This window comes from Fructobacillus papyriferae, from assembly GCF_018437225.1.
Taxonomy (GTDB): Bacteria; Bacillota; Bacilli; order Lactobacillales; family Lactobacillaceae; genus Fructobacillus; species Fructobacillus papyriferae.
On the sequence record NZ_JAAMFI010000003.1, the window covers coordinates 1 to 57,671 of the forward strand.

The 57,671-nt window shown below is 46.3% G+C and carries 50 protein-coding genes, 1 pseudogene and 1 other annotated feature (1 of these 52 running past the window's edge); of the genes and pseudogenes, 40 read left to right on the plus strand and 11 right to left on the minus strand.

Annotated elements, in window-relative coordinates; genetic code table 11:
• Window positions 1-1,333, plus strand: a 1,333-nt coding sequence (locus G6R27_RS05285; protein WP_338017259.1) for a DUF2075 domain-containing protein, incomplete at its 5' end; no start/stop codon positions are given.
• A gap of 31 nt (window positions 1,334-1,364) precedes the next feature.
• Here G6R27_RS05285 and G6R27_RS05290 read toward each other — a convergent pair.
• Window positions 1,365-2,150, minus strand: coding sequence for a TIGR01457 family HAD-type hydrolase (locus tag G6R27_RS05290; protein WP_213820037.1), 786 nt, complete (start codon window positions 2,148-2,150; stop codon window positions 1,365-1,367).
• 124 nt (window positions 2,151-2,274) lie between these two features.
• Here G6R27_RS05290 and G6R27_RS05295 point away from each other — a divergent pair, with 124 nt between their 5' ends.
• On the plus strand, window positions 2,275-4,446 hold the full coding sequence (locus G6R27_RS05295; RefSeq protein WP_213820038.1) for an LTA synthase family protein: 2,172 nt from the start codon (window positions 2,275-2,277) through the stop codon (window positions 4,444-4,446).
• A 42-nt stretch (window positions 4,447-4,488) separates the two neighbouring features.
• Window positions 4,489-5,388, plus strand: a complete 900-nt coding sequence (locus G6R27_RS05300; protein ID WP_213820039.1) for an RluA family pseudouridine synthase — start codon at window positions 4,489-4,491, stop codon at window positions 5,386-5,388.
• A 60-nt stretch (window positions 5,389-5,448) separates the two neighbouring features.
• Here G6R27_RS05300 and G6R27_RS05305 read toward each other — a convergent pair whose 3' ends face one another.
• Both G6R27_RS05305 and G6R27_RS05310 read right to left on the minus strand, forming a co-directional pair.
• Entirely contained in the window at window positions 5,449-6,168 is a 720-nt protein-coding gene (locus G6R27_RS05305) for an MIP/aquaporin family protein (protein WP_213820040.1), read from the minus strand.
• Window positions 6,169-6,265: 97 nt separating this feature from the next.
• Window positions 6,266-8,320 carry a copper-translocating P-type ATPase gene (locus tag G6R27_RS05310; protein WP_213820110.1) on the minus strand — a complete coding sequence of 685 codons (2,055 nt, stop codon included), beginning with the start codon at window positions 8,318-8,320 and terminating at the stop codon, window positions 6,266-6,268.
• A 428-nt stretch (window positions 8,321-8,748) separates the two neighbouring features.
• Between G6R27_RS05310 and G6R27_RS05315 the strand changes: the two genes are divergently transcribed.
• From G6R27_RS05315 to G6R27_RS05360, 10 genes are all read left to right on the plus strand, one after another.
• Window positions 8,749-10,059 carry a chloride channel protein gene (locus G6R27_RS05315; RefSeq protein WP_213820041.1) on the plus strand — a complete coding sequence of 437 codons (1,311 nt, stop codon included), beginning with the start codon at window positions 8,749-8,751 and terminating at the stop codon, window positions 10,057-10,059.
• Window positions 10,060-10,150: 91 nt separating this feature from the next.
• On the plus strand, window positions 10,151-11,812 hold the full coding sequence (locus G6R27_RS05320) for a formate--tetrahydrofolate ligase (protein WP_213820042.1): 1,662 nt from the start codon (window positions 10,151-10,153) through the stop codon (window positions 11,810-11,812).
• A gap of 318 nt (window positions 11,813-12,130) precedes the next feature.
• On the plus strand, window positions 12,131-13,309 hold the full coding sequence (locus G6R27_RS05325) for a PTS sugar transporter subunit IIC (protein ID WP_420798194.1): 1,179 nt from the start codon (window positions 12,131-12,133) through the stop codon (window positions 13,307-13,309).
• An 88-nt stretch (window positions 13,310-13,397) separates the two neighbouring features.
• Window positions 13,398-13,625, plus strand: a binding site (T-box leader).
• Window positions 13,626-13,687: 62 nt separating this feature from the next.
• A complete protein-coding gene (locus G6R27_RS05330; RefSeq protein ID WP_213820043.1) occupies window positions 13,688-15,151 on the plus strand; it encodes an ABC transporter substrate-binding protein/permease in 1,464 nt (487 codons plus the stop codon).
• A complete protein-coding gene (locus G6R27_RS05335) occupies window positions 15,144-15,887 on the plus strand; it encodes an amino acid ABC transporter ATP-binding protein (RefSeq protein ID WP_213820044.1) in 744 nt (247 codons plus the stop codon). The genes G6R27_RS05330 and G6R27_RS05335 overlap by 8 nt, the downstream gene beginning before the upstream one ends.
• A gap of 13 nt (window positions 15,888-15,900) precedes the next feature.
• Complete coding sequence (locus tag G6R27_RS05340; protein WP_213820112.1) at window positions 15,901-17,109, plus strand: argininosuccinate synthase; 1,209 nt, start codon at window positions 15,901-15,903, stop codon at window positions 17,107-17,109.
• Window positions 17,110-17,128: 19 nt separating this feature from the next.
• Window positions 17,129-18,514: an argininosuccinate lyase gene (gene argH, locus G6R27_RS05345; protein ID WP_213820045.1), complete on the plus strand. Its 1,386-nt coding sequence runs from the start codon at window positions 17,129-17,131 to the stop codon at window positions 18,512-18,514.
• 118 nt (window positions 18,515-18,632) lie between these two features.
• Window positions 18,633-19,136, plus strand: a complete 504-nt coding sequence (locus G6R27_RS05350) for a TetR/AcrR family transcriptional regulator (protein ID WP_213820046.1) — start codon at window positions 18,633-18,635, stop codon at window positions 19,134-19,136.
• A gap of 2 nt (window positions 19,137-19,138) precedes the next feature.
• Entirely contained in the window at window positions 19,139-20,194 is a 1,056-nt protein-coding gene (locus G6R27_RS05355) for an ABC transporter permease (protein ID WP_213820047.1), read from the plus strand.
• A 1-nt stretch (window position 20,195) separates the two neighbouring features.
• Window positions 20,196-20,873, plus strand: coding sequence for an ABC transporter ATP-binding protein (locus G6R27_RS05360; RefSeq protein WP_213820048.1), 678 nt, complete (start codon window positions 20,196-20,198; stop codon window positions 20,871-20,873).
• A 41-nt stretch (window positions 20,874-20,914) separates the two neighbouring features.
• Here the strand turns inward: G6R27_RS05360 and G6R27_RS05365 are convergent, their stop codons facing one another.
• Window positions 20,915-21,808: a metal ABC transporter solute-binding protein, Zn/Mn family gene (locus G6R27_RS05365; protein WP_213820049.1), complete on the minus strand. Its 894-nt coding sequence runs from the start codon at window positions 21,806-21,808 to the stop codon at window positions 20,915-20,917.
• Window positions 21,809-21,871: 63 nt separating this feature from the next.
• Window positions 21,872-22,555: a LysR family transcriptional regulator gene (locus tag G6R27_RS05370; protein ID WP_213820050.1), complete on the minus strand. Its 684-nt coding sequence runs from the start codon at window positions 22,553-22,555 to the stop codon at window positions 21,872-21,874.
• A 200-nt stretch (window positions 22,556-22,755) separates the two neighbouring features.
• Between G6R27_RS05370 and G6R27_RS05375 the strand changes: the two are divergent.
• Window positions 22,756-24,399: pseudogene (locus G6R27_RS05375) on the plus strand (malolactic enzyme); the annotation flags it as partial.
• A gap of 116 nt (window positions 24,400-24,515) precedes the next feature.
• On the opposite strand, the gene G6R27_RS05380 reads toward G6R27_RS05375, so the two are convergent.
• Together G6R27_RS05380 and rpiA are read right to left on the minus strand one after the other, a co-directional pair.
• Entirely contained in the window at window positions 24,516-25,877 is a 1,362-nt protein-coding gene (locus G6R27_RS05380) for a threonine/serine exporter family protein (protein ID WP_213820052.1), read from the minus strand.
• A 222-nt stretch (window positions 25,878-26,099) separates the two neighbouring features.
• The gene (gene rpiA, locus G6R27_RS05385; RefSeq protein WP_213820053.1) at window positions 26,100-26,774 is read right to left on the minus strand and encodes a ribose-5-phosphate isomerase RpiA; all 675 of its coding nucleotides are present in this window, start codon (window positions 26,772-26,774) and stop codon (window positions 26,100-26,102) included.
• Window positions 26,775-26,929: 155 nt separating this feature from the next.
• On the opposite strand from rpiA, the gene rbsK reads away from it, so the two are divergent.
• The 6 genes from rbsK to G6R27_RS05415 all read left to right on the plus strand — a co-directional run bounded on the left by rbsK (window position 26,930) and on the right by G6R27_RS05415 (window position 32,740).
• On the plus strand, window positions 26,930-27,865 hold the full coding sequence (rbsK, locus tag G6R27_RS05390; protein ID WP_213820054.1) for a ribokinase: 936 nt from the start codon (window positions 26,930-26,932) through the stop codon (window positions 27,863-27,865).
• Between the two features lie 4 nt (window positions 27,866-27,869).
• The gene (locus tag G6R27_RS05395; RefSeq protein WP_213820055.1) at window positions 27,870-28,199 is read left to right on the plus strand and encodes a hypothetical protein; all 330 of its coding nucleotides are present in this window, start codon (window positions 27,870-27,872) and stop codon (window positions 28,197-28,199) included.
• A gap of 80 nt (window positions 28,200-28,279) precedes the next feature.
• The gene (gene lepB / locus G6R27_RS05400; RefSeq protein WP_213820056.1) at window positions 28,280-28,903 is read left to right on the plus strand and encodes a signal peptidase I; all 624 of its coding nucleotides are present in this window, start codon (window positions 28,280-28,282) and stop codon (window positions 28,901-28,903) included.
• A gap of 195 nt (window positions 28,904-29,098) precedes the next feature.
• Complete coding sequence (locus G6R27_RS05405; RefSeq protein WP_213820057.1) at window positions 29,099-29,701, plus strand: WxL domain-containing protein; 603 nt, start codon at window positions 29,099-29,101, stop codon at window positions 29,699-29,701.
• Between the two features lie 66 nt (window positions 29,702-29,767).
• Window positions 29,768-30,901: a WxL protein peptidoglycan domain-containing protein gene (locus G6R27_RS05410; RefSeq protein ID WP_213820058.1), complete on the plus strand. Its 1,134-nt coding sequence runs from the start codon at window positions 29,768-29,770 to the stop codon at window positions 30,899-30,901.
• A gap of 24 nt (window positions 30,902-30,925) precedes the next feature.
• Window positions 30,926-32,740, plus strand: coding sequence for a pectate lyase-like adhesive domain-containing protein (locus G6R27_RS05415; RefSeq protein ID WP_213820059.1), 1,815 nt, complete (start codon window positions 30,926-30,928; stop codon window positions 32,738-32,740).
• Between the two features lie 40 nt (window positions 32,741-32,780).
• Here the strand turns inward: G6R27_RS05415 and G6R27_RS05420 are convergent, their stop codons facing one another.
• On the minus strand, window positions 32,781-33,272 hold the full coding sequence (locus G6R27_RS05420) for a hypothetical protein (protein WP_213820060.1): 492 nt from the start codon (window positions 33,270-33,272) through the stop codon (window positions 32,781-32,783).
• Between the two features lie 212 nt (window positions 33,273-33,484).
• Here G6R27_RS05420 and G6R27_RS05425 point away from each other — a divergent pair, with 212 nt between their 5' ends.
• Together G6R27_RS05425 and G6R27_RS05430 are read left to right on the plus strand one after the other, a co-directional pair.
• Window positions 33,485-33,919, plus strand: a complete 435-nt coding sequence (locus G6R27_RS05425) for a hypothetical protein (protein ID WP_213820061.1) — start codon at window positions 33,485-33,487, stop codon at window positions 33,917-33,919.
• A gap of 200 nt (window positions 33,920-34,119) precedes the next feature.
• Window positions 34,120-34,437 (plus strand): helix-turn-helix domain-containing protein, encoded by a 318-nt coding sequence (locus tag G6R27_RS05430; RefSeq protein ID WP_213820062.1) that lies wholly within the window; start codon window positions 34,120-34,122, stop codon window positions 34,435-34,437.
• A 63-nt stretch (window positions 34,438-34,500) separates the two neighbouring features.
• Here G6R27_RS05430 and G6R27_RS05435 read toward each other — a convergent pair whose 3' ends face one another.
• Window positions 34,501-36,465 carry an ABC transporter ATP-binding protein/permease gene (locus tag G6R27_RS05435; RefSeq protein WP_213820063.1) on the minus strand — a complete coding sequence of 655 codons (1,965 nt, stop codon included), beginning with the start codon at window positions 36,463-36,465 and terminating at the stop codon, window positions 34,501-34,503.
• A 167-nt stretch (window positions 36,466-36,632) separates the two neighbouring features.
• Between G6R27_RS05435 and G6R27_RS05440 the strand changes: the two genes are divergently transcribed.
• The 3 genes from G6R27_RS05440 (at window position 36,633) to G6R27_RS05450 (ending at window position 38,529) form a co-directional block, all read left to right on the plus strand.
• Window positions 36,633-37,328, plus strand: coding sequence for an HD domain-containing protein (locus G6R27_RS05440; protein ID WP_213820064.1), 696 nt, complete (start codon window positions 36,633-36,635; stop codon window positions 37,326-37,328).
• On the plus strand, window positions 37,309-37,827 hold the full coding sequence (locus G6R27_RS05445; protein ID WP_213820065.1) for a GNAT family N-acetyltransferase: 519 nt from the start codon (window positions 37,309-37,311) through the stop codon (window positions 37,825-37,827). Before G6R27_RS05440 ends, G6R27_RS05445 begins: the two co-directional genes overlap by 20 nt.
• Before the next feature lie 126 nt (window positions 37,828-37,953).
• Entirely contained in the window at window positions 37,954-38,529 is a 576-nt protein-coding gene (locus G6R27_RS05450; protein ID WP_213820066.1) for a cadmium resistance transporter, read from the plus strand.
• Window positions 38,530-38,580: 51 nt separating this feature from the next.
• Here the strand turns inward: G6R27_RS05450 and zwf are convergent, their stop codons facing one another.
• Window positions 38,581-40,041, minus strand: coding sequence for a glucose-6-phosphate dehydrogenase (zwf, locus tag G6R27_RS05455; RefSeq protein WP_213820067.1), 1,461 nt, complete (start codon window positions 40,039-40,041; stop codon window positions 38,581-38,583).
• A 244-nt stretch (window positions 40,042-40,285) separates the two neighbouring features.
• On the opposite strand from zwf, the gene G6R27_RS05460 reads away from it, so the two are divergent.
• The 8 genes from G6R27_RS05460 to dnaB all read left to right on the plus strand — a co-directional run bounded on the left by G6R27_RS05460 (window position 40,286) and on the right by dnaB (window position 48,400).
• Window positions 40,286-41,524 (plus strand): MFS transporter, encoded by a 1,239-nt coding sequence (locus G6R27_RS05460; RefSeq protein ID WP_213820068.1) that lies wholly within the window; start codon window positions 40,286-40,288, stop codon window positions 41,522-41,524.
• 39 nt (window positions 41,525-41,563) lie between these two features.
• Window positions 41,564-42,937 carry a Na+/H+ antiporter NhaC family protein gene (locus G6R27_RS05465; RefSeq protein ID WP_420798196.1) on the plus strand — a complete coding sequence of 458 codons (1,374 nt, stop codon included), beginning with the start codon at window positions 41,564-41,566 and terminating at the stop codon, window positions 42,935-42,937.
• 202 nt (window positions 42,938-43,139) lie between these two features.
• Complete coding sequence (gene rpsF, locus G6R27_RS05470) at window positions 43,140-43,439, plus strand: 30S ribosomal protein S6 (protein ID WP_213820070.1); 300 nt, start codon at window positions 43,140-43,142, stop codon at window positions 43,437-43,439.
• A gap of 30 nt (window positions 43,440-43,469) precedes the next feature.
• Entirely contained in the window at window positions 43,470-43,988 is a 519-nt protein-coding gene (ssb, locus tag G6R27_RS05475) for a single-stranded DNA-binding protein (RefSeq protein ID WP_213820071.1), read from the plus strand.
• A gap of 26 nt (window positions 43,989-44,014) precedes the next feature.
• Window positions 44,015-44,278 carry a 30S ribosomal protein S18 gene (gene rpsR / locus G6R27_RS05480; RefSeq protein WP_213809430.1) on the plus strand — a complete coding sequence of 88 codons (264 nt, stop codon included), beginning with the start codon at window positions 44,015-44,017 and terminating at the stop codon, window positions 44,276-44,278.
• A 102-nt stretch (window positions 44,279-44,380) separates the two neighbouring features.
• A complete protein-coding gene (locus tag G6R27_RS05485) occupies window positions 44,381-46,405 on the plus strand; it encodes a DHH family phosphoesterase (RefSeq protein WP_213820072.1) in 2,025 nt (674 codons plus the stop codon).
• 49 nt (window positions 46,406-46,454) lie between these two features.
• Window positions 46,455-46,907 carry a 50S ribosomal protein L9 gene (gene rplI / locus G6R27_RS05490; RefSeq protein WP_213820073.1) on the plus strand — a complete coding sequence of 151 codons (453 nt, stop codon included), beginning with the start codon at window positions 46,455-46,457 and terminating at the stop codon, window positions 46,905-46,907.
• Window positions 46,908-46,909: 2 nt separating this feature from the next.
• On the plus strand, window positions 46,910-48,400 hold the full coding sequence (gene dnaB / locus G6R27_RS05495; RefSeq protein WP_213820074.1) for a replicative DNA helicase: 1,491 nt from the start codon (window positions 46,910-46,912) through the stop codon (window positions 48,398-48,400).
• Between the two features lie 44 nt (window positions 48,401-48,444).
• On the opposite strand, the gene G6R27_RS05500 is transcribed toward dnaB, so the two are convergent.
• On the minus strand, window positions 48,445-48,951 hold the full coding sequence (locus tag G6R27_RS05500) for an aminoacyl-tRNA deacylase (protein WP_213820075.1): 507 nt from the start codon (window positions 48,949-48,951) through the stop codon (window positions 48,445-48,447).
• A gap of 80 nt (window positions 48,952-49,031) precedes the next feature.
• Here G6R27_RS05500 and G6R27_RS05505 point away from each other — a divergent pair, with 80 nt between their 5' ends.
• The 7 genes from G6R27_RS05505 to G6R27_RS05535 form a co-directional block, all read left to right on the plus strand.
• A complete protein-coding gene (locus tag G6R27_RS05505) occupies window positions 49,032-49,760 on the plus strand; it encodes a GntR family transcriptional regulator (RefSeq protein WP_213820076.1) in 729 nt (242 codons plus the stop codon).
• 221 nt (window positions 49,761-49,981) lie between these two features.
• On the plus strand, window positions 49,982-52,435 hold the full coding sequence (locus G6R27_RS05510; protein WP_213820077.1) for a phosphoketolase family protein: 2,454 nt from the start codon (window positions 49,982-49,984) through the stop codon (window positions 52,433-52,435).
• A gap of 159 nt (window positions 52,436-52,594) precedes the next feature.
• A complete protein-coding gene (locus tag G6R27_RS05515; RefSeq protein ID WP_213820078.1) occupies window positions 52,595-53,416 on the plus strand; it encodes a Cof-type HAD-IIB family hydrolase in 822 nt (273 codons plus the stop codon).
• Window positions 53,417-53,522: 106 nt separating this feature from the next.
• Entirely contained in the window at window positions 53,523-54,503 is a 981-nt protein-coding gene (locus tag G6R27_RS05520; protein WP_213820079.1) for a ribose-phosphate diphosphokinase, read from the plus strand.
• A gap of 201 nt (window positions 54,504-54,704) precedes the next feature.
• Window positions 54,705-55,415 carry a response regulator YycF gene (gene yycF / locus G6R27_RS05525; RefSeq protein WP_213820080.1) on the plus strand — a complete coding sequence of 237 codons (711 nt, stop codon included), beginning with the start codon at window positions 54,705-54,707 and terminating at the stop codon, window positions 55,413-55,415.
• A gap of 50 nt (window positions 55,416-55,465) precedes the next feature.
• The gene (locus G6R27_RS05530; RefSeq protein WP_420798195.1) at window positions 55,466-57,304 is read left to right on the plus strand and encodes an ATP-binding protein; all 1,839 of its coding nucleotides are present in this window, start codon (window positions 55,466-55,468) and stop codon (window positions 57,302-57,304) included.
• Between the two features lie 65 nt (window positions 57,305-57,369).
• Window positions 57,370-57,671 carry the start of a S1C family serine protease gene (locus G6R27_RS05535; RefSeq protein ID WP_420798197.1) on the plus strand. 835 nt of this gene lie beyond the right edge of the window, so only the first 302 of its 1,137 coding nucleotides appear in the window; the start codon lies at window positions 57,370-57,372; the stop codon falls past the right edge of the window.

A 57,671-nucleotide genomic window follows, 5' to 3' on the forward strand; every position in this document is an offset into this window, starting at 1 on the left:
TTGGTTAGAGCGCTGTGTTGATAACGCAGAGGTCCCTGGTTCGAATCCAGGATGGCCCACTATCAAGTCGACTTCGGTCGGCTTTTTTTGTGCTTTCTTTTGGACGTTGTATACTATTGGTATGAGTAAAGATTACGACAAAAACCTAGAAGCTTTTGACCGTTCCGATTTATCTTTTGAACAAGAAACAGTCATTAATCACCTAAAAGAATATATTAATGCTTCCTTAAAAGGGGATCAGCACCATGTCGCCATTATTGAAGGAGCTGCAGGAACCGGTAAATCCGTTATCTTAACAAAACTTTTTAAAGAGATTCGAGACGGTAAGGCTGATCCTAAAAGTCCATACTACGGTTTAAAAACAGCCTTTACGGTCAACCATCCTGAGTTATTAAAGGTCTATCAGGACATGGGAGCCAAATACAGCAATATTTATAAGAAGGACTACCAACGTCCGACCTCAATCATTAATTCCCTTGATAAAAAGATGGAAGAATTGGATGTTCTTTTCATTGACGAAGGCCATTTACTGCTGACAAAGCCAGAACCTTATATTAAGTTCAAGCAAAACAATCAGTTGGCGGAGTTGATTCGTCTTTCCAAAATCGTTGTGGTTGTCTTTGACTTTGCCCAGGTCATTCAGAGTAAGATGTTCTGGGATCAGAAGTTATTGGATTCCGTTGTGAAGAATGTTGCCCATCAAACATTCCACCTGGATTTTCAATACCGAATGCAGGCATCACCACAGGTTAAGAACTGGATTGATCATTTTGCAAAGGGAATCCTTCGTCTGCTACCCCCTCGGTCAGAACGAAATGGTTATGACCTTGAGATTTTCAGTCGGGCTGCTGACCTCTTTGAAAAATTAAAGCAGGTTGATAAAAAGATGGGTATGGCCCGTGTGGTATCGACGACCGGCTTCCACCATGATGAAGACGGCAAGCACCATGTGGTCATGGATGACTTTGATCAGCCATGGGATGAATATGATCCGCAGGAATTGACCTGGGCAAAACGGCCGGAGTCGATTAATGAAGTAGGGTCGATTTACACGGTCCAGGGATTTGACTTGAATTTGGTTGGACTGCTATTAAGCCCGGCCTACGAGTATGATGAAAAACATGACCGCATCTGGGTCAACCCCGATAAAGTCATTCACCGGGAAATTTATAAAAAGTCACCTCATTTAACAGATCCAAAAGCTATTGCAAAAGCGAAGCAGGACTTCATGTTGAATGCCTTGAACATTCTAGCAAAGCGTGGGCACTACGGCCTTTATATTGCAGCAGCGGATCCGGCTTTGAGTAAGCGATTGCAAGAATTAGCCAAATGAAAAAAGCGATTAGTAGAAGCTAATCGCTTTTTTATTCTTCAATGAGCCACTCGTCGAAGTTTTCAATTTCATGAGTCGGCTGGATTGCTTGTTTAGCAACTTGCTCTTGTTTTGAAACGCCCGTGTAGACCAAAAGGGTGGACAGTCCGTTTTTTATACCAGCTAGGATATCGGTTTGATAATTATCGCCAACCATAATAGGGTTTTTAGGGTTTTTCAAACGCTTCAAGGCACCTTCCATGATCGGTGCTTCCGGTTTTGCGATAATGGTTGCCTTTTTTCCAGAGGCCGTTTCAATGGCGACCACTAGCGAACCAGCTCCAGGTAACAGGCCCTTTTCAGAAGGCAGGTTGGTATCAGCGTTTGTGGCAATGAATTTGGCGCCAGCATGAATGGCAAAGGTGGCGTCCATCAACTTTTGGTAGTTAAAGTCCCGGTCGAGGCCCATAACCACATAATTGGCTTCATTTGCTGGTACAAGCGCGAATTCTTGGCGGTTAAACGCTTCTTTTAACCCAGCTTCACCAATTAGATAAACTTTTTTGGGGGTCGATTCAACGGATGGATCGGCCGCCACATAATCAGCAGTCGCCATAGCTGATGTGTAGACTTGTTCTGGTGTTGTCTGGATGTCGTGAATGGTTGTTAAATCATTAGCGAAAGCTTCTGCGGTCTTCGTGGAGTTATTCGTGACAAAGAGGTATGGTGTTTTTGATTGTTTCAATCGGTCAATGAAGCGCTTAGCTTCAGGAATTCGATTTTTACCGTGGTAAATCGTCCCATCTAAATCAATTAAGTAAGCGTCGTATTTTGCCATGTCTGTTCTCCTTTAGCGTCTGCTAAAAAACATTGTCCCCTATTTTTCGAATGCTTTCAAGTCAGGTCAATAATGATCCCTTTTTTATGAAAGTTCCGCGCTTAAAAGGTATAATAAAACTACTATGGAATGGCAATTCTCACAATTAAAACAAGTCAAGAAATGGCTCTTCTGGGCGTTTGAACAGGCGCAAAACCGAATGGGTTTTTATTTTTGGATGGTCTTTTTACTTTGGGCCAAAACGATTTTCGCTTATGGCATTGATTTTCATTGGATGCATGCGGCCAACCCTTTTCAGTTCTTTTTAGTACTGATAAACCCGCTCGGCTTTACTATCCTTGTGATGGCGTTGCCGCTTTTTGTTAAGCGTCGTCGCGTTTTTTACACCATGATGTTAACTTTAAATGGTCTGCTAACGACTTTTTTGTACTTAAACGTGGTGTATTTTCGTGAGTTTACCGATTTCATGTCGGTCAACACGATTTTAACTTATTCCTCCGTTAATCAAGGAACCAAAGCGGCAGATGCCGTTCCAATGCACTATAGCGATTTGTTATTTTGGCTGGACATTGTGGTCATTCTCTTTTTGCTTTTCCGCAAAAAATTGAAGACAAATGGTCAGTTGGTCAAAAAGAGTCGGTCTGCTTTGTTGATGGCACTTGGTTTGACTACGATTATGGGAAATTTGGTTCTGGCTGATATCGATCGTCCGCAACTACTAACTCGCCAATTTGATCGTGAGTATTTGGTTAAATACCTTGGCATCGGCCCTTTTATCGGTTTGGACGCCTACAATACCTTTACCACCTCGCAAGTTCGTAAGTCGGCAAAACCAGAAGAACTAAAAACGGTTCAAAAATATGTGAAAGAACATTATGCTGGTATGAATCCAACCTATGCGGGGAAGGCGAAGGGCAAAAACGTCATCGTGATTCATCTGGAATCCTTCCAGCAGTTTTCGATTGACCGAAAGGTTAACGGTCAGGAAGTGACCCCGTTTTTGAATTCGCTTTACCATAGCCAAGATTCGCTTTCTTTTGATAACTTCTTCCATGAAGTTGGTCAGGGGAAAACCTCAGATGCTGAAAACATGTTGGAAACCTCGACATTCGGTCTGCCACAGGGGTCGCTTTTCGCCAAATTAGGAAATGACCAGACCTTCCAGGCCATGCCAGCGATCTTGAATCAACGGGCGGGTTATTCTTCTGCTGTTTTCCATGGTAATAACGGAACCTTCTGGAACCGCACAAATGTTTATAAGAACATGGGTTATCAGAACTGGATTTCTGGTAACTACTTTGATGTTTCTGGTAAACGAGAGACGGCATGGGGATTGAAGGATAAGTTGCTCTTCAAAGATTCTGTCCCTTATTTGGAGCAGCTACAACAGCCGTTTTATGCCAAGTACTTAACGGTAACCAACCACACCCCATACGAACTGGACAAAGAAGATCAAGATCCAAACTTCCAAACCAGCAATTCGGGTTCCAAATACATCGATAATTATTTTATAACTAATCACTATCTGGACCAGTCGATCCAAGAATTCTTCAATTACTTGAAGCAATCGGGGCTCTACGACAACACAATGGTTGTCTTGTATGGTGATCATTATGGGATTAATAATTCTGAAAACCGGCAGTTGGCGCCATTGCTTGGTAAAGATCCCAACCAGTGGACGGAATTGGATAGCGAAAATATGCAGCGAACCCCTTTGATTATTCATGTGCCTGGATTGAAGAATGGGGGCATCAACCACACTTATGGCGGTGAGATTGATGTGGCACCGACGATTGAACATCTGCTTGGTATTTCAACTAAGCGCTATATTCAGTTAGGACAAGACCTCCTATCTAATAATCGCTCGCAGCTGGTCGTGATGCGTAATAAAGATTGGATAACACCAGAGTATGCTTCCATCTCTGGGACAATTTGGAATTGTCGAACCAATACGCCAATCGAGAATCCGACCGAAGAGCAAGAAAACCTCTTTAAGAAACTACAAGCAGAGGCAACGGAAAAGCTTTCGGTATCTGATTCGCTAAACCAAAAGAATTTGTTGCGTTTCTACGAACCAAAGGGATTCAAAAAAATCGAATCGAGTGATTATGATTATTCGAAAAAGAGTACACTTAGCCGATTAAAGAAGGCTTCTGCTAAAACTAACTCGACTTCTTTGATCAGCCAAAGTGGCGGTCAAAGCACGGCGGCACTTTATCAAAGCGACGCCGTTGAAGAGAGCCAAAATAGTTCGACGACAGCGACCCAATCGCAGACGGGAACCAATAAAAAATAAGGATGAAGAAAAGCAGGAGGCCTCCTGCTTTTTCTTTTAAAAATGACAAAACAATACGAAAAGACAATTTTAATCCAAGAAAATCAAGCAGGGCAACGTGTAAAGGCGTATTTGACGAATTCTTTTGTGCCCAAACAGTTGCGTGGGAAACTTCGTCAACAATGGGGGATTACCGTCAACCAGCAACGAGTTTCTACGGCTTATCAGCTTCGAAAAGGTGATCTGCTGACACTGACCGTCGCTTTAGACGAAAAGGCCTTACAGGGCCCGTATGCCCCAAATCCAAAACAATCGATTCACGTGGTCTTTGAAGATGACGATTTTTTAGTTGTCAGCAAAGAAGCCGGGATGAAAATGCATCCGCACTCTAAAACGGAAGAGGATACGTTGTTAAATTTTGTTCAGGCTTATTTGGATAAAACGGGGGCTGTTTCTGCTGGCCAGGCTGCTAGTGCGCAGATGATTCATCGGTTGGATCGGGCCACATCCGGCCTGGTTTTAATTGGGAAAAATCCCATCATCGTGCCTATCTTAAACCGGGAAATTAAAGAAAAGGTGGCGAAGAAGATTTACCTGGCACGAGTTTCGGGGATAATGAGCAAAAAGTCGGGCGTTTTTGCACAGGCCATGGGGCCATCGAAAAAAGAACCGCGCAAAAGGCAACTGCTATCACTTGCAGAAGGTGGCCAGTCAGCGCTAACCTACTATCGGGTATTGGAAGAAAGTGAATCGGACCAGAGTAGTTTGGTCGAATTGGCGTTAGCAACCGGGCGCATGCATCAGCTGCGGGTGCATTTGGCAGCTAATGGGCATCCGATTATTGGCGATGATCTCTATTTCGGTCGACCGGCAGTGCGGTTGTATTTACAAGCAACAGCGTTAAGTTTGCTGATGCCCTGGACAATGGAAGCACGAACTTTTCGAATACCAAAAGAATGGTAATCAAAAAAGACCGTCCATAGAATGGACGGTCTTTTTGATGAGCCACGAAGAGAACTCGAGTTAAGCAGCTACTTCGTCATTTTTGGAAAAGTACTTAACAGCCAAGCCGGCAAGGGCAGCTGCCAAGATTTCAATGAGCAAGAAGTACCAAACGTGTGCTGAGCTTGTCAAGCCTGTCATGATGGCAGGGGCCAAGGCGCGTGCAGGGTTCAACAAACCGCTTGTCAATGGGTAAGCAACAAAAGTAGAAACCATCATGGCCAAGGCGGCAAGAACAGGGGCTTGCTTTGGCATCTTCTTAAAGGCCAAGATCGTAACAAAGACCAAGAAGAAGGTGAAGACGGCTTCGATTGTCAAAGCGATTGGCAATGATGTCGCACTTGCTGCAGGTTGCAGTGTTTCGTAGATCTTTTGTGCGCTGATTGTCGTCGTGCTACCAGTTGATGATGAAGACATCTGTGTGTTGATCACTGGAATTAATGCTGAAACGGACAAGAACAGCCCAATGATAGCACCGATGATCTGTGACAAAACGTAGAAACCAAAGACCTTCCACGTGATCTGCTTGTTCATCGCTGCAGCCAAAGAAACAGCTGGGTTGAAGTGACCACCATCAGCAAATGGTCCGAAGACGAACATCATCAAAGCTAATGAGAGGGCCAAGACAGCGACTTGGTCGAACATTTGTCCGACCTGGAAAGTTGAAACATACACCAAGGCAACCGTTGAGAAGATCACCAAGAATGCCGTTCCGAATACTTCTGCAAAGTATTTGCGCATAAAAAAAGCTCCTTTATTTATATCTGTACAATTCTTTATTGTACGCTTCTTAGAATAAAGGAACTTTAAAATTTTGGCTTTTAATAAAATTTTTACTTTATTTATGCAGTAACATGGCATTGCCGGCCACAATCAAAGTTGAACAAGACATAACGATGGCCCCGATCAGTGGATTTAAGACAATTCCGGCAAAGGCGAAAACACCAGCCGCCGTTGGGATGGCCAAAATGTTATAACCAGCCCCCCACCAAAGATTTTGTACCTCTTTCTCATTGGCGTTGTGAGCCAACTGAATGAGGTCAATAATCTTTGGTAATGACGTCGAGATCAACACGGCATCGGCCGAAGCCTGTGCCACGTCCGTTCCAGCGCCGATTGCAACCGACAGGTCTGCTTGGGCCAGCGCTGGGGCATCGTTAATACCGTCTCCGATCATCATTGTCTGGCCCTTCTTTTGGTAGTCTTTCACCAGTTTTATTTTATCTTCTGGTGAGACCTGTGCTTTGACTTCCTGAATGCCTAGCTCGTCTGCCACTTTCTGTGCGGTTTCGGGTGCATCACCGGTCACCATAACTGGTGTAATGCCACGGTGGAGCAGTGCGTTCACGAAGTCTTTAGCAGAAGGTTTTAGTGAGTCACCAAGGGAAATGGCTGCCAAGACGCTTTTTTCTTCAACCAAATAGGAAACGGAACCGTCGGTTGCAAGCGCATTAAAATCAATTGCATGCTCTTCTAGATAACGGGAGTTGACCAGTTGGTAGTGGCGGTGGTCGATATCACCTTCGATACCAGCACCCTTGATCGTTTGGACGTTTTCAGCCTTTTTTTCAGGCAGTTTTAGTTCTTTTGCCTTTTCTACAATCGCCTTGGCCAATGGGTGTGATGATTGGCTTTCGAGGGCTGCCATGAACGCAAGGGCAGCGTTTTTTTCTAGCTGCTCAGTCTGTAATTCTTGGACTGCAAAGTGACCAGTAGTTAATGTTCCAGTCTTGTCCATCAGGGCGTAATCGAGATGTTTTGCCTGCAAAACGGCGCCGTGTTTTTTGATTAAAATTCCATCCTTAGCAGCGATGGCTTTGGTACGTTGGATAACCAGTGGAATGGCCAATCCTAAAGCGTGTGGACAGGCGATAATCAACGTTGTCACAGCCGTATTGAATGCTTCTGCAGGACCTGAAATGAAAGTCCAGACGATCAGGGCGAAGACGGCGGCGCTTAATCCGACCCAAAAGAGCCACCCGGCCACTTTGTTAGCTAGTGATTCGGCTTTGGAAGAGGATTGTTCAGTCTGGTTTAAGGTATCTTTCAAGTGACCGATGAATGAATCGGCTCCAACGGCTTGAACCTTGACGATAAGGGTTCCGTTGTCGTTGATTGTGCCACCGATGACTTTGGCGTTCGCTGCTTTTTTGACTGGCTTTGATTCTCCAGTCATCAACGATTCGTCGACTTGTGAACTTCCTTCGAGGACAATACCGTCTGCTGGGAAGGACTCTCCGGCACGAACTTGGACGGTCATGTCTGGCTTCAAAGATGAAACGGGCTGGTCCGTGAAGGAATCGCCGTGCTTGACGTGCGCCGTTTCTGGGGTTAACTTAGCCAGTTCAGAAGTGGCATTGCCGGCTTTCATGGTGGCCTGCATTTCGATCAAGTGGCCCAGCAGCATAATAACAACGAGGCTCGCAAATTCGAAAAAGTAGTCCATTGCGTGACCGTTCAAGAAGGTATTGGCAATAAAGGAATAGATTGACACCCAGAAAGTAACGAGTAAGCCCATTGAAATCAGTGACATCATCGCTGGTTTTTTTGCCTTCAGTTCGGATTTAGCCCCGTCAAAGAAGGGTTTGGTACCGATCGCGTACATGGCGGAAGCCAAAATAACGGTGAGCCAGTTGGCAAAGGGAAAGTGTAGCGTAAAGGGCAAATCAATACCCATGAACGGCGTGATAAAAAGGATTGGAATCAGTAGACCAAAAGACCACCAAAACCGCTTCTTCATGTCGCCATGGTTCATCATCATGTGCATGCCACCCATACCAGGCATGTCATGCCCCATGTTCATGTGATCCATGTGGCTCATGTCGTGTTGGTCATGCCCCATGTTCATGTGATCCATGTGGCTCATATCGTGTTGGTCATGCCCCATGTTCATGTGATCCATTTGGTTCATATCGTGTTGGCCATGCTTCATATTCATGTGACCATTGTCTGTCATCTGATCGGACATTTTTGACTGATCACTTCGATGCTGTTTTTTATCTGCTGTCATTTCAGTCTCCTTTCAAAGCGAATCGTCTTTACTGGTCTAGTTTAAATCAATAACAAAATAGCCGCAAGTGTTTTGAATGGATGTAAGATAAAAATTGGTGGATTCTTTCTAGCAATCGTTTTTTTAGCCAATACTGAAGAAGAAAAACAAACGCAACTGAAGGAATCGTAGATAATTGGTCTATTTTTCTTTTGTGAAAGGGCGATCGACGCATCCGGGTTAATCTTGCTTTTTAATGGAGACTTTTGTACATTAAAAAAGCATTAATACGTGTAAAATAGCACGGAAACTTTAGGAAATCAGGATTTGCTATGAACTCTTCTAAACAACAAGAAATAAAAGCGCTTGTCGATTGGCGACACCTTTTCTCTTTACTTTTTACTGCTCTCTTTTTGGCAGTGGTTATCGGGCTCTCTGCTATGTTTTTGTCTTATTTCTTAGACATTGTGGCCGACGCCTTTATGCATTTTCACGAATCCTATCATTCAGCAAGCCCTAAGGCTGTTCCTTCTTGGCGTCGCCTGCTTTCTGTTACGGTAGGTGGCTTGATTGCAGGGATGACTTGGTATTTGATTCGTCGAAAAGACCCGAAAATTGTTGGCATTAAAGGGGCAATGAAGGGGCAAAAGATGCCTCTTTTTAAGACAATCCTGAATGTGTTGACGCAGATCTTTTACGTTGGAACCGGCGGTTCTGTTGGTCGTGAATTGGCTCCCCGCCAGCTAGGTGTGATGATTTCACAACAGGTTCAAGACTTTGGAAAAAAACGTGGCTTTTTAACGTTGACCAATGAGGATCGCCAGTTGCTTTTGGCAGCAGCGGCCGGGGCTGGTTTTGCAGGAGTGTACATTGCCCCAATCACGGGCATGCTTTTTTCTGTTGAGCTTCTATTAAAGAAGAATTCCATCAAAAATATTGCAGTGTCCCTTTTGATGTCGATCATTGCTTGCCTAATTGGGGCCTTGGCTAAAGGTTTTACGCCTTATTATTGGGTGGCTTCGGCTGATTTTTCTCGTTCCTTGCTCTTAGCTGCCGTAGTCATTGGACCACTTGCTGGAATTACCGGTGCTTGGGCCAAACAAGCTTTTTCTTGGGCGCAAAAAAAACAGGCAACAGGAAAGACAATTTTGCTGACGATGCCACTCGTTGGTCTTTTGACCGGACTGATTGCCTACTTCGTTCCAGAAATTATGGGGAATGGTCGGGCCGTTGCTCAGTTAGCCTTTCATCAAACGTCCGGCCGGCTTGTGTTCTTTTTCCTTGCCCTTGGCCTGCTTAAGTTTGGGATTACCTTTTTGACCCTGTACGGTGGCGGGACCGGAGGAACGCTGACGCCATCAATTGCTTTGGGCGCTGTCCTTGGTTTAGTGGTGGCCGTGTTTTTCGCTTTCCTTTTGCCAGGAATTCAACCTTGGCACTTTGCTTTAATTGGCGCCGTGGCGTTGTTAGCTGCCTCTCAGCAAGCACCTTTGATGGCGATGTTTATGGTCTTTGAAATTGCGCACTTGCATTCATCAGCCTTGCTCATCTTTGCAACGGCCGTGGCTCTTTCTTCGGCTACTTCGAATTTTTACTTAAAAGTGCAAGAACGCAAATTGGCGCGCTTGAACGCGCCAGAATAATGGCGGCGACCGGAATGATTTCTGGTCGCTTTTTTTATCTGCTTATTCGAAAAGTCTTGTATAATGATGGTAAGAAAAGGGAGGTCCGCCCATGAAATCCGATATTGAAATTGCGCAACAAGCAGACGTTTGGCCGATTGACCAAATCGCAGCAAGAGCTGGTTTGGAAGCGCGAGAAATTGAACCTTACGGCTATGATAAAGCTAAGATCAGGCTTGATCCAAAGATTAAGCGTGATACAAAGGGTAAGTTAATCTTGGTGACCTCGATTAATCCAACGCCTGCTGGCGAAGGAAAGTCGACGGTGACGGTTGGCTTGGCGGATGCCTTGCAGCTTGAAGGGAAAAAAGCCATGATTGCCTTACGAGAGCCTTCTTTGGGACCAGTAATGGGCTTGAAAGGCGGGGCAACCGGGGGAGGCTATTCCCAAGTCATCCCGATGGCAGACATTAACTTGCACTTTACAGGCGATTTTCACGCGTTGACGGCTGCCCACAACATGCTTTCAGCTGCACTGGACAATAGCCTTTATCAAGGTAATCCGCTCCATATTGATCAACGTCGTGTTATCTGGAAGCGCGTTTTAGACATTAATGATCGTGCCTTGCGCCACACGACCATCGGACTTGGTGGTCCAACCTCTGGTGTCCCACGCGAAGATGGGTTTGATATCACCGTTGCCTCTGAAATGATGGCAATTTTGACATTGTCAACAGATCTGATGGATTTGAAGGCCCGGATAGAAAAAATCGTGGTGGCCTATAATACGGACAAAGAACCGGTGACGACCAAAGATCTCGGTGTGGCTGGCTCCTTAACGGTTCTCTTAAAAGACTCCATCAAACCCAATTTGGTGCAGACGCTGGCTCATACGCCAGCCATTGTTCACGGTGGCCCGTTTGCTAACATTGCGCAAGGAACAAATTCCATCCAGGCGACGAGGGCAGCATTGACATTGGCGGACTACGCTGTGACGGAGGCTGGCTTTGGGGCCGATCTTGGTGGCGAAAAGTTTATGGATATTAAGGTGCCAAAGCTCGGAAAGGAACCGGACACGGTTGTGGTGGTTGCAACGGTTCGTGCTTTGAAGCATCACGGTGGCCAGTCTTTGGCAGAGCTCGATCAAGAAGACTTAGGGGCACTCGAATCCGGATTAGATAATTTGAAGCAAAACATTCGAGCCATGAAACGTTATGGAATCCCCGTTGTGGTGGCCGTCAACCGGTTTACGGCTGATACGGCCGCTGAATTGGCCATGGTTGAAAAGGCTGCTGAAAGTATTGGAGCAACCGCTGTCACGGCGGATGTCTGGGCTAAAGGGGGAGAAGGCGCTCGTGAACTGGCTAAAATGGTCATGGAAAAGGCGGCATTGAAACACGAATTCTTACCCTTGTATCAGCCGGAAGATAGCGCGATTGAAAAAATGACAAAAATCGTCCAAGAGATTTATGGTGGCGCCGCTATTGAGCTTTCTGAAAAAGCCAAAAAACAGCTAGCGATCTTTTCTAAAAATGGCTGGGACAAGCTCCCAATTGTCATGGCCAAGACCCAGTATTCCTTATCAGATGATGCGAAAAAACTGGGGGCGCCAAAAAACTTTACGGTCCATGTTCGTGAGTTGGTGCCAAAGTTGGGCGCAGGCTTTTTGGTTGCTCTAACCGGTAATGTTTTGACGATGCCAGGGTTACCAAAGCATCCGGCAGCCATGGATATTGATATCGATGAAAAGGGCCGGATTAAAGGACTCTTTTAAAGAAAAAAGTTGGTTTGGACCAACTTTTTTTGTTTTCCTCTTGTTTAATCAAAATCTCATGTTATAATAAATTTATCATAAAACACCAGGAAAGGAGGATGACGCTATGTTTATCTCTCAATCAAAGAATACTGCTTCATTTAAGTCATCTGAATTTGCCTTGTTGTTGAGCTTGCTATGGACATCCTAGTGAGTTGATTTTTGTATGGATCAGTTACTAGGGTGTCGACGCCTAGTAACTGCTCACCAATGCTGGTCCCGGTAGTTACGTTTACGTACTACCGGGACTTTTTTGTTTGATTTGAAAGGAAAAAGAAGATGGATATGTCAGGAAATCAGGCGGCGATGGCCGCTAACGGGAAAAAAGAAGAAAACATTAAGGACTTTGAACAGTCCGAACAAGCCATAAAAAAGCAGGAAAAGGGCCAATCAACGGTAAAAGAATACGTTTACAACGTTTCAGCCGCCGTTTCAAACGCCATCTTGGTGACGCTTGGCATGGGCCTTTTACTGCAAACGATTGCTGGTTTCATCCACTGGGGGCCAATGGTGCAGATGGGGGCGGTGACCAAAGTCATCCTGCCAGCCGCCTTTGGGGCGGCCATTGCTTCTCAAATGAAGACCAACACGATGGTGATGTTTTCAGCGATGGCTGCTTCAACGGTCGGGGCTAACGCTGTCTTCTTCACGACGACGCCAATGGTTTTAAAGACCATGACGGGCTTTTCATCAGCACAGGTTGCAGGCTCCGCCGTGATGACGACTGGTCAGCCAATTTCAGCTGTGCTGGCCGGGATTGTGGCCGTTTTGTTTGGCAAGTGGCTGTCTGGTAAGACACCACTTGATATGATCATCGTGCCGGCGGCCACGACGATCGTCGGAACAGTGGCTGGCTATTATCTGGCCATTGTGACGACACCATTCCTGGTTTGGGTTGGCCATGGGATTGCTTCAATGGTTGCGGTTAACCCCATCATTGGAACGGCCGTTGTTGCCATGGCTTTCGGTGCCATGACGATGACACCCGCTTCTGCCGCTGCCCTGGCCGTTGCCATTGGTGCCACGGGGATTACCTCTGCCGATGCGGCCGGGGCTATCCTGGTTGGAACGACTGCTGTCTTTGTTTCATACCCCGCCATGTCATGGCAGGAAAACAAGATTGGCGCAACGATCGCCCAAGGAATCGTGACACCAAAGATTCAATTCCCGAACGTGATTAAGAACCCCATGATTCTGATTCCACCAATGATTGGCGCTGCCATTGCTGCCCCAATTGCTACCATGGTTTTCCACATCACCGTGCCATTTACCATGGCTGGAATCGGCTTTAACTCCTTCATCGTTCCGCTGGCCCTCTTTGGAAAGTCCGTTGCTTCCTTTGCCGCCTACATGGGTGTTGCCGTTATCATCCCAGTTGTTATCTCATTTTTTACCTACTGGGCAATGCGTAAAATGAACTGGATTAAAGCTGGCCAGACGCATCTGGACATGATTTAATCAGGGTTTTGAATGATAAATTAAATTTTTTCTCATAAAATTGTTGCATTATGAAAATAACCTGTTATAGTTATGAACAAGTTAATAATAAAAAACGTTGTTGAGGAAGTAGTAGTCTTCTTCTTACCGGTCAGTGAAGTGTTGGTTAGTGTGAAACACAGGGTGAGGGTTGATGAACGTCGCCTCATGGTGCATGCGAAGTAAACCATGCTGGGTGCTCCCATTATAGAGCTGACGATTAGTAGTTTTGATCGAATAATGAGAGGTGTTCTTTTTGGGCACAATCAAGGTGGTACCGCGTGCAAACGTCCTTTAGTCAAATGACTAAAGGGCGTTTTTTTATTGTTTACGCCCAATAAAACAGAGGAGAAAAGGAAAATGGGAAAGACAAAGATTGAAAGCATACTAGCCATTTTGCTAGTGCCCTTCATGATGCTATTTGCTGGCATGGGAACAACGGCGTCAGCCGATGATAACAGCTTGCAAAAGATTAAAGAGGCGGGTGTTTTGACGGTGGCGACTTCACCGGACTACCCACCCTTTGAGTTCCGGGCAACCATTAATGGTAAGTCCGAGGATGTGGGGATGGATATTGAAGTGGCCAAGCAAATTGCTAAGGACCTTGGGGTGAAGCTTAAAATCATGAACATGGATTTTGGGTCGACTTTGGTAGCGGTTCAAACCGGTAAAGTCGACATGGCGATTACCGGAGTCAACCCAACAGACGAACGTCGGCAATCGGTGGACTTTTCGGATATCTACTATAACGGTGGCCAGTCCTTCTTGATTCAAAAGAAAGATCTTAAGAAGTATAAGAGTGCCAAGGCCCTGCACGGGGCAAAGATTGGAACCCAAACGGGTTCCCTACAACAGACCCTCTCAAAGAAGTACTTCAGTGACAGCACGCTATCAAGTATGGAAAAGACGCCCAACCTGGTCTTTTCCTTGAAGTCCGGCAAGCTCGACGCCGTTGGGGTTGAAACGCCAGTTGCCGCTACCTATGTTGAAAACAACAAGGATTTGGCCATGATTAACGCCGGCTACACGCTGGATAAGAACGAGACCGGGGCCGCCGTTGCCTTTGCCAAAGGATCTGATTCATTAGCCGCTGCTGTGAATAAGAGTATTGCTAAGATTCAAAAGCAGCACTTGACCGACGATTACTTGAAAACGGCCGCAAAGTACATGAAGGGCAACACCAAAGATACGTCCATGATGCATTACTGGAAGTACTTCTACAACGGTTTCTTGAACACCACGTTGATTGCCGTTGTGGCCGTTGTCTTTGGAATTCTGCTCGGGATTCTCTTAGTTTTGATGAAGCTATCGGCCTGGAAGTTGCTTTCCTGGCCGGCCACTGCCTACATTGAAATTGTTCGGGGGACACCAATGATGGTCCAGGTATTACTGGTCTACTTTGGACTTGGTGCCATCGTCAACTTACCAGCTCTCTTAGCAGGAATCATTGCCGTTGCCTTGAACTCAGCTGCTTATGTTGCCGAAATCATTCGTGGGGGAATCAATAGTTTGGACAAGGGGCAAAAAGAGGCCGCGCAAAGCATTGGCTTGAACAAGGTCGACACCATGCGCTTTGTTGTTTTGCCACAGGCCTTCAAAAACATCTGGCCGTCACTTGGTAACGAATTTATTTCGGTCGTGAAGGAAAGTTCCATCGTTTCAATCATCGGGGTCTCCGACTTGATTTACCAATTGAACGTTGTCCGGGCCGATACGTATCGGGCAGTGGCGCCAATCGTAGTGGTCATGGTGATTTACTTCCTGATGACCTTCACGCTGACCCGCTTGCTCAACCACTTTGAAAGGAAAATGAACCATGACTAAAGCCGCAATTGAATTAAAAGACATTACCAAGGAATTTAATGGGAATCAGGTTTTGAAAGGAATCAACGGAGAAATTGACGAGGGCCAGGTACTGGCCATTATCGGACCGTCTGGTTCTGGCAAGTCAACCTTGCTACGTGCCGTTAATCAATTGGCCGCGCCAAGTTCCGGTTCGGTCATCTTCGAAGGACAGGACCTGACGAAGGCGAAGAAGCAATCACTGAACCATTTGGGCGAAAAAATCGGCATGGTTTTCCAGAGCTTCAACCTCTTTCCCAATCACACGGTCATAGAGAATGTGACCCTCGGGCCACGCCGGGTGAAAAAGTTGTCTGACGAACAGGCGAACCAGGAGGCCATGCACTACTTGAAGCAAGTGGGGATGGCGGAGAAGGCCGAGGCCTACCCGGATTCCCTGTCCGGCGGCCAAAAGCAACGGGTAGCCATTGCTCGGGCCCTTGCCATGCAGCCAAAGGTGCTCTTCTTTGATGAACCAACCTCGGCTTTGGATCCCGAAAACGTTGGTGAAGTACTCAAAGTCATTCAGCAACTCGCCAGTGAAAAGATGACGATGGTGATTGTGACGCACGAAATGCATTTCGCCAAGCAAGTGGCCGATAAGATTTGGTTCATGGCGGATGGGCAAATTGTCGAAGAAAACGATGCAGAGGGACTCTTTAGTCACCCAAAGGAAGAAAAAACAAAGCATTTTATCGAACAAGTATTAATGGATTAACCAATTGGAGGAAATCATGAAGAAAATTGTACTCGCTTATTCAGGTGGTTTAGATACATCCGTTGCCATTCCCTGGTTGAAGGAAAAGGGTTATGCCGTGGTGGCGGCCGTTTTGGATGTTGGTCAGGCAGGTAAGAACTTAGACGAAATTCAACAAAAGGCCCTGCAGGTTGGCGCGGTGGAATCCTACGTCATTGATGGCAAGGAAGAATTTGCCAAGGACTTTGTTGGTCCAGTCATTCAGGCAAACGCCCTTTACGAAGGAAAGTACCCCTTGGTATCAGCCTTGTCCCGTCCGTTAATCATTAAGAAGCTGGTGGAAGTCGCCCATCAGACTGGCGCAAAGGCCATCGCCCACGGGTCGACTGGGAAGGGAAATGATCAAGTCCGTTTTGAAACGGCCATTCATGCGCTGGACCCAAGCTTAGCCATCGAAGCGCCAATCCGTGACTTTCACTGGTCGCGTGAGGAAGAAATCGAGTACGCAAAGGAGCATGGTGTCCCTGTGCCAATCGGCAAAGCCTCGCCCTATTCGATTGACGATAACCTCTGGGGCCGTGCCAATGAGGCCGGGATTCTTGAGAACCCATGGAACGTGGCGCCAGCCGATGCCTTTGCTTTGACAACGGCAGTCGAAGAAACGCCAGACCAAGCTGATGTGCTGACATTGACTTTTGAAAAGGGACTACCGGTTGCCATAAATGGCCAAAAGAAATCCTTAGTAACGATTATCGAAAGTCTGAACCTCCTTGCTGGTCAGCATGGGATTGGCCGTATTGATAAGATTGAGAACCGCTTGGTTGGCATCAAATCCCGTGAAATTTATGAAGCACCGGCAGCAGCGGTCATCATGACGGCCCATAAGGACTTGGAAGACTTGACTTTGGAACGGGATTTGGCGCACTTTAAGCCAACTATTGAACAAAAAGTGACGGAATTGCTCTATAACGGCTTATATTTTTCACCACTTTTTGACGTTTCCATGGCCTTTATCAAAAAGAGCCAGGAAGTGGTTAACGGAACGGTCAAAGTCAAGCTCTTTAAGGGGCAGGTGACGGCTATCGCTCGTCAATCTGAAAAGAATTCGCTCTATGACGAAAACTTGGCCACTTATACGGACGCCGATTCCTTTGATCAAGTGGCGGCAGCCGGCTTTATTAAGCTTTGGTCCTTACCAACAACGGTCTTTGAACAGGTCAACCATACGCACAGTAACAAGTAGGAAAAGAATTGGGGAAAACATGTCGAATAAACTTTGGGGTGGCCGTTTTCACGGCCAAGCAGCGGATTGGGTGGATGACTTTGGTGCTTCCATCCACCTTGATTATCAACTGGCAGCAGAGGACATTGAAGGGTCAATCGCCCATGCAACGATGCTAGCCAAGCAAGGGATTTTGACGGAAGAAGAGTTGGAACAAATCATAGCTGGTTTGAACGAAATTCGAGAAGAAATTCTGGCGCAGACCTTTGAAGTTTCCGTCAAAAACGAAGATATCCACCTTAATATTGAGGCTAAGTTGACGGAACTGATTGGCCCAGTGGCCGGTAAACTGCACACTGCCCGTTCTCGAAATGATCAGGTAGCCACCGATTTTCATCTTTGGCTGAAACACCGCTTACCTGCCGTCAAAGAAAAGATTCAAGGGCTTCAAGAAGCGCTGGTGAACTTGGCAGAAGACAACGTGGAGACGCTGATGCCGGGTTATACTCACCTGCAACATGCCCAACCCATCTCATATGGGCACTACCTCCTGGCCTATTTTGACATGCTGGAACGGGATTACGAGCGCTTTACCTTTAATGAAAAACATACCGATTTGATGCCACTAGGAGCTGCCGCCCTCGCCGGCACGACTTTTCCAATCGACCGCTCTTTTGTGGCTGACGAGCTGGGCTTCGGTCAGCTTTACCATAACAGTCTCGATGCCGTTTCCGACCGTGACTTTGCCCTGGAATTTCTCGCCAATGCCGCCATCTTGATGGCCCATCTTTCCCGGATGGCGGAGGAAATGATTCTTTGGACCTCTTTTGAATTCAACTATTTGGAGCTTTCGGATAGTTTTTCGACCGGTTCCTCGATTATGCCACAGAAGAAAAACGCGGACTTTGCTGAACTAAGCCGGGGAAAGACTGGTGGTGTTTATGGTCATCTAATGGGCTTGTTGACCGTGATGAAGGGGCTGCCCTTGGCCTACAATAAGGATATGCAGGAAGACAAGGCCGGGGTCTTTGATAGTTTTGAGACCATCATGAACGTGCTTCAAGTCTTTACGGGGATGATTGCCACCATGACGGTTAAGAAGGGCAACATGCGGGCCGCTTTGAAGGGCGACTATTCAAACGCCACGGAACTCGCCGATTACTTGGTCAAAAAAGGGATGCCCTTCCGTCAAGCGCATGCCGTGGTTGGCTCGCTCGTTTATCAAGGAATTGAGGCGGGTCTCCCCCTTGAAGACATGCCCTTAGAGGAATTGCAAAAGGCCTCGGAGTTAATCGACGAGGAGGTTTATCAGGTGCTTAAGCCAGAAACAGCGGTTAACGCCCGGACCTCATTTGGTGGAACGGCGATGAAAAACGTCGAAAAGGAGCTGCAGAGGGCCCAGGCCATTTTGCAGGCAAAGGCGTAAGGCGTTTGCAAAAAAAGTAGCGATGACCGCTACTTTTTCTTTTTGATTAAAATTGACACAGTGTCAATATCGAGTATACTAGGGGTTGTAATGACACCGTGTCAACGAGGGAAAAAGAATGATTAAGGACTTATTTTACAAATTAAAAAAGGATAAGCGAAAGCAGATTACCCAGGATTTTTACCAGGTTTTTTCCGAAAAGGACTTGCTAACAGTTTCGGTTAAGGACTTGGTTTTAGCTACCAACATTTCAAGGGGGTCTTTTTATACGTACTTTGATAGTCCAAGGGATGCTTACGCCTATGTTTTAGCGCAGGTTTTGCAGCGAATTCACCGACAATTGGAGGGACAAAATCCTTTCGTTGCTGCGCGTCAATTCCTCGAAACAATGACCACTAATCCTGACCGGGCATTTTTGAAACATTACTACACGGTCAATGAAATCATTTTGGAAGTGCACGGCGAGGCCAAGGGCTCTCTTTTGGAAGATCAAGCATTAGACGAATGGCTGGTTTCCGTTTCGGTCCACGAGTTAATTCGGCGTTATTTTTTAAATCCAGAGAATCGGAAGATGATTTTAGACCGGTTATCCGCATTGGAAGCATGGAGTAAAAGGAGTTAACGATGTTTTTAGCATTAAAAGAAATGAAAAAAGAAAAGCTACGGTATGGCCTTGTAATTGGCGTCGTTTTGTTGGTGGCTTACTTGATTTTCATGCTCTCTGCTTTAGCGCAGGGGCTGTCTGGACAAAATACTGCAGCAGTGAACAGTTGGCAAAGTCAATCGATTATGATGTCAAAGGATGCCAATGGTAACTTGGCCCAGTCAATGTTGACGGCAAAGGATTTACCTGTTCAATCAAAACAGAACAAGACGGATCGTGTTGGGCTGGCTCAAGGGATTTTGAAAGTCGGTGATGCAAGACAGGCGGCTACCTTTGTCGGCTTGCAAAAAGGGGCAACCATTAGGCAAACAATTCAATTGACAGAGGGTCGGCTAAACAGGGGTGACCATGAAATCGTTTTGTCAGATGCATTGCGACGTGCTGGGTTTAAACTTAATCAAGAAGTCAAAATGGGGATGTTTACAGACCATTACCGAGTTGTTGGTTTCGCCAAGGCAGCCTTTTACAATATGTCACCGGTGGTTTATGGGGATCTGTCCGATTGGGCCGCTATCAAAGGGGTAAACAGTGAATTTGTTGGCTCCGGACTGATCAGTCAAGAAAATCAGCATGCTGAAAAGAGTAACGAACAAATTTTAAATAAGAACGAACTTTTTAATAAGATGCCCGGCTATTCGGCGCAAAACATGACTTTTGCTTTCATGATTGGTTTTTTGGTCGTGATCTCGATTGTTATCGTGGCGATTTTCCTATACATTTTGACCATGCAAAAAATTGAAAATCTGGCCGTCTTGCGTGCGCAAGGTATTCCCACGAGTTATCTGCTAAAGAATACTTTGGCGCAAACGATGTTGATCATGCTGATTGCCGTTGGCCTTGGAACTTTTTTGGCAGCGCTCACGGGGATGGTTGTCCCGATGGCCGTGCCCATGCAATTCGATCCAAAGCTGATGAGTGTTTCGGCTATTTTACTGGTCTTAACCGGTCTTTTTGGGGCAATCATTCCGATGCGCATCATTGCAAAGATCGATCCGATTTCGGTCATTGGAGGGTAAGATGCAAAAGCTTGAATTAAAAAAAGTAAATAAAATTTTTGGCGCCAAAAGTAATCAGGTCCAGGCGCTAAAAGAGGTGAATTTTGAAGCTCGTTCAGGTGAAGTAACGCTAATTTTGGGCCCTTCTGGTTCGGGAAAGTCAACTTTACTGACCATCTTAGGCGGTTTACAACAGCCAACGAGTGGGGAAGTTTGGATTAATGGGGAGCGCTTTGATGGTAAGAAAGGAAAAGCAGCGGATGCTTTTCGGCTTGACCACATTGGTTTTGTTCTTCAGTCCTATAGTCTTGTTCCCTATCTAACGGTTAACGATCAGTTTACACTGGTGGATAAAGTGAAAAAGACTGGTCAAATAGACAAACAGACTTTCCAAGGTTACATTGACCGCTTGGGCATTGACAAGCTGCGTCATAAATTTCCGGGCGAACTTTCAGGTGGACAAAGTCAGCGCGCCGCTATCGCGCGGGCACTCTATGCTAATCCGGACTTTATCCTAGCAGACGAACCGACGGCAGCCCTAGATTCGGAGCGTGTAGCAGAGGTGGGGCAGCTTTTCAAAGACATTGCCGAAAAGGCTGAAAAAGCGGTGGTAATCGTGACCCATGATCTGCGCCTCCGGGAAAAAGCCGATCGAATCTATCAATTGGTCGATGGTCAAATTACGATTGAAAAAAGTTAAATAAACGAAAAAAGACAGCCGAGCGGCTGTCTTTTTTCAGTTTATGAAGCGATGTACTTTTCAATTTGATTCAATTCCGATAATTTCCAATCGACGTAAGAGGTCTTGTCTGGCGATGTTTCGGTGACCTTTACAATTGGTAGGTTTTCTTGCTTGGCTAACTTGATCAGTTTGGCCACATCACCTCCGGAAGTCTGTGTATTTTGTACGACCAGATCAATCTCATGGTTTTTCATTTGTTCTTGAATCTTTTTCATTACTGAAGGCGCTGGATCACTTTCTTCGCCAACGGCTTCGGCAAATGCATCACCGGTGATGGTCAATCCCAAGTCATGGAGCATGTATTCGTAAACAGATTCCGTCTCAAAGGCCACGCGCCCATTCAATTGGCTTTTGAGTGCGGCAACCTTTTCGGTCACTGGTGTTAATTTTTCTTTGTAGGCTGCGGCGTTTTTCTGATAATCAGCTTTGTGATCGGGATCTTTTTTAGATAATTGATCGGCTAGCTGCTGAGCAGCCTGCACCATGTTTTCAGGGTCGTTCCACAAGTGCGGGTTATCCTTGTCGCTTTTTTTCAACAGTTGAGAGACCAGTATCAGTTGTGTCTTCTTCGAAGAACGGGTCAGCTTATTTAACCAGGCATCATAGCCTAGGCCGTTCCCAAAGGCAATGTCTGCTTTGGAGACTTCCTTTGCCACCTGGTTAGTGGGTTCGAAGTCTTCTGGTGAAACGGACTGCTTTGAAATAATGGCTGAGACATTAGCATGATCACCAGCAACGGTCGAAGCTAATTCAGCATAAACGTTGGTTGAGGCCACAATGGTTAATTGACCATCCTCTTTTTTCTGATCGGAATGTTTTGGCCAGAGGGCGATTGATAAAATGACCAATAGAAAAACGGACATGATACCAACTAAAATCTTGGTTCTTTTCATGAGAATCCTTTCGCTATAACATGTTTTGTACATTTTAAGCATAGCGGGCAGGTGAACTTATAGTCAAACCTTAGGGTCGTCCTCAGTTTTCTTTATAAGGGTAAAGTCCTCTTTAGAGGAACGCCAAATGGCATGCTGCAATTCTGTCAAGATAGCCGATAGATCAGAGTCATCCAACCGATCCTTCAAATAAACAAAGGAAAGGCGGAAGGGCGGTAGGTTTTTTTCATTGTATAAATGCAGTGCAGGATGGGGAATATCTAAAATCGTTAACTTTTCTTCTATTAAATTACTGTCTTCTGAAAGATCACCAGTGATAAAGGCGGCATCCAAGTCGCCCTTTTGAATTTGCGATAAGGCTTCGTCGGAGTGAACCAATCGTTTTTGGAGGTGGATTAAAAAGTGGTCTGACAGGTGTTCTTTAACGGCCGGAAAGTAGGCAAATTCAACCAGATCCGTTAGCCCAAGCACGAATTTCTGATTGGCCTCTTTGATGATTTCCGTTTCGGCCAGTGCCATTTCTTGTAAAATGACGGCGGCGTGCTTTTGTAAAATGCGTCCTGAGTGGGTGAGTGTGAGCTGTTGTCGGCTCGGATCGCGCCAAATGAGTTCCGTTTTAAGTTCTTTTTCGAGGCGTTTGATGGCCAAAGAAACGGTCGGCTGAGAAATTTTAAACTTTTTTGAGACTTGTGAAAAAGACCCTAAATCAGCAAGGGCCATATAATAAGCTAGATCTTGAATTCGCATCGACAGTTCCTTTCACAAAGTAAAATATTGAACAAAATTCAGTTAAAAAGTATCTAAAGTATATCAGAAAAAAGCCCTTAAAAAGCGACAAATCAAGAAAAGTGTCTTGGAAAACAGAGTCGTTCTATTTGACGGAATAAGCAGATGAGCGTAAACTATTCCCATAAACTTAGGTCGTTAAAAGACCTAAAGTAGACAGAAAAAGGAGTTCATCTCACATGACCACACCAATCGAGATTTTGAACAACCCCTTCTTGAACAAGGGGACAGGGTTCACGATGGAAGAACGAAAGGAACTCGGCGTAGCCGGACTTTTGCCTCCACGCGTGCAAACTTTGGAAGAACAAGAAGCACAAACGTACGCACAATTCCAGTCAAAGCCATCTGACTTGGAAAAGCGCTTGTTCTTGATGGAAATCTTCAACACGAACCACACGTTGTTCTACTACATGTTCTCACAACACGTGGTTGAATTCATGCCAATCGTCTACGATCCAGTTATCGCTGACACGATCGAAAACTACTCTGATTTGTTTGTCGATCCACAAAACGCGGTTTACTTCTCAATCGATAACGATGAAGACTTCGAAACGAGCTTGAAGAACGCCGCTAACGGCCGTGACATCAAGTTGATCGTTGTGACGGATGCCGAAGGTATCTTGGGTATCGGTGACTGGGGTGTTAACGGTGTTGACATCGCTGTTGGTAAGTTGATGGTTTATACGGCCGCTGCTGGTGTTAACCCAGCCGACGTATTGCCAGTTGTCTTGGACAACGGAACGAACAACAAGGAATTGTTGGAAAACCCTAACTACTTGGGTAACCGTCACGAACGTGTTCGCGGCGAAAAGTACGACAAGTTCGTTGACGACTTCGTACAAGCTGCAGAAAAGACTTTCCCTAACTTGTACTTGCACTGGGAAGACTTTGCCCGTCAAAACGGTGCCAAGATCTTGAACAAGTACAAGAACGACATCACGACCTTCAACGATGACATCCAAGGAACTGGAATCATCACGTTGGCCGCTGCATTGGGTGCCATGAACATCACTGGTGAAAAGTTGTCCGAACAGACTTACTTGTCATTCGGTGCAGGTTCAGCCGGTTCTGGTATTGCTGCTCGTATCTACGACGAAATGTTGCAAGAAGGTTTGTCAGAAGAAGAAGCTAAGTCACACATCTACTTGGTCGATAAGCAAGGTTTGCTCTTCGACGACATGGACGACTTGACGCCAGAACAAGCACCATTTGCTCGTAAGCGTTCAGAATTCGCTAACGCTGACCAGTTGAAGGACTTGATGTCAGTTGTTAAGGAAATCCACCCAACGATCTTGGTTGGTACGTCAACTGTTCCTGGTGCCTTCACCAAGGAAATCGTTCAAGAAATGGCTTCTCACGTAGAACGCCCAATCATCTTCCCATTGTCTAACCCAACGAAGTTGGTTGAAGCAACGGCGAAGGACTTGCTTGAATGGACTGACGGTAAGGCATTGGTTGCCAACGGTATCCCTGTTGACCCAATCGAATACAAGGGTGTTACGTACAACATCGGTCAAGCCAACAACGCCTTGGTTTACCCAGGTCTTGGACTTGGAACGATCGCTTCAACGGCTAAGGTCTTGAACGATGAAATGATCTCAGCCGCTGCTCACTCATTGGGTGGTTTGGTTGACGGAACGAAGCCAGGTGCCGCTGTTTTGCCTCCTGTCTCACAATTGACGAAGTTCTCTGAAGATGTTGCCATCGCAGTTGCGCAATCAGCTGTTGACCAAGGCATCACGAAGGAAAAGATTTCTGACGTGAAGTCAGCTATCGAAGCCTTGAAGTGGGAACCAAAGTACTAAGAGCTACGCTTAGCTCACTTGAAAAAGAATCGCCTTTTGGCGGTTCTTTTTTTGTGCGGGCAAATAAAAATCCGTTCGAACTGCTAGATGAGTTCGAGCGGATTTTTTTGGAATGCTTAATCCACCTTACGCCAATCCTTATCCATAATAAAGCGGGCGACATAGAGGCCAAATGGCAGGAAAATCATGATGAGGGCGGCCTTGATCAACCAAGTGGCGCCGACACCGATATTGTTCAGACCGAGGTTGTAGACACCACGGTAGATGTATAGTCCCGGAACCATGATAACGATGGCGGGCACCGTCAGAGAAATTCGTGGGAAGGTCGTGTACCGGTTGATGAAAGAAGCGGCCAAACCTGCAATCAAAGCCCCGATGAAGGCTGCGGCTGCAGGAGGCAGCTGTGAGAGGTCAACCAGCTCGAGACGGGTTGTGTTGGCAATTGCGCCAATTATTCCAGCCGTTGTTGCTAATTTGAGCTTCGAGTTAAACATCAAAGAAAAGCCGAAGACGCCGGCAAAGGATGCCAGGAGGCGGCAGGCAATCAATGGATACAGGCTCAGACCCTGTGGTAAAAAGTTTTGTGGACGCAGCCCGAAGAGCATGGCTAAAAGCCAACCAACCAGAGTTGCAGAGAAGATAATCATCAGTGCAAAAGCCAGCCGTTCCAGCCCAGAGCGCATGTCGTTTTTAGACAAATCCAAGATTGATGTGATGAAAGGAAAGCCTGGAATAACGAAGAGCATGGCCCCGATATAGCCGGCTTCGTGGGCCGAAGAGAGTGGGAGAAGCGAGTGCAGTAAGAACAAGGTCAGCACGTAGGCCAAGCAGGCTGCGGCCACGCCGAGAACGGTCGTTGCAACGGCGTTCCAGTGTTTTTGTCCAAGACGTTTTCTCGTGAATTGTCCAAAAAAGGCACCGATAAAGCAGTCGAACATCTCGACCGGCCCGCCACCGAGTAAAAAGATAAAGCCGCAGCAGGCGAGACCACCGGCAAGGCCAGCACGAAATGGGCCGTAGTTGCCGGGGCGTTTTTGAATCTTGTCTAGTTCTTGGTGCGCGAGTTGCGGCTTCTGGTCAGCATACTTCACCGCGAATTGATCGACGAAGTCTTCGATCAAGGTCATTTTGTGGGTGTTCACGCCGGTTGCGGCTAGGGAAAGCGATTCGGTGAAGGAATCGGCCCCGTCGAAGCAAGTCACCGTAATGGCTGTGAAACCGATGTCAGCAGAAATCGTCAATTGCAGCGCGCGGGCGACCTTGTTCATGGCCGACCGAACGCGCCAAGCCCCGGTTCCAGTCGACAACAACTGAATGCCGACGCGACCGACAATCGAGGCGCGGACTGGCAGTGCTGACTGTCGAGCGGGCCGAACTTCTTTTTCGATAACCTTTTCCCAGCGAACGGCCATGTGCTGATGCAAACGCTCAGGGTGCTCCGTGTCGTTAAGGGCAGACTGTGTAGTCGTGGAATTCATGCCAAAATACTCCAATCAAGACGAGTTCTAAACGCAATAATATAGCTTTATGATAGGCTTCTGAGGGGTGATTTTCAAGGGAGAAAGGCCCTAAGAATTTTGGCAAATAAAAAACCCATCGCTGACCGGCGATGGGTGGAAGGGAGGTGTTAAAACCGCCTTCTAAGAATCCATAAATAAATGATCGCACTTCTTATAGAAGCAAAATATGACGAAAAGGAATTAATTTTCCCGATAGATTGCCTCGCCCGTATTACCAACCAGCAAGACATCGCAGACGTCGATGAAGAGTCCGTGCTCAACCACGCCCGTGAGTGACTTCAAATCATCAGCTAAGCCAGCCAAGTCGTCGACCCGAGCAATATCGATGTCGATGATGTAATTGCCGGAATCGGTTGTCAAATAATTACCGTCTTCTTGTTGACGGTAGACTGGCTTTAGATCCTGTTCTTTCAGATAGTTGTAAACGTGGTGCACGCCAAACTTAACCACCTCGACGGGCAGTTTGTAGGAACCAAGACGGGGGTGGCGCTTGGATGAATCAACCACCCAAATGTTTTTCTGCGAGTTCATCGCCACGATCTTTTCGAAAAGGAGGGCGGCCCCGCCGCCCTTAATGCCGTTTAGGTCGGGTTCGACTTCGTCGGCTCCGTCGACCGTGACGTCGATGCGGTCAACGGCGTCGATGTCGACCACCTTTAGACCAAAGCCAAGCGCTAACTGCTGCGTTTGACCAGAAGTGGCCACGCAGGTAATATCCATGGATTCTTCGTGGGCTTTTTTGGCCAAGAGATCAATAAAAATGGAAGCGGTCGAACCGGATCCCAGGCCCACGATGGCCTGATTAGGGATCAAATCAACGGCCATTTGAGCAGCTTTTACTTTATGGTCATTCATGATAAATCCTCCATTAAAAAGTCAGTCACTAACTTCTATTATAGCAGACAGTATGGGCTTCCTTCGATGACTTTGCTCATTTTTACTGTCAAAGTCGGCTATTTTTAGTAAAATAAAGGGTGATAGTAACGTTGTCAGACGAAAAAAGGATGACTATGAAAAAGCAAGTAACGATTGTCGGTTCCACCAACCTGGACCGCGTGACCCGTGTGCCTCGTTTGGCTCAGTCGGGGGAAACTTTATCAATCGCCCAGCACCAAGAAGAGGTCATGGGCGGAAAGGGCCTAAATCAAGCAGTCGCCGTCGCTCGTTCTGGCGCCAAGGCGAATTTTATTACCAAGGTCGGTGCGGATTTTGATTTAAGCGCACAAGTAAAGGAAGAAAACCTGAATTTGGCTTATGTTTTACACTCGGACAAATTCCAAACGGGTCAGGCCTACATCACGGTTTCAAAAGCGACTGGGGATAACATCATCTACGTTTATGAAGGCGCTAACGGGGATCTGTCAGCCAAAGATATTTGGGACCAAAAAGAAGCACTGCAAGGTTCTGATTTTTGCTTGACACAATTAGAGATTCCGCTTGAAACCGCTTTGACGGCTTTTAAAGAAGCCAAAAAAGCAGGCGTAACAACCGTTCTCAACCCCGCTCCCGTACCCGATCAAGAAGAATTGCCCAAATCTTTACTTCAGCAAACTGATTTGATCATTCCAAATGAACATGAAGCGGCCTTGATTTCGGATATTCCAGTGACGGACCGCGCTTCGCTGATAAGTAACGCTGAATTTTTCTTTGACCTTGGGTTACAACATGTCTTGATCACGCTTGGCGACAAGGGGGCTTTCTACAAAGCTAAAAACGGCAAAGAGGTGATGGTTTCTGCCATCAAAACCACAGCAATCGACACAACGGCTGCTGGTGATACCTTCATCGGGGCCCTATTGTCTCGCCTCTTACCTTCCTTTGAAAACATTGAAGGGGCGATCCGTTATGCCGTCGCCGCCTCATCGATCACAGTGGCGTCAGCTGGGGCCCTGCCATCGATTCCAAAAGAAGAAGCAGTGTTGTCACAATTACCGAAGACGAATTAAGATTATGAAGATTGAGCGATTAAAACTAATTCGACGCGATTATTGGGTCTCCTTGCAGGCCATTGAGTGGGAAGATGAACGAGGTTTTCTGGCTAAAGAACCGGAGGCGCCTGTCTTAGATTACCGCGTGCTTTGTTTTTCATATGACGATTATTTAGTGATTGATTGGGGAAAGGCTTATCCTGGGCCAAACCCGTTGAACCTGACCATGCGGCAGATGACGAATGAATCGATTTGGAATCTGGAACAAACACACGGCATCATTCGTTTTGAAACTGCCGGTAAGCGGGATCGGGCCATTTACAAAGTGACGATTAACACCGTGCGGTCGTGAATAGCGCTAGCGCGCTTGTCTTTACACGCGCCCTTGCGAGCAGGTGTTAAAACGAGTAAGCTTAGATTGAGGTTAAAAACATGAAGAAAGTACTATCATTTATTTGGAATTGGGTAGTGCCGATCGCGATTGGCGTGATTGCCTACTTACTCATTACCACTTTTTGGATTAATATCGTCACGATTAATGGCGATTCAATGGATCCAAACCTGCTCGACCAGCAAAAGGTGGTTGTCCAAAAAACGCAGAATCTAAAACGCGGGGATGTCGTTGTCTTTGACGCTCGCGAAGAAGATCCACGAATTAAGGCGGGGAACAAGGACTACGTTAAGCGCGTGATTGCGGTTGCTGGTGACACGGTTCAATATAAGGACGGCACGCTTTACGTAAATGATAAGAAGGTTGATCAGTCCTTTATTAGCACAGACGAGCAAAATGCCGGAACGGCTTCATCCTTTGGTTCTTCATGGTCGCTTCAAAGTCTGTCATCAACTGGCTTGTGGAAGCAAGATGATCAGAATAAGTCGGTCGTGCCAAAGGATTCTTACTTCGTCTTAGGAGATCACCGTTCGGTGTCAAACGATTCTCGTTACTTTGGCTTTGTCTCAAAGAAGCATGTAGTCGGAAAGATTCACGTCCCATTCTGGTATTCGACGACGGTTAAGGACAATATCGCAAAAGAAAACCAACATTACTTCGCCTAAGTGACACATTTGTCATATTGAGCTAAGATCAAAAGCAGTGCTTTTTCTAAAAAAGTGCTGCTTTTTTATATTTATAAACCCCTTTATAACAGGACTTTTAACCGTACGCTTTAATTATACGGAAGCCTTGACAACTTCTCTTCATCGTTTTACAATTATTACCGTTGTAACACAATTGTAAAAGAGGATGAAGATATGAAGAACTTTACGAAGTTGAACTTGGCGGTCGCAACTTTGTTGACAGCGGGAGCTTTGGCACCAGTATCAGCATTTGCGGCGGATAATACGGTCGAAACAAACGATACGGAGAACGTTCAAAAGATCACGGGTAACACTAAGATTACGTTTGAAGGAACGGACGGGGCCTTGACCTTGAATCAGGTACCGAACTTTGACTTTGATAACCACAAGTTATCCAAGTCATATGACACTTTTGAATCAAAGAACGGTGGAACGGTGAAGGTTACTGATTTGACCGGATCTGGCAAGGGTTACTTCGTTACCGCCAATGCCTCCGATTTGACGAACAATGGCGCTACTCTGCAAACCAAGTCCTTTAACTTCACGGCGGCGAACTCAGCGGTTGATGAAGCAACTAAGGGGCAAATTACGGGATCAACGGATACGCCGATCTTCAAAACGACGACAAAGATTGTCGAAGGAAACGCTGATGCAACGGGTACGTTGGAATCAGGAGCGACTTCCGCCAAGCTGACGTTGAGCGGTAACAATGTCAAAGCCGGAACATATACCGGAACGATTGATTACACATTAAGTAACGGGCCACAACAGTCTTAAAGAAGTCGGGCAGAACTTTCTGCCCGTTTTTCTTTCTGTGTGGTATTAAGAAAGGGGAAAGGGCACATGAAAAAATTATCTGTCCTCCTAGCCTTTTTGGCTGGGTTAATTTTTTATGGGAATCGGGCGGTATCGGCAAACGATACGGACTCCCAGTTTGACGTTGCGCTTGTTAAAAACGACCGACAACGTGATACGAACAACAGCTGGTTTGATTTACAGCTGAATCCAGGTGAAAGCACAACCTTAACGTTAAAGGTATCAAACCGAAGCAAGCAATCCGCTACCTTTGATGTCATGGCCACCCAGGCGCAGACTGGCAGCAACATGCAAATGATTGCTGAAAAGTCGATTGGTGAGGCCCAAAAAACGGTTATTCCCGCCTTGCAGCAAGGAAATAACATGTTAACGGTTAAAAACAGCGCGACAACGATCGCAGCTGGTGAGACGAAGGAAATTACAGCGACCGTTCACATGCCAAGCAAGGCCATCACGGGTTCTTGGCTGGGCGGTATCCACATTCAAAAACGAGTGACGAATGGAAACAGGGCATCGAATGGGTATACCAATCGATTCAATTATTTGGCCTATGTTCAGTTGTCGAATACGGATGCAGTGACCAAAGCTTCTTTGTCACTGAAAAAGGTATCCTATCAGATCAAAAATCAAGCCGGTCTTTTGAATATTAATTTGCAAAATGATCAGGCCGGCTATGTTGGAAACGCTAGCTCCAAAGTGATCGTTCGCCAAAAAGACGATAACAAGGACGTGCTGACATACAATCAAAATAACCAATCAATTGCCAATGGGTCTAATTTCACCTATCAAGTCCCAACGGATTCATTGAAGGCTGGTAAAACTTATGTCGCTGATATTACGATTCACGACAATAAGAACAATCTGACTTGGCACTTTGAAAAGGAATTCAGCGTTTCAGCTGTTTTGCCTGTGACCGGCTGGGCAGAATCGAGTCCGTTGACTCGTGATTATCACTGGCTTTGGTGGCTCTTGTTGTTACCAGTGCTTGCGCTGCTGATCTTCTTCTGGCGTCGAAACAAGAAGATGGTGGATATCATCGAAATGGTCGCCGGAACGCGAATTACTCGTCGTGTTTCTTACAAGGTCTATAAGCAAATGGTGAAGGAAGGCATTCCGGTTTCGATTGCTAAAAATCGCAGTAATCAAGACAACGCTCGCTAATAAGTTCTGAAAGGAGGGCGCACAATGAAAAAGCTATTGATGATTTTAGCTGCTTTGTGTGCGCTTTTTTTGTTGAAAGAAGGGCGTGTTTCGGCTGATTCGAACAGCTATAATGTCTATTCTTGGGCCGATATGTATACGGCTTACCAGAATGCACCGGATCAATCGACGGTTGTGTTAAATGTGAAGCAAGACATTGTTGGTGATGAAGCGGCCTATAAGGGGCAAGAAGTAAGCGAAGGCAAAAGTGTGACGATTAAAGGAAACGGACACACCCTTTTCTTTGGTCGCTATGCCAATAATCCGACCAAAGGGACGGCAGTGTCTGCAGGGGCTGCAAAGCATTCTGGTTTCTATACTTCTTCTGACAAGGTGAGTGAGCAAACTACTCTTCGGCTTGAAAACGCCGTTTGGATTAACAGTATTAACTATGGCCTTTTTGAAGTGGATAAAGACGCCGCGGCCACAACCGTTTATCAAAACGTGACGGAAATGAATGGTGCTTTGGACAACGGTGGGACGCCAATCATGAATCGAAAGGGGGCCATTGCCTTTTATGGCAACAACACGTTCAACATCACGGGACAAGTGTCTAAAAACTATGGCTCGGGAGCCATTGACACGAATTCATTTGGTAAAAAGGCAACGGGAACCTTGGATGATACGAACTGGATTCAGGGTGCCAATAACATAGCGATTTATGATGGGTCGACAACCGTCAATAACAATTCAACCTATCAAAAAACGCTCTATCATTACCAATCAAGTGATCTAGATGCCAGTCTGACAGTTAAGAAAAAGGCCAAGCTCTATTGGAATTATGGTACGGCCTGGTTTTTAGAACAAGAAAAAGTACGGTCAAAGACTTGGAATTTAGAGGATCAGTCCACCTTTATTATTAACGGAACGGCCAATACCGCGAAATCTTCTGGGTATGCTTTTGGTTTTTCTAACGAACAAGCCAATTGGACCATTAATCTTGATAATCGGGCGCAGCTCGATGCGACAATTGGCGGTTCGTTCAATTTAGGAACGTCATACACCAACCTTTTTAATGTCTCAGACAATGCTGACCTTAGTTTAAACAATGTTAGCAAAACGACGCGAACCTTTCAGGGCGGATTTGGCTCCGGTGGTGGCATTAGTATGAGTGATTCGGCTCACGTGCTCTTACGGGGCGGACAGCAAGTCTATGACACACTATCCTACGTTTTCTTAAATGGCCAAGGACTCCCCCTTTCTGTTTCTAAAAATTACGATGGAACGGATGCTAAAAAAGAAGAGGCTGCCGCCGGAAACGCTGCGATTAGCCGAATGAGTTTTTTTAATTATACGAGTCGAATCTATTCATACAGTACACAAGAAGCGATTAAGAAAGCCAAATACATCGAATTTGGCATTGCGACCCCTAAGATTTCACTGACAAGTACTAAATTAGATCGTGCTTTTCGTTTGGGAAGTTCTGATTTGCCAAGCAGTTTTGGTTGGTCAAAGCTTATTTCAGCAGAGGATTCCATGAACTTTACGGTTAATGCCAACAAGAGTCTATCAGATGCCTCCGTCCAGGTCGCTATTAAACAGAACAATCAAAAAGGAATTGTTTCTTATTATTGGAAAGATAACGAAGGAAATGAAACCGCCCTATCGGATACGCCGACGACAGTTTGGTCGATGAGCCGTAGCCAATATCAAACGACGGGCCAGGGGACTTTCTTGGGGTATACAGCCAACTTTGATCAGGACCATGGTTTATTAATGAAGACGACCAACCAATTAAAGGGCGGCACCTATGATGGGGCCACCATCGATTATACGTTGAGTAATGGGCCGACAAGTTAAGTAAAAAAAGAGCACCCTTTCAGGGTGCTCTTTTCTTTAGTTACTTCTTTTTCTTGAAAGACCACCAGTGTTTCTTTTGGTCTTCTTCCATTTCGATGCGCTGAACACGCGAGGTTACTTTGTCCAGTTGAGACAAAGTTGCCATCTGAAGGTGCTGTTGCTGATCGACTGTGGTCTGCGTCTTTTCTAAGTTGCTCTCCGCCTTTTCTAGAGAAGATTTCAACGTAGCGATGTGTTCCTGGCGATCCTCTAGTTGTTGATCTTTGTATCCCAATTGGGATTCTAAAAGCTGGAGCTTCATCTTCAGCACTTCAATTTCGGCTTCGGTTTCAGCATTTAAAGAGCCTAGATAAGCGTTCTTATCGGGTTTTAACGCAGCCAAATCCTCTTCAGTATAAGTGCCGTTCAAGTCGATGCCGCGCAGCTTGGCTCGGTGGAAGAGTGTCTCACGTTCGATTCCAAGGTAGAGCAAGAGCTCTGCGGTTGATCCGAAAGTGTAGTAATCAATCATGTTTTCGCGTTTGACTTTCAACTGAAAAACCTCCATTTATTTGAAAGAAAGAATTCTTTTTCAAAGTCGAATGCGGTGAAAACAGGGGGCTGTCTTCGCCATCCAATACTCTATTATACCAAAAAGACGGTGGTTTCGGGCTTTTCTAAGCCATTTTGGCAGTCAGTGCACGCTATTTTTTCTGTCTTTAGAAAAAGTGATATGATGAAAGGAGTAAATAAAGGAGTGACCGCATGCTTGCAACAATTATTTTTAACGCCCTTTGGGTCGGCTTTTTAGGAGGAATTTTAGCTTCCTTGGTTCGTATTGGTTTTCAACAGCTTTTTCGAACGGAGGAGGCCAAAAAGACGGAGGCCCTGTCCATTGGCGGTGGGGTCTTCCTTGACTTCAGTCAGGCGGCCTTTGTGATTGGTTCAATCATCTTAAGTATCGTCTTTATTATCTGGGCCAACTACGATGCGACGATTACGCAGGGGTCCGGTATGGTTTGGGGCTTCATTGTCTGGGTTGGCATTGAGCAAGTCTATCAGGTAGCCAAGAAAAAGCACCCATTCTTTTGGCATCTTCCTTGGCAGAAAACAGCGGTCGAAATTGTTGGCTTTCTCTTGTGGGGGTGGACCATGTATTTGGTGGCGATCGGATTGCCAATTTCGGGTGTTTATTTCTAATCGTAAAAGAAAAGATCGGCTGAAAAAGTCGATCTTTTTTATACAATTTAATTCGCTTTGTCTTAACTCATGAAGGTTTGGAATAAAACGAACGGCCGTTCGCCTTTTTGCTGTTAAAAGCCCGTATGTCTGGGTATAATAAAGGCGACAGAAAAGATGAAGGAGGAAATCAAACAAGTAACCATGATAGGAGGAGAGTAATGGTTCTTGTACATCCCGCAACAATCGAACACTTTGATCACAAGTGGATGGAGACATCCTTCCGCCAAGACGTTCAAGAGGAGGTGGCGAATCGCCTAAAAAAAGCGCGCCTGATTCATGGCTATTCACAAACGCAAGTGGCCGCGAGTCTGCATTTATCCCAATCAGCGATTTCAAAGTATGAATCTGGGCTTGTAATGCCCGACTTGCTCGTTTTACTGACTTTCTGCCATTTGTATGGTCGGGAATTCTCGAGCTACTTTGATTGTCCTTTTTTCCGAATGCATTTAGAGGGGCTTCCGCCAACAGGCATTTAAACAACAAAAAAGTCGCTTAAGATCATTGATGGCAATGACCTTAGGCGACTTTTTAATGCGCTTTTATTCAGCAGATAGCGCATCGATCGGATTTAACTTAGCTGCACGTCTTGCAGGCAGTAAGGCGGCTAACAAGGAAATCATGATTGCTAAGAAGAAGGCAGTAATGACGTTTCTAAAGGTGATCTGGACGAACGTGTAGTCGGCAAGATTGCGTAGGACGCCGTTAATTCCTCTTTGCGCTAAGTATGCGATAACGGTAGCAACAGTCGCGGACAAGACACCGGTGATTAATGACTCAGCGATAAAGAGCCAGCGAATGTCACGCTTGGATTCGCCCAAGGCGCGTAAAATACCGATTTCTTTTGTTCGCTTTGAAACGGACATAAACATCGTTACGATGATCATCAAAGCAGAAACGATCAAAGAAATGGCGGCTACCATCGAGAGGACGAAGGTGGCAATGTTGACGTAGGTTTGCAGCTGTTTGATCAGGCTTTGGATGGTGGAGGTCTTGTAGAGTCGGTTGTGACCATCCTTTACTTTATCAATCGAAGAAGCGACTTCTTCCACGTGATCCAGTGTGTCCACCTTAACAGAGGCTTCCGTTGGATCGGTTGAAAGACCAGCTTGTTGCATGGCCTTTTGCAGGGTCTCCGTATTCACGGCATTGACCTGTGCGCCCTTGCTGTCACTGTGGCCGATCCCAGAAATGGTGGCCGTCAAGGAAACGGTGACGGTTTCACCAGATGGTTTGTTTGTTTGGTAAGCCAATTGGATTTGCTTACCGATCAAGTCCTGGTAATGCTCCTTATCCAATTTTTTGGCGATGGCGTCTTGATCGATCACGACCTCGCCTGCCTTTTTAGGAGCGTGCCCAATTTTAATGGCATCCGCAGTCGAAGCGGCCGTCCAGTTTGACGCGTAACGCATCTTGACCGTTTGGTTTTGATAGCTGACGGTGGCTGACGGAATCGAATAAGTGGGTTCGACCTTGGCGACATGCTTTTGCTTTTTTAACTGGTCGAGCTGGTTAGTGGATAGTGCAGGAGTGTCGTCTGTACTCATGCTTAATGCATTGTCGTCATCCGAATCTTTGACGTAGCGGCTGACGGACATGACCTGTGGATTGGCCACTTTAGTAATCTGACTAGAGATGTAGTGGGAAACGCCGTTGCCAAGACCGGAAAAGAGAATAACGGAAAACAAGCCAATGGCCGTCCCGAAAATGATCAAGGAGTTGGTGCCCAGGTTGTGTCGGAAATGTTTAAAGGCAGTCTTGATAGAAGCCAAACGGCGAAGTGGACGGGATGATAGGTGTTCTTTATCTTGTCGGTCATATGCTTGACGGATTCGTTTGTCGGATTCAATTTTCCCATCCGCCAAACGAACAATGCGTGTTCCGGCATTGGCCACTGCTTCGGAATGGGTTACCGTGATGACTAAGCGGCCTTCGGAAGCGATTTCGTTCAATAAGCGTAAGACTTCCTTAGTGTTTTCGGAATCAAGCGCACCCGTTGGCTCATCGGCAATGATCACCTTGGGATCAGAGGCTAGGGCGCGGGCAATGGCGACACGCTGTTTTTGACCACCGGATAACTGGTTCGGGTATTTCTTGATTTGGCCGGCTAGTCCAACACGCGCCAACAATTCCTTGGCACGCAAAACGCGTGCTTTCTTGGATAAGGTGGTCATGTCCAACGAAACTAAGACGTTATCTAAGACGGTCAGGTGTGAAATGAGGTTATAGGATTGGTAAATGTAACCAATGGTTTCCCGTCGGTAGGTATCTAACGCTTTTTCATTTTTGTGGTTGAGCGCCTTGCCCTTTATCGTAACCGAACCGTCAAAGTTGCGATCCAATCCGCCAATGATGTTCATTAGCGTCGATTTTCCACCACCTGATTCGCCAAGAATGGAAACGAAGTCACCAAGGTCGAAAGCGAGATTAATTCCCTTGAGAACAGGAAAGGTTTGACTACCCAAATGGTAGGATTTATGAATGTTTTTTAACTCTAGAAATGACATACTCGTTCCTTTTCGTTTTATTTTGTTGCTTGCAGTATACCAAATTAGTTGAACAAAGCGAGTGTTTCCGATGCAACTTTTCGGCTTTGCCCCTCGTGTTAGCGGCGCTTTCGTACTAAAATAAGATAACTGTATTAAAACTTTGGTGAAAACGAGAGGAGTCGAGCATGCTGACAATCGCAGAATTCTCAAAGCAAACGTTGGCGGGGGATGCCTCCGGACACGATTGGTACCATGCCAAACGTGTGGCGGATTGGGCCCTTCGTTTGTACGAAGAAGATAATGGGCCAGCAACGAAGGAAACGACGGCTATCTTACGGGCAGGCGGACTTTTGCATGATACAATCGATGACAAAGTGGTCTCGGATGTCTTATCTCAAATCAAAAAAGTGGAAAAGTTGCTGCGTGCAAACGACTTTTCCAAAGAGGCGACTGATGAGGTCATGGACACGATCCAAAACCTGTCTTACTCGGCCAATTTAGTAAAACAGCATGAGTTATCCAAACGTGGCCAGTATGTCCAAGATGCCGATCGGATTGAAGCATTGGGCGCCATTGGAATTGCCCGGGTTTTTGCCTATGGCGGTTCCAAAGGCCGGGTGATGGCCGACCCAAAGGTTTTGCCAGTCACCGAACTAAAGGACAAGGCAACCTATCGCCAGAATGCAAATCCTTCGGTGAACCATTTTTATGAAAAATTATTCAAGTTACCCGCTCAGTTGAATACGACGGCTGGCCGCAAAGAGGGCGACAAGCGGGCGGAATACATGAAAGATTTCTTGCGCACTTTTAATGACGAAACGGGCTTGTTGGCAGATCCGGCCTTTAATTTGGAGGATAAGAATGACGGATGTACAGATTAAAAAAGTGGGGCTGAGCGATCTGGCTAAGCTTGTTGCTATTAGTCGGGCAACCTTTGCTGAAACTTTTGCTGCAGACAACAGCGAAGCGGATTTAGCCGCTTTTTTAGATCAACACTACGCACCAGAAAAGTTGCGAGCTGAAATTGAGCTAGCCGGTAGCGACTTTTATTTTTGTTTAGTGGCCGAAAAAGTGGTTGGTTATCTGAAGTTGAATCGCGATGAAGCCCAAAGCGAACCACTGGGTAGTGATGCTTTGGAGATTGAACGGATTTACTTCTTATCAGATTATCAAGGGCAAGGACTAGGTTCTCGCTTCTTTTCTTTAGCTGAAGAAATCGCGTTTTCTACTCGAAAAAGTTGGATCTGGCTTGGCGTCTGGGAGCATAATGACTTGGCCTTGGCCGTTTATCAAAAGAAGGGCTTTGTGCCTTTCTCCGATCACGTTTTTCAAGTCGGAGACGACCGTCAACGAGATATTTTGATGAAAAAAGTACTGTAAGAAATAAAGGCTGTCCATTGCGGGCTAGCTTTTTTCTTTTTTCGAATTGACTTCCTCTCAAAACATGATATTCTATTCATGTATTAAATAAATGAAAAATAATTCATGTTTGAATGAGAGGAACTTATGAACATGTCACTTTTAACGTTAACCTTTTTGGCGGTTAACCTCGATTTCTTTATTATGATGCTTTTCTTGCTGAAAAAGTATTCGTTCCGAGCTGTGCTTTTTGGTTATCTAGCCGGAAACCTGCTCTTGATGATTGTAAGCTACCTGGCCGGGCAGATCCTGGAAGCCTTCTTGCCAGAGTGGCTGCTTGGTGTCTTGGGCTTCATTCCGATTTATTTGGCTTTGTGCGATGACGATGATGACGAGGGTGAGGTGCAGGGTAAGTCGCCATTTTGGATGGTCTTGGGAACGTATTTGTCTGTTTGTGCCGGCTGCAATCTGTCAATCTTCCTGCCGGTTTTGCTGGGTGAGACTTGGCTGACCTTTGCAGAAACGCTGGCTTACATCACGATTCTGACGTTCTTGATTGTCTTCTTGTTGAAGGCAGTAGCCAATAATCGTTTTGTGACCTCGATGATTGACCGTTTTGGCGAAATTTTAATGAAAATTTGTTATATCGCCATTGGTATATACGTGTTGCTTGACTCAGGCTTTCTGGCCCATGTCATTGACTTCGTTGCTCATCTTTTCTAAGAACAACAAAAAAGCGGCTCACTTTCGTGAGTCGCTTTTTCATTTGCTATCTTAGCCCTTGAAGACCCATGAATCCCCGTTCTTTTCGAGCAATTCATCCGCTTCCTTAGGGCCCATTGTATCTGATGCGTAGGAGAAGAGTGGTGCCTTGTCAGCTGCATAAACGTCTGAGAGAGCATCGACAAACTTCCAGGCAGTGGCTACACCGTGCCAATCAGCAAAGTTGGAACCGTTGCCGTCCATGGCATCGTGCAACATCCGCTCGTATGGCGCAGGCGTTTCCGCCTTTTGCTTATCCGTTGGTGCCCAGTTCAAATCAACTAATTGGGTTGAAAAGTTGTCGGAAACTTCCTTGGCATTCAATGACATGGTGATGTGCGCGTCAGGTGAAACAACGATGGAAAGAACCGTTTCTTGTGGTTCTTGTTGGCCAGCAAATTTGAAGGATCCGGCCTTGAAGACCACGTCAATCCGAGTTGTCTTTGCGGCCATACGCTTCCCAGAACGGATGTAGAAAGGAACGCCTTCCCAGCGAGGAGTATTGAAGTGCAACTCACCAGCGATATAGGTATTGGTCTTAGAATCCTTTGGAACGTCAGGTTCATCCGTGTAAGCCACGTGATCCTGAACCGTTTGGCTGGCGGCGTATTGGCCACGAACAAAGTAGCGGTTGGCACCCTTTTCGTCGTAGATTTCAAGGGCCGAGAAAGCCGCGTTCTTGGCGTCACGGATGGCAACATCTGAGAAATCCTTTGGTTCTTCCATGGCCAACCAACCGATGATCTGCATCGTGTGGTTTTGGATCATGTCAAGCAAAGCCCCGGCCGTATCATAATAGCCAGCACGTTCTTCGACACCAAGCGTTTCGGCTAAGGTGACTTGAACGTTTTTAATGTAGTCTTTGTTCCAAGCCGTGTTCAACATTGGATTCCCAAAGCGAAGAGGGGCGATGTTCATGACCATTTCCTTACCCATGAAGTGGTCGATACGATAAACCTGATCTTCGTCAAAGGCCTGAGTCAATTCGTTTTGCAATTGTTCTGCCGTTTCATATGACGTTCCGAACGGCTTTTCAATCATGATGCGGTTGTAGCCCTCATCGGACATGAGTCCTTCGGACTTCAAGTACTGGGCAATGGTGCCAAAGAAACGGGGAGCAACGGCTAAGTAAAAGATTCGGTTGCCTGAAACGTTAAACTTTGAAGAAGCCGCATCGATTTCTTTTTTCAAACCTGCGTAACCAGCAGCATCTGTTACGTCAGAAGCGACGTAGGAGAAGTGGTTCAAGAAACCGCCGACTTGACTTTGGTCTTGCCCTTCTGCAACAGATGCGCGAACCATGTCTTGGTATTCTTCATCGGTCAATTCTTGACGTGACGTACCAACAATGGCGAAGTTTTCCTTCAAGTAGCCCTTCTTGTACAAGTTGAAGACGGATGGGTACAATAGGCGCTTGGCCAAATCACCAGTAGCACCAAAGAACGTAACTAAGGTTTTTAATTCATCAACCATAAGATTCCCCTTTTTCTTTTTCTCTATCTCCCTCATTATAAACGATAACGTCTTAAAAATCAGTGGAAAAGACCGAAAAAGTCAAAAAATGAAAACGGTTACTTTCCTGTTCTATTGGCATTGATCAAAATCTTCTAAGTCTTTTGTTCCGAAGCCTGTTAAAATGGAACTTAGCGAGTTTTTTCCTTTTTAAAATGAGAAAATCACTGTGATATACTAATAAAAATAACCTAGGGGGCTAAAAATGGCGGTAGCGCAAGAGAAGAAATTAAATGAAAAATGGCTTTTGCTGGCCAACTTAGCCGCCAATACCGGGCATGCGATGATTTGGCCGGTGACCACCCTGCACATGACCTTGTCTTTGGGACAGAGCCTGACCATGTCTGGTTTGGTTTTATTAGTTGCGGCTTTGATGAACGTCTTGGGGTCTTTTGTTGCTGGGCAACTTTTTGATCGATGGAAACCTTATCCGGCACTGTTAGGGGCTACCGTAGTGGCCTTCTTGTCGGTCGGCACACTCTTTTTCTACAATGGCTGGCCGGTTTTTGCCATCTTGATTTGGACGGCTTCCATTGGCCTTGGTGGGATTACGACACTCTTAAACGCTTATGCGACAACGGTCTCAAGTAAGAATACCCGGGTGATTTTTAATAACATGTACATTGTCTTAAATGTCGGGGTAGTTTTGGGAACGCTCGTGGTTGGCTACCTTTTTGATTACGGCTTTTCATGGTTGATGCTCATTGCTGCCACGCTTTATTTGGTCTTAGGAATTGTCGTTTCCATCTTTTTCAATGTCGAAACGACCCCACAGACCTCTGCGGTCTCAGCAGTTGAAGAAGCGGATAACGATAGCCTGATTGCCGATCAAGTGCAAGAAGAAACCAAACAAGAAGTGACGGGCCACCGGCCGAAGTTGAAGATGACCGCGTTGCTCTTTTGGATTGCCGGTTTCTTGTTGATCATGTACTTATCTTACATGCTCTGGGAGACCGCGATGGCGACCTACTTGCACCGAATTGGGATCTCCACTTCGCACTACGCCAACCTTTGGGTTCTAAATGGGTTGACGATCATCATTTTCCAAAAAATGATTTCGAACTGGGCCAACAAGCGAAATTATGCGATTTCAGTGATTTTAGGTGGGCTGATTTTTGCCTTATCCTTCCTTTTGATGCTCTTTGTCGGTCACTTCTGGGAAATTATTTTGGTCTTTGAATTATTGACGCTTGGTGAAATGTTAGCTTCACCTCAAGTACCAGCCTGGGTCGCACAGATCACGCCAAAAGAAGTTTCGGGACAAGCGCAGGGCTTTGTCGGAATGATGATCTCGCTTGGTCGGATGCTTGGGCCTGTCTATGGTGGGGTGATGCTCGACCACGGTTGGTTTGCCGGTCTTTTTATCTCGGTTTTTGCTGGCATGGTCTTGGTTAACCTTGGGTTGTATGTGGTCGCCAGAAAAACGAAGCGAAAACGTGCTTAAAGGAATGGACGACTGAAAATGTTCGGTCGTATGGTATGAATAATGAAAACAATGAATCGAAGCTTTGCTACTATTTTGTTGCTCGGTGTCGTGGCCATTTTGGCTGGGGGAATTATCGGCTTGGGCTTGGCGCCAATTGCGCCGCTTTTGGCCGCCATTGCCTGGGTGGTCTTGTTGATGCGCCTTTCTGGTGTTTCCTTTAAAGAATCGCAGGGGGCTTTGATCAAAGGGATTGAGGCGGGTATTGCGCCCCTTTTTCTTTTTTTGTTAATCGGTGCGATGATTGCGCTTTGGCTTGGAACTGGTGTTATTCCAACGATGATCTGGACTGGTTTTCGTTTGATTAATCCGCAGTGGTTCTTGCCAACGGCATTGCTCACCTCGGCTTTGGTCGGGACCATGATTGGCTCGGCTTTTACGACTTTGTCGACAGTCGGTGTGGCCTTGATGGGCATCGGGATTACCCTTGGCTTTAACCCGGCTTTAGTGGCTGGAATTATTATTTCCGGGGCCATTTTTGGTGATAAAACGTCGCCTTTATCCGATTCGACGAATTTGGCAGCGGCTGTCTCGGAAACCGATTTGTTTGCGCATCTGAAAAACTTAATGTGGACGACGATTCCAGCCATGCTGGTGACGTTGGTCCTAGCTTTTGCTTTTGGTTTTACAGGCGGCCATGCAATGGACGTGAGCGTTAAAACCGCTGCGGTGACCTCTTTGGTTACGCCAACGCTTTGGTCGTTGGTGCCGATTTTGTTGATTTTGCTGACAGCCATCAAAAAAGTACCGGCCATTCCCGCCCTCTTGATCAACGTGGTCGTTTGTTCTGCTTATTACCTGCTTTCCGGCCATTCGCTTCACGAATGGTCGAACCTGGTCGTTAACGGTTACCATACGAGCTCGCATAACCAAACCCTAATTGCGCTTTTGAATCGTGGGGGGATGGTGGCGATGATGGATACTGTCATGTTGATTATGCTGGCGCTTGGTTTGGGTGGTTTATTGTCGAATCTCGGTATTTTGAAGACGGTGATGAACCCATTGGTCTCCAAATTAAAGTCGCAGCGTTCGCTCGTCTTTTCAACCTTGCTGACAGGAATTGCGACTAATTTCTTGGTTGGGGAACAGTACCTGTCAACGATGCTGCCCGGACAACTGTTTAAAGAAGACTATAAGCGTTTTGGCTTGTCACCCTTGGCTTTGTCACGGGCCATGGAAGATTCGGGTGCGATTGCCAATTATCTGGTCCCTTGGGGTGTCGCCGGCGCTTTTGCCAGCCAGACCTTGCACGTCTCGGTTTTGGCCTTTGTTCCCTTTACTTTCTTGGCGTTGTTGTCGCCAATCTTCTCGATGTTGTCAGCTTTGACTGGCATTGGACTCCGTCAGGCAAATGGGCAGGTCAGCAAAAAATAATAATTTTTTTTAAAAGTCGGTGGGATTCACCGGCTTTTTTCGTATTATTGAGCGTAAGGGCTGAGTAGCACTCACGGTGGAAGGTTTGAAAGGCCCTTGCGAAATGTGCGTAAATTTAGTATATTTAATAGACGTGAGTGCAGATCCTGCACGCACTCCTTGCAACCAACCGGTTGCCAGAGACCAAAAGGAGGAAAAATCAATGACCACAGCATACGAATTAACTTATATTATTCGCCCTGATATGGAAGCTGATGCCAAGAAGGCGCTCGTAGAACGCTTTGACGGTATCTTGACTGACAATGGCGCGAACGTTTCTAAGTCAGCTGACTGGGCCGCTAACCGCCGTTTCGCTTACGAAATCGCCGGTTACCGCGAAGGTACTTACCACGTGGTTGAATTCACTGCCGATGTAAACGACGCAGCCAACGAATTCGACCGTTTGGCTAAGATTTCATCTGACATCTTGCGTCACATGATCGTAAAAGTAGACGAAAAGTAAGTGTTGATTCCACCGGGAGGGACCTAAAAGATGATTAATCGAGTAGTTTTAATTGGACGGTTAACCCGTGATGTGGAATTGCGCTATACCCAGTCTGGGGTGGCGGTTGGTTCCTTTACGATTGCCGTAAACCGGAACTTTACCAACGCCAATGGCGACCGTGAAGCTGACTTTATTAACGCCGTGATCTGGCGAAAGGCAGCGGAAAACTTTGCCAACTTTACTGGTAAGGGGGCCATGGTCGCCATCGAAGGTCGTTTGCAAACGCGTAATTACGAAAATAACGCTGGCCAACGTGTTTATGTGACCGAAGTTTCAGTCGACAACTTCTCATTGTTGGAGTCAAAGGCTGAATCGGAACGTCGCCGCGCACAAAACGGCTCATCTTCGGATCAAGGCGCTTCGTTTGGTGGTAACAACGGCCAAGCAGCCGATCCATTTGCAAACAGCAACCAAAATAACAATCAAAGTGCTAGCTCAAATGCTAATCCATTTGCAGCCAACACCAATTCGGAAATCGACATCTCCGATGACGATTTGCCATTCTAAATCCTCATAAGAAAGGAGCATTTCTCATGTCAGAACAAAACGCACGTCCACAACGTCGTCGCCCACAAGGCGGCCCACGTCGTCGCCGTAAGGTTGACTACATTGCAGCCAACCACATCGAATACGTTGACTACAAGGACACGGAATTATTGGAACGTTTCATCTCAGAACGCGGTAAGATCTTGCCACGTCGTGTGACGGGAACGTCAGCCAAGAACCAACGTAAGGTAACGGCCGCTATCAAGCGCGCCCGTATCATGGCGTTGTTGCCATTCGTCACGGAAGACTAATGGTTTTAAAGCAGAACTTCGGTTCTGCTTTTTTTGTTGCCATAAAGGATGGGGTGAAATATGGTAAAATAAGCCTAAGTGTAAAAGATTGTTGAGGGGAAAATGAAGACATTTTTAAATATCGGGGCTTTAACCCGCTATCAACAGAATAAGACTTTTATGATGTCCGTTGTCATGGCAAGCGTGGTCACGCTTATGTCACTGGGGCTAGCGATCTTTTTCAATTGGATCTTTGGTCTGGTCTGGCTATTGCTTTTGCTAATAATGGCTGCTTTTTTGATTCGTCACTTGATCTTTTCGAGTCAGGATTCAGAAGACTATCTGGAAGAACTGACCTATCGGGTAAAAAACGGGCAACAAGAAGCCGTTTTGCAAATGCCCGTCGGCATCATCCTCTTTGATGAGGAGCGGGTAGTTTGGGTTAATCCCTATATGCAAGAACTCTTGGGTGACCGGGATATTATTGGTAGCACGTTTTTAGAAGAAGAACCTGAAATTCAATCAGCCATTTCAGAAGAGGGCCACCCGACGATTAACTGGTTGAATCGTTTCTTTGAAGTTGATTACCAAAAAGAATTTGGCGCGCTATACCTGTTCGACACCTCTGATAATGTCGCTTTGGAGAAAAATTTGGCGGACCATCGGTTAGTGACCGGCATTGTTTCGGTTGACAACTACGAAGAAGTGACCGAAGGAATGCCAGATTCTGAGACGTCCAAGTTACGTACAGAAGTGACGGAACAGCTGACCAACTGGGCCAAGAAGTACGAACTTTACGTGCGACGCTTGACACCAGTCACTTATTTGTTGATGGGCTATCAAAAGGATCTGACCCGTGCTGAAGATGACAAGTTCTCAGTTGTCAAAGCCATTCGTGAGGCGACCGCCCAGCAAAACTCACCGTTGACCCTATCCATGGGAATTGCTTATGGGGAAAAGGATATCAACTCCTTGGTTCAATTGGCACAAACGAACTTGGACCTGGCCTTGGGTCGTGGTGGCGATCAAGTGGTTGTGAAGGCCGAAGAAGCGCCAGCGCGTTTCTACGGCGGAACGACCAATCCAATGGAGAAGCGGACACGGGTTCGTGCTCGCGTCATTTCACAAACGGTGGCCGAATTGATTGACCAAGCCGATCAAGTCTTTGTTGTTGGGCATAAGATGCCGGATTTGGATGCGGTCGGTTCTTCGATGGGCATTTGGCGCTTTAGTCAAACCCGTGATAAAAAGGCCTATGTGGTTGTGGATGAAGAAAACATTTTCTCAGACATCCAGTCACTGTTGAAGGCCGCTCGCAATGCCGATCCCGATGATCCGACACCAGGTGTCGATTTGGGTGCTTCGGTGATTAATCAAAAAGAAGCCTTGGATTTGGCAACCGACCAATCACTTTTGGTTCTAGTCGACCACGCCAAGGAGCAATTGACAGGCGCTCCTGAATTACTAAAAGAATTGGGCAACCGTTTGGTGGTCATCGATCACCATCGTTTGGCAGAGGATGGTTTAGCTGAAAAGCCATTACTGACCTACATCGAGCCCTATGCTTCTTCGACTTCTGAGCTGGTGACGGAATTACTCCAATACCAGAATCAAAAGGGCGCACCAATTACGCGCTTGGAAGCAACGGCCATGTTGGGCGGTATTCAGGTTGATACGAAGAACTTTGTCTTGCGGACGGGTTCAAGAACCTTCGATGCGGCTTCCTACTTACGCGCTAACGGGGCGGATAACGAGTTAATCCAGTCCTTCTTGAAAGAGAAGTTCTCGGACTTTAAGGCTCGTGCTGAGTTGGTCTCGGCAGCTGAAGTGCGAAACGATGCGGCGATTTCGGTCGGCAATAACGAAAAAGTCTATCCCGGTGTTATCACGGCGCAAGCCGCTGATGAATTGTTGCAAATCGAGGGTGTCAAGGCATCCTTTGTTTTGACAAAGCGTGATGACGGACGAGTCGGCATCTCGGCTCGTTCCAATGGCGACTTTAATGTTCAGACAGTCATGGAAGACTTGGGTGGTGGCGGTCACCTGTCCAACGCGGCGACGCAGATGACAGACGTGACAACAAAAGAAGCCCGTGATCAGTTGGTTCAAGCAATTGAAGGACAAGAAAAAGAAGAAGCGTCGATTTAAGTCATAATTGATAAAAGACGCGCTACCTCATCGAAAAAAGGAGGCAAAAATGAAAGTTGTATTTTTGGAAGATGTCAAGGGACGTGGAAAAAAGGGCGAAGTGAAGAACGTGCCAGATGGTTACGCCAATAACTTCCTCATCAAAAATAAAAAGGCCGAACCTGCGACCGGCAAGAACCTCGGGGCGGTCAAAGGCCGTCAGAAGGCTGAGGAGAAGCAGGCTGCTGCCGACTTGGCTGCTGCCGAAAACCTGAAGGCTTTCTTAGAAGACGAAAAAACCGTCGTGAAGGTGCCAGGTAAGGCGGGGACGGATGGTCGTCTTTTTGGGGCAGTATCGTCCAAGCAAATCGTTGCGGCCTTGGAGAAGCAATACCAGGTCAAGTTGGACAAGCGTAAGTTGCTGTTGCCACAACCAATTCACGCTATGGGCTTTACGTCCATTCCAGTTAAGTTGCACAAGCAAGTCCAAGCGGAACTTCGCGTCCACGTACAAGAGGGGTAATCATGGCTGACGTTTCACTCATGGCCAATGAATACCGGCAGGCGCCCCAAGACATTGAAGCTGAAAAAGCGGTCTTTGGGGCGATTTTCTTTGATGTCCACTCGGACGCTGCAATGGTATCTGCTCAAGCCATTTTGGAGCCAAAGGACTTTTACCGGACGGCGCACCAAGAAATTTTCAAAGCCATGCAAGCCCTGGTCGATGACGAGCGTCCGATCGACGTTTTAACCTTGCAGGACAAGTTAAATGCCAATCAGCAGTTGGAAAATGTCGGGGGGATGGCTTATTTGGCTGAATTAGCCGAATCGACGGCTTCGGCTGCTAACTTGAAGCACTACGCCAACATTGTGCACGAAAAAGCGGTTTTGCGTCGGTTGATCGATACGTTGACCAAAAATATGTCGTTGGCATACGATGGTGCAACGGACTCGACTGAATTATTAGAAGAAGTTTCACACCAGGTGGACCAATTGGCCCAAAACCGTGGAAATGATGACCTTCGGCGCATCGAAGACGTGATTAAAGAATTTCAAGAAAACCTGGATGCGGCATCGGAAAATGATTCGGACATCGTCGGTCTTGCAACAGGCTATCAAGAATTGGACAAACTCACCCACGGTTTCCGTGAAGATCAGATGATCGTTATTGGTGCGCGTCCGGCTGTTGGTAAGACGGCCTTTGTCTTAAACATCGCTAAAAACGCGGCTAAGTCCGAAAAGGTGCCGGTGGTTGTTTTCTCACTGGAAATGGGGGCCGTCGACCTGGTGACCCGGTTGGTCGCTTCTGAGGGCGGCATCGATTCGAACCACTTGACGACCGGTCAAATGGATGATGACGACTGGGCTTCTTTGACGGTAGCAACGCAGGCGCTGTCGAACATGAAAATTTATCTGGACGACACACCGGGTATTCGCATCACGCAAATTGCGTCCAAGCTTCGCCAGTTGGAGAAGGATCTTTTGGCCAACATGTCAGAAGAGGAACGGTTGGAAAATCCACACCCACTTGGTCTGGTCATGATCGATTACCTTGGCTTGATTGAATCGGGAAATACTGAAAGTCGTCAGCAGGCGGTCTCTGAAGTTTCGCGCTCGATCAAGAAATTAGCAAAGGAATTGCATACGCCAATCATCGCACTGGCCCAGCTTTCCCGTGGTGTCGAGCAGCGAACGGATAAGCGTCCGGTTTTGTCTGATTTGCGTGAATCTGGCTCGATCGAACAGGATGCCGACATTGTCGCTTTCTTATACCGTGACGATTACTATCGAAATGAAGATGACGAGGATGGGGGACCTGCTGGTCCAGCTGAAGCGGAACAGGATTCGGTACCAATAGATGTCATTTTGGAAAAGAATCGTGCCGGAGCAAGAGGAACAGCGACGTTGATGTTCAACAAGCCGACCTTTAAGTTTGCGGATCGCGCACCAGAATACCGAGCGGGTGGGCCTGAAAACGGGCCGATCCCACCAGCTAACATGACGAATTCCTGGTAAAGAAAAACGCCTGACTGTTTTGATACAGTCAGGCGTTTTTAATATTAGCTTGTTTCTTCCGTCAAGTCTTCAAAGGAAGCACCAATCATTTTTCCTAAGTCTTTTGGGTTCAGCTTATCCGAATGGCCAAGTTCACCAGCAGAGACCAAAAAGAAATCGGCATCTTCAGCGTGCTTATCCAGGAAGATAGGAAAGTGTTTGTTCTGCCAAATTCCGACCGGATTGTTGGCCCCGTGGACGTAGCCGGTAGTCTTTTCCAAGTCCTTCATCGGCAGCATGTGGACCTTCTTGTTGCCGGAAACCGCCGCCAACTTTTTCATGTCCAAACGTTCGGTCAAGGGGACTACCGCCACAACTGGACCGGTCTTGTCGCCTTTGGCAGCCAAAGTCTTGTAAATATCGGATTCTTGGATGCCCAGTTCGCTAAAACGGGCTTTCTTTTCCTCTTCGGTCAGCTCCAAGGCATTGATGGCCAATGATTCGTAGGCCACTCCATGCTTGTCTAAGACTTGTTCTGGAAGTGTTTTCTTGTCTTTTTTCTTCTTTGCCATAGTCTTATTCTAGCATGACCGTCAAGCGAGCAAAAGAACGCTTAAAAATTGGTCGGACCAATTTGTGGTAAAATGAGACCATGACAGAAGCAAAATATGTAACGGTGCAAGCCGATATTAAAGCAAAAATTTATAAGGGCGCATACCCAGACTTAAAATTGCCAGACGAGCGTTCCATGGCAGAAGAATACGGCGTTTCTCGCTCGTCGATTAAGCGGGCCTTGAACGTCTTGGTGCAGCAGGGGATCATCTTTAAAAAGCGTGGTTCGGGGACATTTGTGAACCCGTTGTACCTTAAAAACCAGGCGATCTTCCAGCATGAAGGGTCGAACTTGGGCGTGTCGGATTCCTTTCGAATTAATGGCCAGGCGCCATCGATTGAGTTGCTTGATTTTCGTGTCATTCAGGCGAATCCAGAACAACAATCCGCTTTGTTTTTGAACGACGGGGACTTTGTCTATGAGATCAAGCGGTTGCGGAAGTTAAACGGCGTGCCTTTTATGATCGAGTACGGCTATGTGCCGATTGCCTTATTGCCCGGATTAAAAAAAGGGGATGTCACCCAATCCATTTATGGTTATGTCGAAAAGGAAAAGAAGAAGCAGGTGACCCGTTCCTTCATGACCATTATGGCCGCTCCTTCAAATGAAGAAGAACAGCAGTTGTTAAAACTAAAAAAGACGGAACCGGTCGGCATCATGGAAGGAATCTTTTTTATGGATGACGGAACGCCGTTGGAGTATGCCAACATGCGCTTGCACTATGAATATTTGCGCTACAATGCCTTCGTCTCCTTAGGATCTGAATAAAAAGTCCAAGCGCTCAAGCGACTTTTAGAAAGTTGTCGGGGTGCTTTTATATTGGACCGGTCCAATTATATTTTGGGTTCGACCAAAAATGCGAAAGTTGCGTGTGAGAGGGCGTTTTTCTTGAAACCCATTTAATGTGCAGATATAATAATACTTGTAAATATTTAACCGAAGGAATGCATCAAGCACCCTTCGTGGAAAGAAAAAGGAGTACTATTTACATGGTTGATTACAACTCAAAAGAGTACTTGGAACTCGTTGATAAGTGGTGGCGCGCAACCAACTACTTGTCAGCTGGGATGATTTTTTTGAAGTCAAACCCATTGTTCTCAGTTACTAAGACGCCAATTCAAGCTGAAGACGTGAAGGTTAAGCCTATCGGGCACTGGGGAACGATCTCTGGTCAAACTTTCTTGTACGCTCACGCAAACCGTCTGATCAACAAGTATGACTTGAACATGTTCTACATCGGTGGTCCAGGACACGGTGGCCAGGTAATGGTAACCAACGCCTACCTTGATGGTGAATATACGGAAGATTACCCAGAAGTTACACAAGACTTGAAGGGTATGTCAACGTTGTTCAAGCGCTTCTCATTCCCAGGTGGAATTGGTTCCCACATGACGGCCCAAACACCAGGTTCTTTGCACGAAGGTGGCGAATTGGGTTACTCATTGTCTCACGCCTACGGTGCTGTGTTGGATAACCCTGACCAAATTGCTTTTGCAGTTGTTGGTGATGGGGAAGCCGAAACTGGTCCATCAATGACGTCATGGCACTCAATCAAGTTCTTGAACGCCAAAAACGACGGTGCTGTTTTGCCAATCTTGGACTTGAACGGATTCAAGATTTCGAACCCAACGATCTTCTCACGTATGTCAGACGAAGAAATCACAAACTTCTTCAAGGGTCTTGGATACTCCGCTCGTTTCATCGAAAACGACGACATCCACGACTACATGGCTTACCACGAAAAGACGGCTAAGGTTATGGATGAAGCCATCGAAGACATCCAAGCTATCCAAAAGGATGCCCGTGAAAACGGCAAGTACGAAGATGGTACGATTCCTGCATGGCCTGTCATCATCGCTCGCTTGCCTAAGGGTTGGGGTGGACCTACACACGACCTTAAGGGAATGCCAATCGAAGATTCATTCCGTGCCCACCAAGTGCCATTGCCTCTTGGCCAAAACAACTTGGAAACGTTGCCACAATTCGAAGAATGGATGAACTCATACAAGCCTGAAGAATTGTTCAACGCTGATGGTTCATTGAAGGATGAATTGAAGGCTATCGCTCCTAAGGGCGACAAGCGTATGTCTGCTAACCCAATCACGAACGGTGGCCGTAAGCGCGGCGAAGCTTTGAAGGACTTGGACTTGCCAGACTGGCACAACTTCGTAAACGATATCAACGATGATAACCGTGGAACGTTGTTGCCTGACGCCAACCACAACATGGACATGTTCACTTTGTCAACGTACCTTGAAAAGGTCATGCAAATGAACCCTAAGTCATTCCGTTTCTTCGGACCTGACGAAACCATGTCAAACCGTCTCTGGTCATTGTTCGACACGACGAACCGTCAATGGATGGAAGAAGTGAAGAACCCTAACGACCAATTCGAAGCTCCAGAAGGTCGTATTTTGGATGCTCAATTGTCAGAACACCAAGCTGAAGGTTGGTTGGAAGGTTACACGTTGACTGGACGTGTTGGAATCTTCGCATCATACGAATCATTCTTGCGTGTTATTGACTCAATGCTTACGCAACACTTCAAGTGGTTGCGTCACGCATCAGAACAAGCATGGCGTAACGATTACCCATCATTGAACGTCATCTCAACGTCAACTGCATTCCAGCAAGATCACAATGGTTACACTCACCAAGATCCAGGTATGTTGACTCACTTGGCAGAAAAGAAGTCAAACTTCATCCGCCAGTACTTGCCAGCTGATGGTAACGCTACGTTGGCCGTGATGGATCGTGCCTTCTCAGAACACTCAAAGGTTAACCACTTGGTTATCTCAAAGCAACCACGTCAGCAATGGTTCTCAGCTGCTGAAGCTGAAGTCCTTGCTAACGAAGGTTTGAAGACGATCGACTGGGCATCTACTGCACCTTCTGGTGACGTCGACATTACCTTTGCATCTGCAGGTACTGAACCTACGATCGAAACGTTGGCCGCCTTGTGGTTGGTTAACCAAGAATTCCCATCAGTTAAGTTCCGTTATGTAAACGTTGTTGAATTGCTCCGTTTGCAAAAGAAGTCTGAAGCAGCTGGAAACGACGAACGTGAATTGTCAGCCGACGAATTCAACAAGTACTTCCAAGCTGATACACCAGTTATCTTCGGATTCCACGGATACGAAGACTTGGTTGAATCATTCTTCTTCGAACGTAAGTTCCGCGGTGATGTATACGTTCACGGATACCGTGAAGATGGTGACATCACGACGACTTATGACATGCGTGTTTACTCACACCTTGACCGCTTCCACCAAGCGAAGGAAGCTGTCGAAGTCCTTTCAGGACGTGGCGTAATCGACCAAGCTGCTGCCGACACATTCATCGCAAAGATGGATGACATCTTGGCAAAGCACTTCAAGGTTACCCGTGAAGAAGGACGTGACATTGAAGAATTCACGAAGTGGCAATGGTCAGCTTTGAAGTAAGCTGAACACCTCTTCAAAAGAGCTAGCGAAAGCTGGCTCTTTTTTTGTGGATAAAAAGCGGTTTGATCGTTCTTTTCAACAACCAATCGCTTGAAAAGTCGGGCGAATTTGGTCGGCTTTTTTGCTATAATAGGCCTAATTGAGAAAGGGACTTTTGCCATGACAGAGATCAAATTAATTTCCATTGATATTGACGGGACACTTTTAAATGATAATCGAGAGATTACAAAAGCTGTTAAAGAAGCCGTTAAAATGGCCAGCGAACAAGGTATCTACGTTGTCATTACGACGGGACGTCCGGCTACCGGAGTCAAAGGAGTTATTGAAGAACTGGGTCTCGTTTCTGACAAGCAGTACGTCATCACCCACAATGGGGGCATGGCCCAAACGACAGATCACAGCGATGTTGTCTATCACGAAACCTTACCCTGGGATTTGTTTAAGGAGGCAGAAGCCTTTGCCAAAGACCAGAAAAGTTACTTGCAGATTGAGTCCGACGAGTACGCTTACACGATGGATCGGGAGCAAAATGTGTTCGTTTCCCAAGAAAACTACGTGGTGCAGTTGCCGTTGAAGGTGGTCGATTCGTTGGCTGACGTCGCGGATGTTCCCTTTGTGAAAGCAATGTTGATTGGAGAAGAAGGCTTCATGGACCAAGTGCAAGCACAGGTGCCAAAGAAGCTGCTGGAACAAGCTAACGTGGTTCGGTCAACGCCGAATAATTTGGAATTTATGAACAAGGCGGCGTCAAAGGGTGCTGCCATGATGGCGTTGGCCAAAAAATTGGGGATTGATCCAAAAGAAACGATGGCCATCGGCGATCAAGAAAACGATGTCACAATGATTCAACAGGCCGGAATTGGTGTTGCCATGGGAAACGCGGTACCTTTGATTCAAAACGTCGCTGACGTGCAAACCACTGACAACAATCATGATGGGGTCGCCAATGCCATTAAAAAATTTGCGTTAAAGCAAGCATAAGAAGTGTTAAAGGGAAGAGGAGAGCGAAATGCGCTCCTCTTTTTTAGACGTTTTTTGGTATAATAGACAGGTAATCTCTTAAATGATGCTTGGAGTATATGAATCTATGTCACAGGAAAATATTAAGCTCTTTTCTCTCTCATCGAATCACCCGTTAGCTGAAAAGGTCGCTGCTGAAGTTGGCGTGCCGCTTTCAGATATTTCGGTAAAGCGTTTTGCTGATGGTGAAGTGCAGATTAACATTGAGGAATCCGTTCGTGGAGCGAACGTCTTCGTGATTCAGTCAACGTCACAGCCCGTCAATGACAACTTGATGGAATTGTTGATCATGATTGATGCCTTGAAGCGTGCTTCTGCCGAACAAATCAATGTGGTCTTGCCTTACTATGGATATGCGCGCCAAGATCGGAAAGCTCGTTCCCGCGAACCAATTACGGCTAAGTTGGTGGCCAACATGATCGAACGCGCTGGTGCAACACGCGTTATGGCTTTGGATCTGCACGCCGCCCAAATTCAAGGTTTCTTCGATCTGCCAATGGACCACTTGCAAGGGGCTCCTTTGCTGGCTGATTATCTGATCGAAACGGGGATTGCTGACAAAGAAAACGCCGTTGTGGTCTCGCCAGATCACGGTGGCATGACGCGTGCTCGTAATCTTAACAACATGCTTGGTCTGGATGCACCGGTGGCCGTCATTGACAAACGACGGCCAAAGCCAAACGTGGCGGAAGTTGGTTCGATTGTCGGCGATGTCGCTGGTAAAACGGCGATCATGGTCGATGACATGATTGATACAGCCGGAACCATCACGCAAGGTGCACAACTCGTTTTGGAACACGGCGCAAAAGAAGTCTACGTGGCCGCTTCGCATGCGGTCTTCTCCGGACCGGCTCTGGAACGTTTGCAAAATTCTGTCTTCACCAAGGTGATTGTGACCGATTCGATCAACTTACCGGACTCCAAGAAGTTCGATAAGTTGGAAATTGTCTCCGTTGGTGAATTGATTGGGGAAGCCATTCGCCGTGTCTCAATGAACGAGGCCATTTCACCGCTCTTCAAGCACCGCTTCCGTCGTCGCAACCAATAATTTCGTGCAAAATTGAACGAAATGCTGGTCTGACGAGAGGCTAAAAAAATCAAAAGCATTTGAAAAACACTAGTAGAGGCGTTTAAACATTGTCTCACTGGTGTTTTTTTTGTGAAGTTTTATAGCAAAAAAGTCAACATAGTAGGTAAGTATGTTACAATAACCCATATGTATTAATTTTTTTATATGGAGATGGGGTTTATGTATAAAATCTTAGTCGTTGATGACGAAAAACCAATTTTAGATATCATTAAGTTCAACTTGGTCAAAGAAGGTTACGAAGTTGTAACAGCAGCTGATGGCCAGGAAGCATTGGATATGTACCAGTCTGAAAACCCCGATTTGGTGCTCTTGGATCAGATGCTGCCGGAAATTGAAGGAATTGAAGTCCTTCGTCAAATTCGTTCTAAGGACAAGACACCGGTGATCATGGTGACTGCCAAAGATTCTGAAATCGATAAGGTGATCGGGCTTGAAATGGGGGCCGATGATTACATCACGAAGCCATTCTCAAATCGTGAATTGGTTGCTCGTGCGAAGGCCAACTTGCGAAATCGCCATACGCCGGGTCAAGCCGATGACTCCTCGTTGACACAAGATGATATCCAACTGGGTAATTTGGTTATCCATACCAAGACCTACATGGTGACAAAAGACGGTGTTGACGTTGAATTGACGCACCGTGAATTCGAATTATTGGCCTACATGGCCCAGCACATTGGGCAAGTCATGAACCGCGAAAATTTGCTTCGCCAAGTTTGGGGATACGATTACTTTGGTGATGTGCGTGCCGTCGACGTGACGGTTCGCCGTTTGCGCGAAAAGATCGAAGACGTTCCGTCACATCCAATTTGGTTGGGGACTCGCCGTGGGGTTGGTTACTACCTGTCATCAGGAAAGCAAAGCCGATAATTTACAATTAAAGGAGGACAGGGCTTAGCCAGTCTGCGAATATGAAAATTTTGTCTAAAACGCTACAATCGATTCGCTTCCGACTGTCATTAGTCTTTGTTCTCTTTTTTATTATTCTTTTTGAATCTGTGGGGATCTTTTTTGTCCACCAGATCGAATCTTCTGATTTGGTTTCCTTTGGCGACCGGTTAACTTTGCCATCCTATATGAGTAGCGAGGTGGTCAATGCCATTGAACACCCAAACGATAGCCAAGCCCAAAAGGAAATGAACCAGATTGTCGATAAATTCGATGACAAAATGGTCGATAATATCGTGGTTTACGATAATCAGGGCAAGGTTTTAACCGATCAGAACAGTCTGGAAGGAAAGAAAGCGCGCACAAAACGGCTCGATACGAATACGAAGTTAGCGTTAAAGGAAAGCAGTGCTTTTAAAAAAGTTCGAACCAATGACGGGGAAAAAGGCCAGGAAGTCATCGTCACGACCCCGTTGAAAAAGGGCAAACGAGTCGTTGGGGCTGTCGTTGTTTATGGTAGCCTGCATGCGATTTACACCAATGCAAGACGAGTGATGTGGCTTTTCATCTTGGGCGGGGTGTTAACCGTCTTGGCTGCGATCTACTTAGGGTGGATTCTTTCTCGAACCGTGACGCGACCAATCGAACAGATTGCCAAGCAAACCGCCGCTATTACAGCTGGTGACTATGCCATGGTGAACAAGATCGCCGGTAGTAATGAAATCTCTACATTGGCCCAATCGGTCAACGTCATGTCGCAAAAAATTGCTTCATCAACAGAAATGATTTCAAATGAAAAAAATCGGCTTTATTCTGTCTTGCACCACATGGCTGACGGGGTGTTGTTGACGGATGCGCGTGGTCGGCTGACCATTATCAACCAAGCCGCCTCAAATTATCTAAAAGTCAACGAATATGAAGCCTTGGGGCAGCCGGTCTTTGATATTTTAGACTTGCCTGAATACCAGAGCATTCGCGATCTGATTAAGACTAAAAAGCCATTTACAATGGATCTAGGTGAGCGGATCATCGAAATCCGAATTTCGATGATAAAAGATCCATCTGGTATGATCAATTCGTTGATTTTGATCTTGCATGACGTCACCATTCAATTGAAGACGGAAGCCGATCGAAAGACCTTTGTGTCCAATGTTTCCCATGAATTAAGAACCCCACTGACTTCTGTGACGTCCTACGTGGAAGCCTTAATGGAAGGGGCGAAAAATGATCCAGAAATCTTGGACAACTTTTTGGGCGTGATTCAAAATGAAACTGACCGCATGTCGCGGATGGTCGAAGACCTTCTGGAGCTCTCCCGAATTGATAGGGGAACGCTGAAGGTGAAAACAGAGCTGGTTAATTTGAACAGCATGTTGAATTTTGTTTTGAATCGTTTCGATATGATCCTTAAAACGGATCATGAAGGGGACGGTCATTTACCGCCATTAAAAATCATTCGTCATATTCCAGAAAGCGAGCTTTGGGTTGATGTCGATCACGATAAGGTGATGCAGGTGATGGATAATCTATTGAACAATGCTGTCAAATATTCCCCGGATGGTGGCACGATTGAGGTTAGCCTTGAAAAGGTCAATGACCGCGCTCAAGTTAGCATCACTGACCAGGGGTTGGGTATTCCACAAAAGGATTTGAAACAAGTGTTCAACCGTTTCTTCCGGGTCGATAAATCGCGCTCGCGTTCCCTTGGGGGAACGGGGCTTGGATTAGCTATTTCAAAAGAGGTTATCGAAGCATTTGGTGGTAAAATTTGGGTAGAGTCCAAAGAAGGGGTTGGCTCAACCTTCCGATTCGATCTGGCTGTTGTAGAAGACGAACTTTTGTCGTCTGACAAGCAGTGGGATGATGATTAAGCCGGCACATTAATCTTTGCTTAATGGTCGTTAGCTAAGCTAAGTAAAGCAAAAATTTGGAGTGAATCATGGATAATAAGCTCACGAAAATTCTTTTGGCTGGTGCTTTTGCTGGCCTGATTGGTGGTTCTGCTGTTTTGGCCGGACAAGAAATCTACCAAAATTATCAAGTCACCCACTCGAAGGTGTTGACTAGCGCGAAAAGCAGCAAAAAAATGAGTTCATCAGACACCGCCTCGACGGCTTATAACAAAGTCGCTAACGCCGTTGTCTCGGTGATTAATTTTAAGAAAAACGGCTCTTCTTATACGGAATCGTCCGAAGGTTCCGGAGTTGTCTACAAAAAGGGGGATGGCTCTGCATTCAT

Bases quoted from the DNA above. Each gene is read 5' to 3' on its own strand.
- G6R27_RS05290 (WP_213820037.1), bottom strand. From the start codon at position 2,150: ATGGCAAAATACGACGCTTACTTAATTGATTTAGATGGGACGATTTAC.
- G6R27_RS05295 (WP_213820038.1), top strand. From the start codon at position 2,275: ATGGAATGGCAATTCTCACAATTAAAACAAGTCAAGAAATGGCTCTTC.
- G6R27_RS05300 (WP_213820039.1), top strand. From the start codon at position 4,489: ATGACAAAACAATACGAAAAGACAATTTTAATCCAAGAAAATCAAGCA.
- G6R27_RS05305 (WP_213820040.1), bottom strand. From the start codon at position 6,168: ATGCGCAAATACTTTGCAGAAGTATTCGGAACGGCATTCTTGGTGATC.
- G6R27_RS05310 (WP_213820110.1), bottom strand. From the start codon at position 8,320: ATGAACATGGGGCATGACCAACACGATATGAGCCACATGGATCACATG.
- G6R27_RS05315 (WP_213820041.1), top strand. From the start codon at position 8,749: ATGAACTCTTCTAAACAACAAGAAATAAAAGCGCTTGTCGATTGGCGA.
- G6R27_RS05320 (WP_213820042.1), top strand. From the start codon at position 10,151: ATGAAATCCGATATTGAAATTGCGCAACAAGCAGACGTTTGGCCGATT.
- G6R27_RS05325 (WP_420798194.1), top strand. From the start codon at position 12,131: ATGGATATGTCAGGAAATCAGGCGGCGATGGCCGCTAACGGGAAAAAA.
- G6R27_RS05330 (WP_213820043.1), top strand. From the start codon at position 13,688: ATGGGAAAGACAAAGATTGAAAGCATACTAGCCATTTTGCTAGTGCCC.
- G6R27_RS05335 (WP_213820044.1), top strand. From the start codon at position 15,144: ATGACTAAAGCCGCAATTGAATTAAAAGACATTACCAAGGAATTTAAT.
- argH (WP_213820045.1), top strand. From the start codon at position 17,129: ATGTCGAATAAACTTTGGGGTGGCCGTTTTCACGGCCAAGCAGCGGAT.
- G6R27_RS05350 (WP_213820046.1), top strand. From the start codon at position 18,633: ATGATTAAGGACTTATTTTACAAATTAAAAAAGGATAAGCGAAAGCAG.
- G6R27_RS05355 (WP_213820047.1), top strand. From the start codon at position 19,139: ATGTTTTTAGCATTAAAAGAAATGAAAAAAGAAAAGCTACGGTATGGC.
- G6R27_RS05360 (WP_213820048.1), top strand. From the start codon at position 20,196: ATGCAAAAGCTTGAATTAAAAAAAGTAAATAAAATTTTTGGCGCCAAA.
- G6R27_RS05365 (WP_213820049.1), bottom strand. From the start codon at position 21,808: ATGAAAAGAACCAAGATTTTAGTTGGTATCATGTCCGTTTTTCTATTG.
- G6R27_RS05370 (WP_213820050.1), bottom strand. From the start codon at position 22,555: ATGCGAATTCAAGATCTAGCTTATTATATGGCCCTTGCTGATTTAGGG.
- G6R27_RS05380 (WP_213820052.1), bottom strand. From the start codon at position 25,877: ATGAATTCCACGACTACACAGTCTGCCCTTAACGACACGGAGCACCCT.
- rpiA (WP_213820053.1), bottom strand. From the start codon at position 26,774: ATGAATGACCATAAAGTAAAAGCTGCTCAAATGGCCGTTGATTTGATC.
- rbsK (WP_213820054.1), top strand. From the start codon at position 26,930: ATGAAAAAGCAAGTAACGATTGTCGGTTCCACCAACCTGGACCGCGTG.
- G6R27_RS05395 (WP_213820055.1), top strand. From the start codon at position 27,870: ATGAAGATTGAGCGATTAAAACTAATTCGACGCGATTATTGGGTCTCC.
- lepB (WP_213820056.1), top strand. From the start codon at position 28,280: ATGAAGAAAGTACTATCATTTATTTGGAATTGGGTAGTGCCGATCGCG.
- G6R27_RS05405 (WP_213820057.1), top strand. From the start codon at position 29,099: ATGAAGAACTTTACGAAGTTGAACTTGGCGGTCGCAACTTTGTTGACA.
- G6R27_RS05410 (WP_213820058.1), top strand. From the start codon at position 29,768: ATGAAAAAATTATCTGTCCTCCTAGCCTTTTTGGCTGGGTTAATTTTT.
- G6R27_RS05415 (WP_213820059.1), top strand. From the start codon at position 30,926: ATGAAAAAGCTATTGATGATTTTAGCTGCTTTGTGTGCGCTTTTTTTG.
- G6R27_RS05425 (WP_213820061.1), top strand. From the start codon at position 33,485: ATGCTTGCAACAATTATTTTTAACGCCCTTTGGGTCGGCTTTTTAGGA.
- G6R27_RS05430 (WP_213820062.1), top strand. From the start codon at position 34,120: ATGGTTCTTGTACATCCCGCAACAATCGAACACTTTGATCACAAGTGG.
- G6R27_RS05435 (WP_213820063.1), bottom strand. From the start codon at position 36,465: ATGTCATTTCTAGAGTTAAAAAACATTCATAAATCCTACCATTTGGGT.
- G6R27_RS05440 (WP_213820064.1), top strand. From the start codon at position 36,633: ATGCTGACAATCGCAGAATTCTCAAAGCAAACGTTGGCGGGGGATGCC.
- G6R27_RS05445 (WP_213820065.1), top strand. From the start codon at position 37,309: ATGACGGATGTACAGATTAAAAAAGTGGGGCTGAGCGATCTGGCTAAG.
- G6R27_RS05450 (WP_213820066.1), top strand. From the start codon at position 37,954: ATGAACATGTCACTTTTAACGTTAACCTTTTTGGCGGTTAACCTCGAT.
- zwf (WP_213820067.1), bottom strand. From the start codon at position 40,041: ATGGTTGATGAATTAAAAACCTTAGTTACGTTCTTTGGTGCTACTGGT.
- G6R27_RS05460 (WP_213820068.1), top strand. From the start codon at position 40,286: ATGGCGGTAGCGCAAGAGAAGAAATTAAATGAAAAATGGCTTTTGCTG.
- rpsF (WP_213820070.1), top strand. From the start codon at position 43,140: ATGACCACAGCATACGAATTAACTTATATTATTCGCCCTGATATGGAA.
- ssb (WP_213820071.1), top strand. From the start codon at position 43,470: ATGATTAATCGAGTAGTTTTAATTGGACGGTTAACCCGTGATGTGGAA.
- rpsR (WP_213809430.1), top strand. From the start codon at position 44,015: ATGTCAGAACAAAACGCACGTCCACAACGTCGTCGCCCACAAGGCGGC.
- G6R27_RS05485 (WP_213820072.1), top strand. From the start codon at position 44,381: ATGAAGACATTTTTAAATATCGGGGCTTTAACCCGCTATCAACAGAAT.
- rplI (WP_213820073.1), top strand. From the start codon at position 46,455: ATGAAAGTTGTATTTTTGGAAGATGTCAAGGGACGTGGAAAAAAGGGC.
- dnaB (WP_213820074.1), top strand. From the start codon at position 46,910: ATGGCTGACGTTTCACTCATGGCCAATGAATACCGGCAGGCGCCCCAA.
- G6R27_RS05500 (WP_213820075.1), bottom strand. From the start codon at position 48,951: ATGGCAAAGAAGAAAAAAGACAAGAAAACACTTCCAGAACAAGTCTTA.
- G6R27_RS05505 (WP_213820076.1), top strand. From the start codon at position 49,032: ATGACAGAAGCAAAATATGTAACGGTGCAAGCCGATATTAAAGCAAAA.
- G6R27_RS05510 (WP_213820077.1), top strand. From the start codon at position 49,982: ATGGTTGATTACAACTCAAAAGAGTACTTGGAACTCGTTGATAAGTGG.
- G6R27_RS05515 (WP_213820078.1), top strand. From the start codon at position 52,595: ATGACAGAGATCAAATTAATTTCCATTGATATTGACGGGACACTTTTA.
- G6R27_RS05520 (WP_213820079.1), top strand. From the start codon at position 53,523: ATGTCACAGGAAAATATTAAGCTCTTTTCTCTCTCATCGAATCACCCG.
- yycF (WP_213820080.1), top strand. From the start codon at position 54,705: ATGTATAAAATCTTAGTCGTTGATGACGAAAAACCAATTTTAGATATC.